The organism is Umezawaea sp. NPDC059074, assembly GCF_042738955.1.
Lineage (GTDB): Bacteria > Actinomycetota > Actinomycetes > Mycobacteriales > Pseudonocardiaceae > Umezawaea.
Window position 1 is genome coordinate 1 of the sequence record NZ_JBHYHC010000070.1, and the last position, 46,578, is coordinate 46,578.

The window sequence follows — 46,578 nt, forward strand, 5'->3', positions numbered from 1 at the left end:
GTCCGGCAGGTGCTCGGCGGCCTCGGCGGGGGGGGGGGCCCCGGGGCGGGGGGCGGGGGGGGGGGGGGCCCCTCCCCGGGACCCCCCGCGCCCCCCCCCGCCGCGGACGTCGCTCGCGACGCCCGGAACGTCAGGCGCTCATGCGCCAGTGGGTGACGTAGCCCGCTGACTCGGCGGCGATCAACGCGTCCAGCTTCGCCAGGTTGGTGCGCTTGCCCAGTTTGAACGCCTGGCCCCGACGCGCGTCGAGGACCATCGGCTCACCGCCGGGGAGCGTGTCCTCCATCGTCTGCTGGAGGATCCGCAGGCCCACCGTCGCGGCCTCCCGGCTCAGCGGGGCCTCCTTCACGTAGACCAGCGCGGCGGCGGTGGTGCCGTCCGGGAGCCGCAAACCCAGGTGGGGCCGCACCTTCAGCGTCAGGTCGCCCGCCGTCCACCGGGCCGACGACACCGGGACGCCGGTGGGCCTCGTCTTCCTCAGCCACGGCAGGAAGCCCTCGGCCAACTCCTCGAACGCCCTCGGCTGGCCGTTGCGGTTGGCCCCCATGACCGCCGTGCGCAGCTCCAGCTCGGGCGTGGGCGACGAGACCGCGCGCCGCATCGCGTCCCGCACCGGGTTGTAGAACCCGCACATCCTCAGGTCCTCGGCGAGGTACATCGCCCGTTGCTCGGTCAGGATGGTGATCCTCCCGCGCTGGCCGCTCATGACGTACTCCGTGAACGACAGCGCCGTGACGCTGATGGTGTCCATGAACAATCGCTCCCCTCCGGACGACCGACCACTACCTGCGAGGTTAACGAGGGGGTACGACAAAAAACGGCGTGGCGAACGCGCGCGGAGGTTGCCCCGAACGGTGGCCCCGACGGCCGGTTCCCGTTGTGCCGCCCGGCATCCGACTTTCGGCTCTTACCGGGTCGCGGGGTCCTTCGTACTGTCCGGAGCATGGCGCGCAGCGGATCGCTCATCGGTGCACTAGCGGCAGTCCTCGTCCTCGGCGCGGGGGTGGCGCCCGCGGTGGCCGCCGAACCCGCGTTCACCGTGCGGGACGGGGTGACGCAGCCCGTCTTCCCGCTCGCCGACGCCATCCGGGAGACCGTGTACGTCGACACCGGGCTCGACCTGGACGCCGACGGCGCCGTCGACCGGGTCGCGGCGGACATCATCCGGCCCGCCACGACGCAGCGCGTCCCGGTGATCATGGACGCGAGCCCGTACTACCAGTCGGCGGGGCGGGGCAACGAGTCCGAGAAGAAGTCGTACGACTCGGCGGGCAAACCGGTCAAGTTCCCCCTCTTCTACGACAACTACTTCGTCCCGCGCGGCTACGCCGTGGTGCTGGTGGACTTCGCGGGCACCTCCCGGTCGCGGGGCTGCCTCGACACCGGCGGCCGGGCCGAGGTGTCGTCCGGCAAGTCGGTGGTCGACTGGCTCAACGGGCGCGCGGCGGGCTACACCGCCGTGACGGGCGGCAGCGCGGTGTCCGCCTCCTGGTCCACCGGCGCGACGGGCATGATCGGCAAGTCGTGGGACGGGACGATCACCCAGGGCGTCGCGGCCACCGGCGTCGCCGGGCTGCGGACCATCGTCCCGATCGCGGCCATCAGCTCCTGGTACGACTGGTTCCGGTCCGACGGCGTCGCGTTCAGCGGGTTCGGCACGCCGACGAGCCTCGCGTCCGGCCACGAGAACGCCAACGCCCGGTCGCGCTGCGGCGCCGTGCGGTCGGAGATGACCAGCGGGTCACCGTCGAACGGCGACATGACCCCGATGTGGGCCCAGCGGGACTTCGTCCGCAACGCGGGCAACGTGAAGGCCAGCGTGTTCGCCGTGCACGGGCAGGCCGACCTCAACGTGAAGACGCTGAACTACGGGCAGTGGTGGAACGCGCTGCCCGCGAGCACCCCGCGCAAGCTGTGGCTGTCGCAGACCGGGCACGTGGACCCGTTCGACTTCCGCCGCGCCGAGTGGGTCGACACGCTGCACCGCTGGTTCGACCACTACCTGCTGGACGTCCCCAACGGCATCGACACCGAGCCGCAGGCGACCATCGAGCGCACGCCGGACAACTGGACGCAGGACGCGACCTGGCCGCCCGCGGGCACCCGGACGCAGACGCTGTACCCGTCGACGTCCGGCGCGCTTGCCACGACGGCGTCCACCGGGTCGGCCGCGTTCACCGACATCGGCCGTGACACGGCGACCACGTGGATCGCCTCCCCGGACAGCACGTCCACCGCCCGGACCCTGTTCCGCACCGGGGCGTTGACCGCCGACCTCCGGCTGTCCGGCATCACGTCGCTGACGGTGGCGGCGAGCCCGTCCACGTCGACCGCGCACCTCTCGGCGTTCCTGGTCGACTTCGGCCCCGCGACCGTGCGCAGCGGGGAGGGCATCCGCACGTTGACCACCGAGTCCTGCTGGGGGGAGAGCCGCACCGGTGACGACGCCTGCTACCGCGACACGGCGACCACGACCACGGCGGTGAGCGCCGAGATCATCTCGCGCGGGTGGGCCGACCTGGCGAACCACTCGTCGTTGAGCACGCCGTCGACGCTGGTGCCGGGGACCAAGTACACGATGACGTTCCGACTGTCCACAACGGACCACATCGTCCGGCAGGGGCACCGGCTCGGGCTGGTGGTCGCGGGTGCGGACACCAGCCAGATCAGCGCTCCCTCCCGGCTGCCGAAGGTCACGCTGGACCTGGCGGGCACGTCGGTGCGGCTGCCGGTGGTCGGGTCGATCCCGGCCGCGTCCGGCAGCCTCGCCGTCGGACCGGTCCGGGTCCGGCCCGAGAGCGCGTCCGGCAGGCTCGACGGCTGATCAGCCGAACAGGGCCGCGTGGTCCCTCGCCCACGTGGTGAAGCCGGTCGGGGGACGGCCGAGCACCCGTTCGACGTCGTCGGTGACGATCGCGTTGTGGCCGTCGCGCACCCACGCGGTGCCCGCGGCGACCTCGGCGGCGGCCTCCTCGTCCATGCCGGAGCCGAGCAGGTGCTCCGGGGAGACCTCGACGGTGTCGACCGGACGGCCCAGCACGCGGCTCAGCTGGGCGGCCTGTTCGGGCACGCTCAGCAGGTCCGGGCCGGTCAACGTGTAGATCCGTCCGTTGTGGACGGTGTCGGTCAGCGCCTCGACGGCCACGGCGGCCACGTCGCGCGGGTCGACCACGCCCTGCTTGCCGTCACCGGTGAGGTTGGCGAGGCCGCCGTCCTGGGCGAAGCGCAGGACGTTCGACGCGAAGCTCGACGGCCGCAGGACCGTCCACGCCAGGCCGCTGGCCTGGAGCGCCCGCTCGCCCGCCAGGTGCCACGCGCCGATCACCCGGCCGTCGGGCGTGGTCTCGCCGGTGCCGATCGCGGACAGCTTCACCACCTTCGCGACGCCCGCAGCCTTGGCCGCGTCGAGCAGGGCGAGGTCGTGGCGGGAGGTCGCGGTGGCGGGGGCGGTCAGCAGGAACGCGGTGTCGACGCCGTCCACCGCGCGGCGCAGCGACGTGGGGTCGTCGAAGTCCGCCCGGAACCCGGTCGAGCCGCGGGACATGGCGCGGAAGGGGACGTCGCGGTCGGCCAGCAGGCGGACGACCTCGCGGCCGATGGTGCCGGTGGCACCGGTGATCAGGATCATGGCGCCACGGTGGCCCGAGCGGGCGCCCGGCCGATAGGAAGTTCCGGCACACCCGCGGGGCGCGAACCGGCCTACCGTTGGCTGGTGAGCTACGCCGAGCGGGTCCTGCGGGTGTCCGACGAACTGCGGCCGTGGATCGCGCGGGTGAGCGTCGCGACGCCGGGTACGGGGCTGGAGAACGCCGTGCTGGCCGAACCCGACCACGCCACGACCCTCGCGCTGCGGGAGGGGGTGGTCGTGGTCATCGGGCCGCGCACCCGTGCCCGCTACCACGCGCCCAAGGCGTTCCGGTCGTGCGTGATGATCCGCCTCCGGCCCGGCCGCGCCGGGGCGCTGGGCCTGCCGGTGCGGGACCTGGTGGACCGGGTGGTGCCGCTGCGCGACCTGTGGGGCGACCGCGACGCCGCGGACGTCCACGCGGTGCGAGCCGCTCTGGCGCGGCGGGCGGGCCGCGACGACCGGGGCGACCTGGCGCGCGAGGCGATCCGGTTGCTGCGCACCGGAACCGTCCGCTCCACCGCCCGCGCGCTCCACGTCAGCGAACGGCACCTGCGCGCGGTGTTCGGCGACGCGGTCGGCGTCTCGCCCAAGCACTTCGTCCGGCTCGACCGCGTGCGGACCGTGCTGGCGGGAGCGGGGGAGGGTCGGCTGGCGAGCCTGGCCGCGGAGGCGGGCTACTACGACCAGTCCCACATGACCGCCGAGTTCCGCGACGTCATGGGGGTCTCGCCGGGGCGCTTCGCGGCGGGCCTGCTGCCCCCGCCCGCCGCGTGCTCCGGCCTGTCCGGTTGAGGAAATCCACTCGACCGGGTTTTCGGAACGGGATACGCCCGTATCAGGTGGCCTTTTCACCATTCTTCGGCAGGACGAATTTGCCGTTGGGTAACTGTTCTGCTACGGGCCGTCGCAGTACGCGGAAAACGGCAGGTAGGGGAGGTGGTGAACCCCTACCTGCCGCATCGTCGCGTGCGGTCGGACGGTGTGACTACTAACAGTGCGTAAATCGACCCGTACCCTCGGTCGCCTTAAATCGTTGGCGTGGCGACCTCGGTAGGCTATTCGGCCCCAATGGGATTGGTCCTTCTGCCGCGACGGTGATCGCGACCTGACCCGAAGGCCTTCCCAATCGAGCTTTACTCACCCCTTCTGGATCGATCTGACCTGCGGCGCCCCCGGCAGGATTCGAACCTGCGACCTCGGGATTAGAAGTCCCTCGCTCTCTCCACTGAGCTACGGAGGCTAGAGGGGATGCCGACCACGTGCGGTAGCAGCGTAGCCGTCCCCAACGGTCTCATCGCCGGAGGACGTTTGGTTGTTTCCGTTCGGAGACCCGAATATCGGCTAACCAGTGCGAAAAGTGACGCAGATCACCTCGGAGGGCGGGTGGAGGCCCTTCGCACCAGTTCCACGGGCACTCTGACGGGTCCGCCGGGGCTTTCTCCGTCGAGCAGCCGCAATGCGAGTTCGCCGGCTCTTCGTCCCTTTTCGGCCAGCGGTTGCCGCACCGTCGTCAACGGCGGTTCGGCGTTGCGGGCGTCGGGCACGTCGTCGAAGCCGGTGACCGACACGTCGGCGGGCGTGGACAGCCCGGCGTCGCGCACGGCCTGGAGGGCGCCGAAGGCGAGCTCGTCGGACGCGCAGAGCAGGGCCGTGGGTCTGGGGTCCTGCTCCAGCAGCCACCTCGTGCCCGTGCGGCCCAGCTCGCGTCTGCTGCCGCCCGACTCCCAGACCGGCACGTCGGTGATCCCGGCGTCGGCCAGCACGTCGAGGAAGCCCGTCAGCCGGTCCCTGCTGACCCGGAACGTCGCCTCGGCCCGTCGGCGCGCGTCGACCGGGCCGGAATGACCGCCGGGGCGCAGCGCGAACGTGAGGACGCCGAAACGCCGATGGCCCAACAGGAGCAGGTGCTCCGCGGCCGAACGGGCGCCACCGGTGTCGTCCACCTCGACGCGCGCGGTGCCGGGCAGGACCGGTTGGTCTATCACCAGCATCGGCAGGCCGCGGGCGCGCACGGCGGCGAGGGCGGGCGCGTCGTCGGGCAGCGAGTACGCCACGAACACGTCGGCCTGCGCCCTGGCCACTGTCTCCGGTCGCGGTCCGCCGGTCTCGTTTCCCGGCATCAGCACCAGGCAGTGGTCCCGGCCGTCCACTGTGGACGCGAGACCGTCGAGGACCACGGTGACCGCGGGGTCGGAGAACGCCGCGGTGAGCGGCTGGCCGAGCATGAAGCCGACGGCGGCGCTGGAGCGGGTCGCGAGGCTGCGGGCCACGGGGTCCGGTCCGGCGTAGCCGAGGTCGAGCGCCGCGGCCATGATCCGCTCGCGCAGGGCGGCGGAGAGCTGGTCCGGGCGGTTGTAGGCGTTGGACACCGTCGCGCGCGAAACCCCGACGACACCGGCGACGGTGTCGAGGGTCGGCTTGCGCGGTCGGGCCAGGTCCACACCGCAGAGAGTAGCCACTGGTCGCGGTGATCGGACTGGACGGATCTGAAGCGCTTCAGTCATGCTGGGGCCCGACCCCGAGAAGGAGGACCGCCTTGCTGTCCCCACGACTTGCCGTGTTCGTCGTCTTCGTCTTCAACGGCGCGGTCTTCGGCTCGTGGGCCGCCCGCGTCCCCGCGCTCGCGGCGCAGGTCGGCGCCGAGGAGGGCACGCTCGGCCTCGCGTTGCTCGGCGCGAGCACAGGCTTGGCCCTGACCGCCCCGTTCGCCGCACGGCTCTGCGCCGCCTTCGGCGCCCGCCGCGTCGTGCTGGTCAGCGGTGTCGCGAGCGCCGCTGTCCTGCCGCTGCTGGCTCTCACGTCCACGCCCGTGCACCTCGGCCTGGCGCTGTTCCTGCTGGGCGCGAGCATCGCCGCGCTGGACGTGTCGATGAACATCGCCGCGGTCGGCGTCCTGCGCGAACTGGACCGGCCGCTGATGCCGCAGTTCCACGCGGGCTTCAGCTTCGGCGGCCTGATCGGCTCGGTCGGGGCCGCGTTCGCCGCGGCCGCGGGCTGGGGGCCGACCCGCCACTTCCTGGTCGCCTCGGCAGTCGGACTGGTCGTGCTGGCGCTGGTCGCCCGCCGAGTCCCCGGCGACGCCGGTGAGCGCGGCCGGGACACCGCCGTCGCGCGGCCGACCGTGCTGCGCCGCCCGGTCCTCTGGCTGCTGGCCGGGATCGCGTTCTGCTCCGCCATCGCCGAGGGCGCGTCGGCCGACTGGTCCGCGCTGTTCCTGGTGCGGGAGCGGGGGATGGGCGACGCCGCCGCGGCGGCCGCGTACGCCGTGTTCTCCATCACGATGGCCTGCGCCCGGTTGGCGGGGGAGCCCGTGCAGCGCCGGTGGGGCCCGTACCGGCTGCTGGTCGGCGGCGCGGTGGTGGCCTCGATCGGCCTCGCGGGCGCGGTGCTCGTCCCGGTCGCGGCGTCGGGCTACGTCGGGTTCGCGCTCGCCGGGCTGGGGCTCGCGTTCGCGTTCCCGGTCGTGATGGACCTGGCCGGGGACGCCGGTCGCCGGGCCGACGGCACCGGCGGCGAGAGGGAACTCGGCCTGGTCACGACCGTCGCGTACACGGGGTTCCTGGCCGGGCCGCCGATCGTCGGCGGCCTCGCCCACCTCAGTTCGCTCACGGTGTCGCTGGGCTTCGTCGCGGTCGTCTGCGCCCTGATGGCGCCCGCGGTCCTGCTCGCCGCCCGCTCCCGCCGCCGCGAACTCGCCGCTACGCGACCGGAATCCGCGCCAGCGCTGCCTTGAGCAGCGGCGCCATGGCCGCCACCATCTGCTCGGGCCTGCCGCCGGTCTGGGTCATCGCGACCAGGATGCTGCGGTTCGCGTTGACCGCGATCGTGGCCGTGCAGACCTCCTCGGGGCCGTTCAGCTGGCAGAACAGCCACGTCGAGTGGCCGTCCACGAGCTGCTCCTGCCCGCCCTTCTGCCGGTCCCGCACCTGCTCGTAGCGCTGGTAGAGGGCCGTCAGCACGGTCCGCCCGTTCGCGCTGCCGTCGTCCAGCACGAACTGGCACGACTCCTGCACGGCGTCGTCCTGGCGGCGCGGTTCCCGCTTGAACGCGCCGATGGCCTTGAGGTCCGCCGCGTCGAGCATCTTGCACGGGTCGACGCCGGTCACCGTGCGGGGCTTGGCGATCTTCGGCGCGGGGCCCGTCGGGGCCGATGACGCCGACGGCGTCGAGGTCTTCACGGCGGCGGTCGTGGTGGCGCTCGGGTCGGGGAGCGCCGAGCCGTTGACGCTGTAGCTGCAGCCCGCGAGGGCCAAGGCCGCCAACAGGAACGGCAGCGCGCGAGAGGGGCGGGTCACGGGGCGAAACCGTAGTGGGTGCGTTCCCCCACGTCCTGCGGTTGGTGGGGGACGTGACAGGCGGCCTAGGCTCGATGCGTGTCCTCCGAAGCCCTCGCCGACGTCCAGACCCCGCCGAGCCCCCGCAGGAGGCGAACGGGACTGGTCCCCCTGCTGGTGGTCGGGTCCGGGATCGCGGCGCTGGTCGCGGCCGGGCTGTCGTCGGCCACGGGCAACGACCGCATCGGCCTGATCGTCGTGCGGGTGCTCACCGAGTCGGCCGCCGTGGTGACCATCGGGTCGCTGCTGCTGGCCGCGTTCCTGGTGGCGCCGCAGGCTTCCGGGCTGCTGGCCGCCGACGGCTACGCCGCGCTGCGCACCGCCGGGTGGACCGCGCTGCTGTGGACGTTCGGCTCGGTGCTGGCCGTGCCGTTCACCGCGGCCGACGCGTTCGGCCAACCTGTGTCGACGATGCTGAACCCGGCCGAGCTGTTCCAGGCGGCCGGGTTGATCGAGCAGGCGCGCGCGTGGATGTTCACCGCCGTGATCGTGGCGCTCATCGCGCTGGGCAGCACGATCGTCCTGTCGTGGGGCTGGACCGCGGTCCTGTTCTTCCTGGCCCTGTTCGCGCTCGTGCCGGTCGCGGTCACCGGCCACTCGTCGGGCGGCGGCTCGCACGACATGGCCACCAACAGCCTGCTGTTCCACCTCGTGGCCGCCGCGCTGTGGGTCGGCGGGCTCATCGCGCTGCTGGCGCACGGCCGCCGACGCGGCGCGAACCTGGCGCTGGCCGCGACCCGGTTCTCCGCGGTGGCGCTGGTCTGCTGGATCGTGATGGCCGCCTCCGGCGTCGTCAACGCGCTGGTGCGGCTCCCGCTGGGCGACCTGTTCACCACGAACTACGGGCTGCTCGTCGTGGCCAAGACGGTGGCGCTGCTGCTGCTCGGCGGCTTCGGCTACCTGCAACGGATCCGCGGCGTGCGCGACGTCGTGGAGACCGGGTCCGGCGCGGCCCTGCTGAAGCTGGCGGGCATCGAGGTCCTGCTGATGTTCGTCACGCTCGGCATCGCGTCGGCGTTGAGCCGCACGCCCCCGCCGACCGACGGCAAGGCGCTGCCGAGCACCGTGGAACTGCGCATCGGCTACGACCTCGCGGGCGCGCCCACGGCGTTCCGGCTGTTCTTCGACTGGCGGTTCGACCTGCTGTTCGGCACCGCCGCCATCGCGCTCGCGGTGCTGTACCTGCTGGGCGTCCGCCGACTGCGCAAGCGCGGCGACACGTGGCCGGTCGGCCGCACGGTCGCGTGGGTGATGGGCTGCTTCACGATCCTGTTCGCCACCTCGTCGGGTGTCGGCCGGTACGCGCCCGCGATGTTCAGCGTGCACATGGAAGCGCACATGCTGCTGTCCATGCTGGCCCCGATCCTGCTGGTGCTCGGCGGCCCGGTCACGCTCGCGCTGCGCGCGCTGCCGACGTCGGGCAAGGACGGACCGACCGGTCCACGCGACTGGATCCTCGCGTTCGTGCAGTCGCCGGTCGCGAAGGTGCTGACGAACCCGTTCGTCGCGCTGTTCCTGTTCGTGGGGTCGTTCTACGGCCTGTACTTCTCCGGCCTGTTCGACGCCGCGCTGCCCAACCACTGGGCGCACCTGGCGATGAACGCCCACTTCATCCTGGTCGGCTACGTCTTCTACTGGCCGGTGATCGGCATCGACCCGGCCCCCAACCGCCTGCCCCCGTTGGGGCGCTTGGGCCTGCTGTTCGCGTCGATCCCGTTCCACGCGTTCTTCGGCATCACGCTGATGAGCTCGCAGACCGTGATCGGCGACAACTTCTACCGCTCGCTCGGCCTGCCGTGGATCTCCTCGCAGCTGGAGGACCAGCGGCTCGGCGGCGGCATCGCCTGGGCGGCCGGGGAACTGCCGCTGCTCGTGGTGATGGTGGCGCTGCTGGTGCAGTGGGCCAGGTCCGACAACCGCGACGCCCGCCGGTCGGACCGGCGGGCGGACGGCGACGGTGACGCGGACCTGGCCGCGTACAACGCGATGTTGAGGAAGATGTCCGGCTCGAAGGACTAGAGCGGCTTGCGGAAGCCCTTCACCGCGAAGGCCCCGCCGACCGCGGCGATGACCAGGCTGGTGACGATCGCGGCGACCGCGCCGGTCACCGGCTGGGCCAGCGCGAGGCCGCGGGCGGCGTCCACGGCGTGGGTGAGCGGGTTGACGTTGGCGATGGCCTGCAACCAGCCCGGCAGGCCGGTGATCGGCACGTAGGCGCTGGAGGCGAACATCAGCGGGAAGATCGCCAGGAAGCCGACGGTCTGCATCAGCTCGGCGTTGCGCAGCCAGGCGGCGATGGCGAGGAACACCCAGCCGAGCCCCCAGCCGACGATCAGCGCGAGCGCCAGCGCGGCGACGACCCCGAGGAACCCGCCCGCGGGGGAGAAGCCGAAGATCAGCACCGCGAACGTGATCATGACGAGCAGCTGGAACGCCGTGCGCACCAGGTCGGACAGGCTGCGGGCGATCAGCACGGAGCTGAGCCGGATCGGCAGCGAGCGGAACCGGGCCAGGACGCCGTTCTTCATGTCCGTCACCAGCCCGACGCCCGCTTGCAGCGCGGACTGCATGGCCGTGTTGACCAGGATGGCGGGCATCAGGAAGTCGATGTAGGCCACGCCCTGCGGGAAGCCGGGGGTGTTCGCGATGCTGCTGAAGATCTGGCTGAACAGCGTCAGCATGATCAACGGCTGGAGCACGCTGAAGATCACCATGCGGGGGTCGCTGACGACCGCGCGGAGGGATCTCTGCGTGAGGACCAGCACCTGGGTGCCGAAACCGCTGCCGCGCCACGTGGTGGTCGCCGTCGGGGCGGGCGTTCGAGCGAGCGTGGTGGTCATGCCCATCTCCTGTTCAGGCGGCCTTGTTGGCGGCGAGGGTGAGGTACACGTCGTCGAGCGTCGGTTCGCCCAGGGCCAGCTCGCTGGCCTCCAGGCCGACCTCGTCCAGGGCGCGCACCACGACGGCCAGCTCGCGCGAGGCGGTCACGGGCGCGGTGAGGGTGTTGCGCTCGGCGTCGAGCACCGGGTGCAGGCCCGCCAGCTCCAGCGACCGCTGGGCCTTCGGCAGGTCGGCCGCGGCGGCCAAGGTCACGGTGACCGAGCGCTGGCCGACCTGGGCCTTGAGCTCCGCGCTGGTGCCCGAGGCGACGACGCGGCCCTCGGACAGGACGGTGATCGAGTCGGCCAGCCGGTCGGCCTCGTCGAGGTACTGCGTGGTCAGCAGGACCGTGGTGCCGTCGGAGACCAGGCTCTCCACGATCTCCCACATGCTCAGGCGGCTCGACGGGTCCAGGCCGGTGGTCGGCTCGTCGAGGAAGATCACGTCCGGGTGGCCGACCAGGCCCGCGGCCAGGTCGAGGCGCCTGCGCATGCCGCCGGAGTAGGTGCGGGACGGGCGCTTGGCCGCGTCGGCGAGGTCGAACAGCTCCAGCAGCTCGCCCGCCCGCTGCCGGGCCTCCCGCGGCGACGCGCCGAGCAGCCGGGCGATCAGCACCAGGTTGTCCGTGCCGGACAGCTGCTCGTCGACGGCGGCGAACTGGCCGGTGAGGCCGATCCGGCTGCGCACGTCGTGCGCCTGGCCGACCACGTCGAACCCGGCGACCCGCGCGGTGCCGGAATCGGGCGGCAGCAACGTGGTCAGCACGTTGACGAGCGTGGTCTTGCCCGCCCCGTTGTGGCCGAGCAGGCCGAGCACCGTGCCCCTGGGCACCTCGATGCTCACCCCGTCGAGCGCTCTGACGTCGCCGAACGCCTTGGTGACGTCCCGCGCCTCGATCATCAGGTCGGTCATTTCTCTCCCCCTGTCCGGATGGTGCCGTGCAGGAACAGCTCGACGAGCTGCTCCGGTTCCGCCATGCCCTCGCCGAAACCCTCGTGCTGCATGCGGTTCGTGAACACGATCCCCATCAGCAGCCGGGCGGCCAGTGCGGGCTCGACGCGCAACTGAGCGGCGTCGGGCTCGAACAGCCCGGCGATCCGGCCCATGACCCGCTGCATGCCCTCGGGCGGGCCCTTGCGCTCCTTGCGGTCCTCGTCGTCGTGCGGGTCGAACCCGGTGTCGCGCAGGGCGCTCATGAGCGACCACATGCGGTTCAGGTAGCCGGTGACGGCGTTGACGGCGCCGATCAGCCGCTGCTCGATCGGGTCGGTAGGCGGGATGTGGTCGATCAGGTCGAGTTCGGTGTCGGGCTCCATGGCGCGCTTGAGCGCGCTGACCAGGAGCTCCCGCTTGTCCTTGAAAGCCCGGAAGACCGTGCCCTCCGCGACCTCCGCCGCCTTGGCGATCTGGCTGGTGGTGACGTTCGCGCCGTGTTCGAGCAGCAGCGGGATCGTGGCCAGGACGAGCGCCTCACGGCGGTCCTCCAGGCTCATCGCCGGTGCTCGGCGACGACGGGGGGTGGCTTCCTCTGGCATGCCGTCACTGTATGAGTGAGCGCTCACTCATGTCAAGGAGTGAGCGCTCACTCATTTGTCGGGCGCTAGCACGCGGGTCCGACGATTTCGGTTCCAAGATCGCGAGTTGTCCACAGGCAGGGGAGTTGTCCACAGTTCCGGAATTCGGGCTTCCGCAGTGAAGTCGCAGGTCGGAAGCTTGATCCGGCGGAACCGAGATCGGGGAATCAGGAGGCATGGGGATGGGTTGGAACGAAACGGCGATCACCGTGGTCGGCGTCGTGGCGAGCCAGGTCACGCACCGGGAGCTCGCCCTGGGTTACAGCCGGGCCACCTTCCGGGTCCTGTCCGTGGCTCGGCGGTACGACCAGGACGCCAAGGACTTCGTGGACGGGGACAAGCTGTTCCTGCACGTGACGTGCTGGCGGCGGCTGGCGGACGAGGTGGCCAGGGCGCTGGTGAAGGGCGACTCGGTGATCGTCACCGGGAAGCTCCGCACCCGCGACTACGAGCTGGAGGGGGAACGGCGGAACGTCGTCGAAATCGAGGCGGTGGCCGTCGGCGCGGACCTGAGGTGGGGCCGGGTGACGGTCGAGCACAGCCGGTCCGGGACGCCCGACGTGCCCATACCGGGCATGCCGGACGTGGTGGCGCCGCGCAAGGAGGACGACCGGGTCCGGGAGGTGGCCGAGGCCCCGTTCTGACGGATAGGGGTTGAGCGCGCCTCCGCTTGGGGTAACTCTCTTGCGGAGGTGGAGGAGATGCCCAACCCGAGCATCAAGGACGAAGAGCTGTACCGGAAGCTGCGCGACGAGGGCGACTCGAAGGAGAAGGCCGCCCGGATCGCCAACGCGAGCGCGAAGGAGGGAAGGTCGGAGGTCGGGGCCCGAGGCGGCCGCGCGGCCAGTTACGAGGAGTGGACCGTGGAGGACCTGCGGAAGCGGGCGTCGGAACTTGACATCGACGGCCGGTCGAGCATGTCCAAGGATGAGCTGGTCAACGCACTGCGCAACCACTGATCGCCTACCCCGAACGGGGTGTGTTGCAGGTGTGGGTGACCCTCGTCGGAGTTAACTCTTCAGTGTCGAAAGACGCGCTGCTGGCAACCGCGGTTCTGGCCGGATCGGCACCGCTCTACGATCGCGGCCATGGCCGAGTTCATTTACACCATGAAGAAGGTGCGCAAGGCGCACGGGGACAAGGTCATCCTTGATGACGTCACGATCATGTTCCTCCCCGGTGCCAAGATCGGCGTCGTCGGCCCCAACGGGGCGGGCAAGTCGAGCGTCCTCAAGATCATGGCCGGTCTGGACACACCGGGAAACGGTGAGGCGTACCTGGCTCCCGGCTACACGGTGGGCATCCTCCAGCAGGAGCCCCCGCTGAACGAGGAGAAGACGGTCCTCGGCAACGTCGAGGAGGGCCTCGGCGAGATCAAGGTGAAGCTCGACCGGTACAACGAGATCGCCGAGAAGATGGCGACGGAGTACTCCGACGAGCTGATGGAGGAGATGGGGACGCTCCAGGAGGAGCTGGACCACGCCAACGCGTGGGACATCGACTCCCAGCTCGACCAGGCGATGGACGCCCTCCGGTGCCCGCCGCCGGACGCGGACGTCACCAAGCTCTCCGGTGGCGAGCGCCGCCGGGTCGCGCTGTGCAAGCTGCTGCTCAGCAAGCCCGACCTGCTGCTGCTCGACGAGCCCACCAACCACCTGGACGCGGAGAGCGTCCTGTGGCTGGAGCAGCACCTCGCCGGGTACGCGGGCGCCGTCCTCGCCGTCACTCACGACCGGTACTTCCTCGACAACCTCGCCGAGTGGATCCTCGAGATCGACCGTGGCAAGACCCACCCGTACGAGGGCAACTACTCGACCTACCTGGAGAAGAAGGCCGAGCGCCTGGCCATCTCCGGCAAGAAGGACCAGAAGCTCCAGAAGCGGCTGCGCGACGAGCTGGACTGGGTCCGGTCGGGCGCCAAGGCCCGCCAGGCCAAGTCGAAGGCCCGCCTCGACCGCTACGAGGAGATGGCGGCCGAAGCGGAGAAGACCCGCAAGCTCGACTTCGAGGAGATCCAGATCCCGCCGGGCCCGCGACTGGGCAGCGTCGTGGTCGAGGTGAACGACCTCAAGAAGGGCTTCGGCGACCGCGTCCTCATCGACGACCTGACGTTCGACCTGCCGCGCAACGGCATCGTCGGCGTCATCGGCCCGAACGGCGTCGGCAAGACGACGCTGTTCAAGACCATCGTCGGGCTCGAGGACCCGGACGAGGGCAAGGTCAAGGTCGGCGAGACGGTCAAGCTGTCCTACGTCGACCAGAACCGCTCGGGCATCGACCCCAAGAAGACCGTGTGGGAGACCGTCTCCGGCGGCCTCGACTACATCCACGTCGGCAACGTCGAGATGCCCTCGCGGGCGTACGTCAGCGCCTTCGGCTTCAAGGGGCCGGACCAGCAGAAGCCCGCGGGCGTGCTCTCCGGCGGTGAGCGCAACCGGCTGAACCTGGCCATGACCCTCCAGCAGGGCGGCAACCTGATCCTGCTGGACGAACCGACGAACGACCTGGACGTCGAGACGCTCGGCTCGATGGAGAACGCGCTCGAGCAGTTCCCCGGCTGCGCCGTCGTGATCTCGCACGACCGGTGGTTCCTGGACCGCGTGGCGACCCACATCCTGGCCTGGGAGGGCACGGACGAGGACCCGTCCAAGTGGTACTGGTTCGAGGGCAACTTCGAGGGCTACGAGAAGAACAAGCTCAGCCGTCTCGGCGCCGAGGCCGCGAGGCCTCACCGGGTCACCTACCGCAAGCTGACCAGGGACTGAGCCGGGACGCATGGCGGCGAGAGGCGAAGCGCAGGCGGACGTCGAGGTGAGCACGCTGGTCGTGCCCGCCTGGCGGCTGCGTTGGCGGGCACCGGAGCTGGCTCTGGTGCTCGGGGAGCGTGCCGTGGCGCTCGCCTCCACCCGCCGTGACGAGGTGGACCGGTTGCGGGCGGAGTCCCTGGTGATCTTCGCCAGCAACCGGATGGGTCGCGGTGTCCGCATCGCGGACCGCGCCCTGGACGCGCTCCGCGCGTCCGACAAGGCGGGCGAGCAGGAGACCTCCTGGCGCCTGCGGAACGAACTCGCGTGCGCGACCGCCGTCGGAGCCCCGTTGACGACGGGCTTCGGCGCGGTCCGCCCGGTGCTGGCCGCGGAGGGCGTGCCGAACGCCCTCCGCGCCGCCGCGCTGGTGCAGGCGGGCGACTGCCTGGTCACCATCGGCCGCGGCCCGCAGCTGGCCATGGCGCTCAGCGAGGCCGACCAGCTCTACGTGTCCGACACCCTGCTCGACGCCGACACCCGGCTGCTGCAACGCGGCCTGCTGCACGCCTCCGCGGCGGCGCAGCACCGCCGCTGGGGCGACCTCCAGGCCGCGACCGACGCGGCGGGCAAGGGCCTGGAACTGCTGGCCGAACTGGGCGACCCGACCGTCGACAGCGGTCAGGTCCGGGCCAGGCTGACCCTCGAACTGGTCTGCGCCCTGATGGACTCCAACCGCCTGGGCGAGGCCTCGGAGATCGGCTCGCCGCTGCTCGACCTCCCGGTGCGCGCCCCGTCCGCCGGGGACGTCGGCTGGCTGCGGCTGGCGCTCGCCACGCGCGTCCACCTGCCCGCGGGCCGGGTCGACATCGCGCGCGGGATGCTCCGCGACGCCGCCGACAGCGCCCAGCGCCACCAGCTGGACACCCTCCTCGCGGAGAGCCTGCTGGCGCTGGCCCACGTCCACGAGGTCTCCGGCGACCTCGCCGAGGCCCTGACCGACCTGCGCTCGGCCCACGCCGCCGAACGGCGTCGGGCCCGCGCCGTCTACGCCGTGCGCGCCCGCTTGGCGGCGGAGTTCTCCGGAGCCCACCGCCAGCCCGTCAGCCCCCACGAGCAGCTCGGCTCCCTCCTGCGCCCCGGCGACGGGCGCGCCGCGTCCGCGCAGGGCGCGATGCGCGGCAGCCACCCGCCCGCGGACGCGGTGCTGGCGCCCGAGTTGAAGCAGCAGCTCCGCCAATGGCGGCCCGTGCTGCAGGCCCCCAAGCAGCAGGAGGGTCCGCGCGTGAAGCGCGCCCTCCGCGCGGCGGAGGACATGACCGTGGAGGGCATCTCCGCGGCCCGCGCCCACGCCGCCGACCGCTGGCGCCTGGTCCAGCCCTTCGGGGCCGCGGACCAAGAGCCGCAGTCAGATCCGGCGGCGACGGCGGGCGGTCGCCGCCGTGCCGAGGACCGCGAACCCACGACCGACCAGCACACCACCGACCCGCAGCAGGCGGACGGCACGGCCGTCCCCGCCACCGGCCTGATCGCCGCCGCGGGCGCCATGCGCAGCGGCCGCCGCCGCGCCGCCCGTGAAGCGGCCGAGGACGACACCACCCCGACGCCGACGCCACCCGTCGAACCCTTGGTCCCCACCCCGCCGTGGGCCACCGCGCCACCCGCCCAGCCCGCCGCTCCCGAGCCGCAGGCCGCGGAACCCACCCCGGACACCACTGCCGAGGTGGCGAACGTCCTGGACTCGCTCAAGGCGCAGGGCCTGCTCGGCAAGCGCCGCGCGGGCGGCCGCAGGCGAGCCCCGGACACCGACGACGACACCGCGGCCCAGACCACCTCGCCCGCCCAGCCCGCTCCGGCGGCACCGAACGCCCCAGTCGCCCAGAACCCCCCGGCGGCTCAGAACGGCGCAGCGGCTCAGAACGGTCCGGCGGTTCCGCTGTCGGACCCGGCCTCCCAGTCGGTCCAGAACTTCCAGTCGGCGCAGGGCTTCCCGGCACCGCCCGCCCCGGCCGAGTCGGCCCCAGCGGTTCCGGCGGCGGAGTCCCAGCCCGACCAGCGTCCCGAGCCGGAGACCCCGAAGTGGCGGGTGGAACCCCCGCAGCGCCTCCGGTCGGAGGAGGAGCCGCCGAAACCGGCGAACCTCTTCGACGCCCCGACCATGGTCCACCCGGTGGTCGGCGCGGACGGTCACCCCGTGGAGCACCCGTCGACCGGGATCAGCGCGGCCTTCGCCAAGGGCCCGGTGATCCCCACCGCCCGTGACCCGCGCTCGACCACGCCCGCCGGGCCCAACCCCCCGTCCGGCGTGGAAGCCCCGCGCCCGCCGGAACCCCCGAGGTCGACGCACCAGTCCACCCCCGACACCGGTGTGGACCAGCCCCAGCCCGGTCCGGACCAGCAGTTCCAGGCCGGCCCCCCGCACATCGGCCCGGACTTCCACCTGGGTGCTGACTCCTTGGGCCGCACCGGTTTCCGCCCGGCCTCGGACCCGACGCGGCAGCCGGACCCGCGGTCCGCGAACCACCCTCCGGCGGCCCACCCCGGCGCTCCGGCCGCCGACGCTTCCCAGAACTCCCCGGCGGCTCCCCAAGGCCAGCAGCCGCCGACTCCGGACTTCATGCTGCCTTCCGACTCCTTCGGCCGTTCGGGCTTCCGCACCAACGCCACCCCGCCCGCGCAGCCCTCCCAGACCTGGCCTTCGGACCCGGTCCCGGACTTCACCGCGGGCTTCGACCCGGCGGGCCACCAGGCAGGCGTCCCCCAGCACCAGCAGCCGGGCTCCGAGCCCACCGACGCCGCGCCCGCCGCACCGCCGCTGCCTGTCCTCGGCGACTTCCCACCCGTTCCGGATTCCGCTCCCCGGTCGGCGCACGACTTCGGCGACGGTTTCCCCGCGACGGCGGAATCCGGTCAGCCCACTCACGATTTCCGGCAGGACACCCCGGTGTCCGACACCGGTTACGACTTCGGGCTCCACTTCCGGCAGGGGCTGAGCCGTCCGGATTCCGAAGGCGGTCACGAGGCCGGTTTCGACGCGACCGCGGTGCAAAGCGGTTCCGAAGCCGACCGGGAACCCGAAGAGCGCACCGACGACTCACCGGGATGGGCCCCGCAGAACTGGGCGACCGGCACGCCGCACAGCTGGAACACCACCGACGCGACTCCTCCGGTGCCCGACACCACCCACGACCGCGCCGATCTCGCCGACCGCGATCGAGCCGACCGCGACTTCTCCGATCACGCGGCCCGCGATCTCGCCGATCGTGACCGCGCTGATCGCGACTTCGCTCTCCGCGACCACGCTGACCTTGTCGACCGCGACTTCGCCGACCGCGCTGATCGCGACTTCGCCGCCCGTGACCGCGCTGATCTCGCCGACCGCGACCGGGCAGACCGCGATCTCGCGGATCGTGACCGGGCCGACCGTGATCGCGCCGATCAGGCCGACCGCGCCGCCCACGGCGGTCACACGGCCGCCGAACTGGACTACCGGTCCGACTTCTCGCGGTCGTTGGAGCACCTCAGCATCCCGATGCCCAAGCCGTCTCGCGCCCCGGAGCCGGAACCCGAGTCGGACCCGGTGCCGTACACGCCGGAGCCGGACCAGGTTCCCCACGTGCCCGAGCCGAGCCAGATCCCGCCGATCCCCGACCCGGACCCCATCCCGCAGCCCGACCCCATCCCCATGCCGCCGACCAGCAGCGGGTTCGACCTCGGGTCGCGGTTCCTCACCTCGGCCGACGTCGAGGACGACCTGCCGGACGCCCCGGCGCTGCCCCGGCGGGTGCCCGCCGAGGAACCGCTGCCCGCCGACGACCCGGACCCGTTCGTCACCGCCGTGGTGGTGGGCGACCGGACGATCGAGGTGCCGAGCGCGGCGCGGGCGTCGCGGCGGCACAAGAGCGACCTGAGCCTCGCCGAGCTGCTGACCGAGGCGCTGGTCGCCTACGAGACCGGTCGCCGGTCCGATCCGGGGGCCGAGCAGACGGCGAGCGAGGAGATCGCGGACTGGATCTCGTCGGCTGAGACGCCTGTGTCACCCATCTCACCCGATCGGTTGGAACGGGCGGGCCACCACGTCGCCGAGCCCGGCGAGCCCGAGCCCGCCGAGAAGGTCGACGAGTCGACCGCGTCGGAGAAGACGACCTACTTGACACCGGTGCGGGACCTCGAGTCGACCGCTCCCATCTGGGAGACCGGGCCGGACGGCGAGCAGCGCCCGCCCTACGACAGCTGGACGCTTCCCGAATCATGAGAATGTGATTTGAGGTTTTAATAAGGTTTCCGGCCGGTAACAAAGGCTGGGCGCCCAGAAAGCCGAGAAAAGTCGCATTAATCGGCTTTCCGGAAAGTCGCCCAGGTTGTTCGATTCAGTAACCGGGCCATTGCCACCGTCACCGAACGGGCCATCTACTGTGGTCCTCGGACCCGGTACACAGAGGTGCCGGATAGCTTGGAGAGTCGCCTGAACATGACCTCGACTGGAGCCCCGTCCCGTTCCGAGCTCGATGCCGGCCGTGCCGAGCCAGGCGAAAGCCGCTCGGCCAGCCCCGAGCAGGATCGGGATGAATTGATCGAACGGGCTGCCGACACCGCGCCGGAACTCGCCGATCTCCTTCGCCTGTACTACCGCCACGTGCCCGCCGAGGAAGTCAACGACGACGACCCCGTGGACCTGCTGGGCGCGGTGCGGTCCAACCACCAACTCGCCGAGTCGCGGGTGCCGGGCCGTCCGGCCGTGCGCATCCTGAACCCGACCCGCGCGCACGACGGCTGGGCGTGTCCGGTCACGGTCGTGCAGGTCGTCACCGACGACATGCCGTACCTGGTCGACTCCGTCGCCTCCGAGCTGACCCGCGGCGGTGTCCAGGTCCAGCGCGTGGTGCACCCGATCGTCGTGGTCCGCCGCGACCCGGTCACCGGCGAGCTGCTCGAGGTCCTGCCGCTGGCCGACCCGTCCGCGCCACCGGCGGACGCGATCGCCGAGTCGTGGATGAACATCGAGGTCGACCTGATCACGGACCCGGACCGGGCCCGCGAGCTGGAGACCCGGCTGTACGCGGTGCTCAACGACGTCCGCGAGGTCGTCGAGGACACCGACAAGATGACCAAGACCGCCCGCGACCTCGCGGACGTCCTGGAGAGCGACCCGCCGCGGCTGTCGCCGGACGAGACGACGGACGGCGCGAAGCTGTTGCGATGGCTCGCGAACGACCACTTCACGTTCCTCGGCTACCGCCAGTACGAGCTGATCCGCGACGACCCCGCGACCAACGGCGAACCGGCCCTGCGCGCGGTCCTCGCCTCCGGTCTCGGCGTGCTGCGCCAGGACAGCCTCGCCGCCCGCAGCCTCACGGCCGGGCCGGACGCGGGCGCGCAGGCGCTGTCGCCCGAGCTGCTGGTGCTGACCCAGGCGAGCGCGCAGTCCAGCGTCCACCGGTCGGTGTACCCGTACTACGTGGGCGTGAAGACGTTCGACGCCAACGGCGACGTGACCGGCGAGCACCGGTTCCTCGGCGTGTTCGGCACGACCGCGCTGCACGAGGACGTGCTCGACATCCCGGTGATCGAGCGCCGCGTGCGCGAGGTCATCCACCGCGCGGGTTTCCCGCTGCACTCGTACTCGGGTCAGCGGATGCTCGAGGTCGTCCAGAACTACCCGCGCACCGAGCTGTTCTCGGTCGACGCCGACACGCTCTACGCGACCGTCGCGGGCGTGATCGCGCTCGCCGAACGCCGCCGCCTGCGGCTGTTCCTGCGCCGCGACCCGTACGGCCGCTTCTACTCGTGCCTGGTCTACCTGCCGCGCGACCGCTACACGACGACGTCGCGGCTGGCCATGCAGGAGGTCCTGCTCGACGCGCTGGGCGGCGTGAACCTGGAGTACAGCGCGCGCATAGGGGAATCGGCCCTCGCGCGGGTGCACTTCATGGTGCACACCGATCCCGGTCGCACGGTCGAGGTCGACACGGTCGACCTGCAGAACCGGCTGGCCGAGGCCGTGCGCAGCTGGGACGACCGGATGGTCGACGCCGTGCTGGCCGAGCAGGCCGACGGCGGCCACAACGGCGGCCTGGGCACCGAGTCGGCCAACGAGCAGGGCCAGCGGTTCGCCGTGGCCTTCCCGGAGGCCTACAAGGAGGACTTCGCCGCCGCGGACGGCCTCGCCGACTTCCGCCGCATCGAGGCGCTCCGGCCGGGCGACCTGGACATGGTCTTCTACGTGCCGGAGAACGCCGAGCCGGGGGAGCGGCGGTTCAAGCTGTTCCTGGCGGGCGACCGGATCACGCTGTCGCAGGTGCTGCCGATGTTGCAGCGCATGGGTGTCGTCGTGGTCGACGAGCGCCCGTACGACCTGGTCCGCGAGGACGGCGTGCTGTGCTGGATCTACGACTTCGGCCTGCGCATCGAGCAGAAGATCCTGGACCGGCTGAACACCTCGGACCTGGACACCGTGCAGACCCGCTTCCAGGAGGCGTTCGCCGCCGCGTGGCGCGGTGAGGCGGAGGTCGACGGCTTCAACACGCTGGTGTTGCAGGCGGGTCTGACGTGGCAGCAGGCCGCGATGCTGCGCGCGTACGCGAAGTACCTGCGCCAGGCGGGGACGCCGTACAGCCAGGACTACATCGAGGACGTCGTGCTCGGCCACACGGAGGTCGCGAGCGAGCTCGTGCACCTCTTCGAGGCCCGCTTCGACCCGGCGCTCGACGACGCGAACCGCGCCGCCCGCACCGAGTCGATCACCGGCGGCCTGGCGAAGCTGATCGACGACGTGACGAGCCTGGACGCGGACCGCATCCTGCGCAGCCTGCTCACGCTCGTGCAGGCCACGCTGCGGACGAACTACTTCTTCCGCGACGCCGACGGGAACTCGCGGCCCTACCTGGCCGTGAAGCTGAACCCGCAGGCGATCCCCGAGCTGCCGCAGCCCCGGCCGCGGTTCGAGATCTTCGTGTACTCGCCCCGCATCGAGGGCGTGCACCTGCGCTTCGGCGCGGTGGCGCGCGGCGGTCTGCGCTGGTCGGACCGGCGCGAGGACTTCCGCACCGAGGTGCTGGGCCTGGTGAAGGCGCAGGCCGTGAAGAACGCGGTCATCGTGCCGGTCGGCGCCAAGGGCGGCTTCGTCGTCAAGCGCCCGCCCGCCACGACCGGTGACGCCGGTCTGGACCGCGAGGCGTTCCTGGCGGAGGGCATCGCCTGCTACCGCCAGTTCATCTCCGGCCTGCTGGACCTGACGGACAACCTCGACTCGGGCAAGGTCATCCCCGCGCCGCAGGTCGTCCGGCACGACGGCGACGACACGTACCTCGTCGTCGCGGCGGACAAGGGCACGGCGTCCTTCTCCGACATCGCCAACGAGGTCGCCATCTCCTACGGCTTCTGGCTCGGCGACGCGTTCGCCTCCGGCGGCTCGGTCGGCTACGACCACAAGGCCATGGGCATCACCGCCAAGGGCGCGTGGGAGAGCGTGAAGCGCAACTTCCGCGAGCTGGGCCTGGACACCCAGTCCGAGGAGTTCACCGTCGTCGGCGTCGGCGACATGTCCGGCGACGTGTTCGGCAACGGCATGATGCTGTCCGAGCACATCCGCCTGGTCGCGGCGTTCGACCACCGGCACGTCTTCATCGACCCGACCCCGGTCGCCGGGCCGTCGTTCGTCGAGCGCAAGCGGCTGTTCGAGCTGCCGCGCTCGTCGTGGGCGGACTACGACCTGTCGCTGATCAGCGCGGGCGGCGGGGTGTGGCCGCGCACGGCCAAGTCCATCCCGATCAGCGCGCAGGCGCGGGAAGCGCTCGGCATCGCCGACGGCGTCGAGAAGCTGTCGCCGCACGAGCTGATGAAGGCGATCCTGCTCGCGCCGGTCGACCTGCTGTGGAACGGCGGCATCGGCACGTACGTCAAGGCCGCGACCGAGACGCACTCCGAGGTCGGCGACAAGGCCAACGACGGGCTGCGCGTCAACGGCGCGGACCTGCGGGTCAAGGTCATCGGCGAGGGCGGCAACCTCGGCCTCACCCAGCGCGGCCGGATCGAGTTCGCCCGCAAGGGCGGCAAGGTCAACACCGACGCGCTGGACAACTCGGCGGGCGTCGACTGCTCCGACCACGAGGTCAACATCAAGATCCTGCTGGACCAGCTCGTCCGCGAGGGCAAGTTCGACCAGCAGCAGCGCAACGACCTGCTGGGCCAGATGACCGACGAGGTCGGCGACCTGGTGCTGGCGGACAACTACGCGCAGAACGCCGTCATGGGCGTCAGCCGGGCGCACGCCGTGCCGATGCTGTCGGTGCACGCGCGGCTCGTGGCGGACCTGGAGAAGCGCGGCGTGCTGGACCGCGAGCTGGAGGCGCTGCCCAGCGCCGCCCAGTTCCGCGCGATGGAGAAGGCCGAGCAGGGCCTCACGTCGCCGGAGCTGTGCACGCTGCTCGCGCACGTGAAGCTCGCGCTGAAGGAGGACGTGCTCGCCAGCGACCTCCCGGAGGTCGAGACGTTCGCCCGCAAGCTGCCGGAGTACTTCCCCAGCGAGCTGCGCGAGCGCTTCACCGACGTCATCCCGGCCCACCCGCTGCGCAAGCAGATCACCACGACGGTGCTGGTCAACGAGGTCATCGACGGCGCGGGCATCTCGTACCCGTTCCGCTTGGGCGAGGAGATCAGCGCGTCCCCGACGGACGCGGTCCGCGCGTTCGCCGTGGTCACGGAGATCTTCGGGCTCAAGGCGCACTGGGACGAGATCCGCGGTCTCGACAACAAGCTCGACACGGCCGTGGCCGACGAGATGGTGCTGGAGTCACGGCGCCTGCTGGACCGCGCGTCCCGCTGGCTGCTCTCGAACCGGCCGCAGCCGTTGCAGGTCGGGTCGACGATCTCCCGCTTCGCGGGCGTCGTCGCCGAGCTGGCGGGCAAGATCCCGGACCTGTTGCAGGGCAGGGAACGCACGGCGCTGGACCTGCACGTGGCCCGGCTGGTCAACGGGGGCGTGTCGCAGGACCTGGCGTGCCGGGTGGCGTCGCAGCTGTTCACCTACAGCCTGCTGGACATCACCGAGATCGCCGAGCTGGCGGAACGGGAGGCCGGAGACGGCACCGGGCTGCTGCCGGAGCGGTCCCACCTGGAGACCGCCGAGCTGTACCACGCGCTGTCCGAGCACCTGGACATGGACCACATGCTCAGCTCGGTGTCGGCGCTGGAGCGCGGGAACCGGTGGCACGCGCTGGCGCGGCTGGCGCTGCGGGACGACTTCTACTCGTCGTTGCGGGCGATCACGTTGGACGTGCTGCGGATCAGCGATCCGGGTGACAGCGCGGAGGAGAAGATCGCCACGTGGGAGCAGCTCAACTCGTCGCGGCTGAGCAGGTCCCGTGCGGCGCTGGAGGAGATCAACCAGGCGAACCGGTTGGACCTCGCGACGCTGTCCGTCGCGGCCCGGCAGATTCGCAGCATGGTGATGTGACGTCGGAGTGAGAAACCCCCGATGCCCTTCCGGGCGTCGGGGGTTTTTCGTTGGTGCGGGGACCCCTTGTTCCTGCTGGTCCCGTTGTGGATCGCACTACAGTCGTCCCGTGCCGCACTCGATTTCCGCTGATCAGGCGCTCGCCACCCGCATGTCCTCCCAGCGCCTCGTCACTCCCGCCGAAGACCTTCGCGATGTCGTTGCGTTGCAGGCGCAGGACGTCCGAGCTGTCGGCGAAGCCGCCCGCAATCGCGGCCTCACCACCGACGGCGTTCGCACGTGGGCGATGCGCGGCACCCTGCACCTGCTCCACCCCGACGACGCCGGTTGGGTCGTCGGGCTTCTCGGGCCGCACTTCATCGCGGCGGGCAAACGGCGGCGGGACCAGCTCGGGCTCGACGACGACCTGTGCGCCCGTGCCCTCGACGCCCTCAAGGACATCCTCCGCGAACCGAAAGACCGCGCCGCCACGGTCAAGGCGTTGGCGGAGGTCGGGATCGTCCTGGAAGCGGGGCAGGCCGCCGCGCACCTGCTGGCGTTCGCGGCCAACTCCGGTGTCGTCCAGCGGGGCATGGACGACACGTACTTCCTCCTCGACCGGCAAAGCGATCCTCGCGGTCTCACCGACCTGTTCCACCGCTATCTCGACGCCTACGCCCCGGCGACGATCGAGGACTTCGCCTCGTGGAGCGGGCTGAAGCTCGCGGAAGTGCGGCGGATCGACACCGAAATCCTCCGGCGGACCGACTTCGGCTTTCTCCCGGATGGCACCGAAATCGCGGAGCCGATCGGCACCCTCAAGCTGCTCGGCCACTTCGACACCTACCTCCTCGGCTACCGCGACCGGTCCCTCGCCCTTCCCTCCGACCACGCGCGCAAGATCCAGACGGGCGGCGGTTTCCTCACCCCGCACGTCGTCCTGGACGGTCGTGTCGTCGGCACCTGGAAGCGCGAGAACGGCGAACCCGTGATCACCCCGTTCGATCCCGCCCGTGCCGGTGAACTCACGCGTCTCGCCCGCGAGGGGACTCGCTAGGCTGGGCGGATTCCACAGACTTGCAGGAGGCGCGTTCCGTTGGGTGTGTTCGTCACGGGGGTTCGGCCGCGGTGGTCGGACATGGACGCTTTCGGCCACGTCAACCACGCCAACACGGTGACGTTGCTGGAGGAGGCGCGGATCGACCTGCTGTTCACCGAGGCCGCGCGGCACGGCGTGACGGACATGACGCAGGGTGTGGTGGTGGCCCGGCTCGTGGTGGACTACATCGCGCCCATCGTGTTCACCGGCGGCGAGATCGTCGTCGAGATGTCGGTGCGCGAACTGCGCAGCGCGTCGTTCCTGCTGGACTACACCGTGCGGAACCAGCGCGGTGACGACAGCGTTGTCGTGACGAAAGCGGAAACGCTGCTGGTGCCCTACAACGTGACGGCCGCACGCCCGCGGCGTCTCGACGAAGCCGAGCGCGACTTCCTCGCGGGCTGGCGTGCCGGAGGTAACGGTGCCTGAGTTGATCCTGGCCGACCCCGCCGAGCGGGACGACCTCGGCGCGTTCGTCGCGCGGGGCGTCCGGCTGGAGCCGCAGGCGGTGGTGCGGTTGCGCAACCGCGCGGACAGCGGGCTGGTGGACGCGTGGGTGGCCACGCCGTTCGACGCGCTGGCCACGCGCACGGTCGCGGGCAGGCTCGAACCGTCGGACGTCACGGTGTCCGGCAGCGACCTGCTGATGGGGCTGGCCGTCGTGCGCAGCGCCACGGTCGACCCCGGCCCGGCGAAGGACCTGATGTGGCGGTCGGCGCTGCCGCCGACGGCGGGCTGGCTGCCGGTGGACCGGCTGCCCGGCAGCGTCGTGTCCGGGCTGGCGGACGAGGGCGTGGCCGTGGCGCGGGAGAACGCGGGCCCGCACGGCACGCCGCCCGCGTCGCTGCTCGACCAGACGGTGATCACGGTCAGCGGTTCCGGCCTCGACGTGAAGGTGCCGCTGCGCTGCCTGTTCGCGCTGTCCGGGATGGGGTTCCTCGGCACGACCGAGGAGGACGAGGTGCGGGTGACGGCGACGGACTCGTGGCTGCGCATCGACGCGCGGTTCGGCGCGATCGTCCGCCGCAGGCACTCCATGCTGCCGCTTCTCGTGTGAGGCCTCGTCGGATTTCGACTACGGTGGTGGTTCTGCCCTAGTCGTGCCGGGTGAGCGGGGGGAGGCACGTGGAGTTCCGGGTTCTCGGACCGGTCGAGGCGTACGTCAACGGTGTCGCGGTCTCCGTCGGCGGTCCCAAGCCGCGCACGTTGCTGGCGCTGCTCGCGGTGCACGCGGGCCGGGTCGTCTCGCAGGACCAGCTCGTGGACGCCGTGTGGGGCGAGGAGCCGCCCGAGCAGACCCGTGCCGCCGTCTACACGTACGTGTCCACGCTGCGGCGCGCGTTCGCCGAGGAGGCGGACGTGATCTCGCGCAACGGCGGCGGCTACCTGCTCGCGGCCGGGCTGGACCAGGTCGACCTGCACGTGTTCACCACCGAGGTCGGCGCCGGTCGTCGCGCGCTCGCGGACGGCGACCTGGAGGAGGCCGCGGCGCGCTTCACCGCCGCGCTGGCCGTGTGGCGCGGGCCCGCGCTCGGCGGGGCGCAGGGCGAGTGGGCGCAGGGCGAGCGGTCCCGGCTGGAGGAGCTGCGGCTGGCCGCGCTGGAGGACCGCGTGGACGCCGACCTGGCGATCGGCCGCGGGGCGGCGCTGGTCGCCGAGCTGAGCGCCGCGGTGGCCGCGCATCCGTTGCGCGAACGCTTGCGCAGCCAGCTCATGCTCGCGCTGCACCAGTCGGGCAGGCAGGCGGACGCGCTCGCGTGCTACCAGGAGGGCCGCCGGGTCCTGCTCGACGAGCTGGGCCTCGAACCCGGTCAGGCGCTGCGCTCCACGCACGACCGCATCCTGCGCGCCGAGGACGAGCCGGTCGCGTCCCCGCCGAAACCGGACGTCGTGAACGTGGTCGTCCTGCCGCAGCGGCCCAGCCAGCTGCCGTTCGACATCGCCGACTTCACCGGCCGCGCGGACGAGATCGTCCAGCTGTCCGAGCACCTGTCCGCGACGGCCACCGCCGTGCGGCTGTGCGCGATCTCCGGCAAGCCGGGCGCGGGCAAGTCGACGCTGGCCATGCACGTCGCGCACGCCGTCCGCGAGCACTTCCCGGACGGCCAGCTCTACGCGACCCTGCGGGGCGTCCACGCCGTGCGGGCCGAGCCGTTCGAGGTGCTGGCCGGGTTCCTGCGGGCGCTCGGCGTCGCGGACGCGGCGATGCCCGCCGACGCCGACGAGCGCGCCCAGCTCTACCGCACGCTGCTGGCCGACCGGAAGGTCCTCGTCGTGCTCGACGACGCCGCCGACGAACGCCAGATCCGGCAACTGCTGCCCGGCAGCGCCACCTGCGCGGTGCTCGTGACCAGCCGCGAACGGCTCGGGGCACTGGGCGGCGCAGCCCAGCTCGGCTTGGACGTGCTGGACGACTCGGAGGCGTTCGAGCTGCTGGACCGGGTCATCGGGGACGGTCGCGCGGCCGCCGAGCCGGAGGCCGCGCAGCACATCGTGCGGCTGTGCGGACGGCTGCCGCTGGCCGTGCGCATCGCGGGCGCGCGCTTGGCCGCCCGACCGCACTGGAAGCTCAGCCGCCTGGTCGAGCGGCTGCGGGTGCAGCGCCGGGTCCTCCAAGAGCTGACTCTCGGCGACCTGGAGGTGCGCGGCAGCCTCGCGCTGAGCTACGCGGGCCTGGCCGAACGCGAACGGGCCGCGCTGCGCAGGTTGGGGCTGCTGGACGTGTCCACGTTCGGCGGCTGGCTGGTCGCGCCACTGATCGACTGCCCGCCCGACGAGGGCGAGGAGGTCGTCGAACGGCTCGTCGACGCCCAGCTGCTCGACGTCGTGACCAGCGACGACAACGGGTCGCTGCGCTACCAGCTGCACGACCTGACCCGCGCGTTCGCCCGTGAGCGCGGGGACGCCGAGGAGTCCGCCGCCGAGATCCGGGCGGCCTGCACGCGGGCCGCCGAGTCGTGGCTGGTGCTCGTGGAGACGGCGGGTCAGCGGATGCCGCACGCCCAGTTCGGCGACACCGGGACGCCCGCCGCCTCGCCGTACCTGGCCGACGACCTCGCGGGCGAGCTGCTCGCCGACCCCGAGGCCTGGTTCGACGCCGAGCAGGCCGACCTGGTCGGCGTGGTCGAGCGGATCAGCGAGCTGGACCTCACCGACATCGCCACGAGGCTGGCCGCCGCGCTGTGCTCGTCGCGGTTCTCCGTCCGCAACCTGTTCGGCCAGTGGTGGCGCACCCACTCGGCCGCGCTGGAGGCCGCCCAGCGGGTCGGCGACCGCACCGGCGAGGCGCGGCTGCTGTCCGGTCTCGGCTGGCTGCGCTACGAGCAGGACCGCTTCGACGAGTCCGGCCGCTACTTCGAGCAGGCGCTGGAGGCGTACGCGCACACCGCCGACGCCCACGGCCAGGCCATGACCCGTCTGGCGCTGAGCACCGTGCGGCGCGAGCGCGGCGAACTCGCGAAGGCCTTCGAGTCGCTGACCGTCGCACTGCCGGAGCTGCGCGCGCTCGACGAGCGGCACGCCGTCGCCCAGGCCGAGCACGAGCTGGGCCGCGTCCTCACCGAGCAGGGCGACCTGGAGGAGGCGCTGGCCACGTGCGAGCGGACCCTCTTCGCGTACCGGACGCTCGGTGACCGCCGGGCGACTGCCATAGCGCTGCGGTCGGTCGGCATCGTGCACCGCGCGGCGGGACGGCTGGACGAGGCCGCCCGCAGCAGCGAGGCCGCCGTGGACATCCTGCGCAGGCTCGGCGACCGGCTGATGTCCGCGTACGCCGTGCAGGCGTTGGCGAAGGTCCGCATCCGGCAGGGCCGCGGCGACGCCGTGCGCAGCGACCTGCTGGAGTGCCTGGCCACGTGCAACGACATGCAGGACGGCTTCGGCCAGGCGTTGCTGCTGCGCACCCTGGGCGAGCTGGAGCACGCGGCGGGCCGCCCGGACGTGGCCCACCGCTACCTGGAGCGTTCTCTCCAGTGGTGGGACGCGTTGAGCCTGCCGGTCTGGCGGGCCCGCACGCTGCGCGACCTGTCGGCCGTCCTGGCCGCGCTGGGCGACCAGGACGGGGCCGACGGGGCGTGGACCGAGGCACTGGTGATCTTCGAGCGGCACGGCAGCCGCGAGGCGCGGGAACCCCGGCCGGAGAGCGTCCTCAACCCCGCGTGACGGTCTTCTCCACGCGGTGGACGAAGAACCGGTCCGGCCCGGTGAGCAGCGCGGGGTCCTCGTCGGGCAGCAGCTCGGTCGAGTTGACCGCGACACCGCCCGCCTCCAGCGCCTCCAGCGAGGTCGCCATCGCGACGACGACGAAGGAGTCGACCGGTCCGGCCAGCAGCATGGTCCCGACGTGGCCGGGCACCCGTGCCAGCGCGGGCTTGATGCGCTCCTCGAACGCCCGCGTCGCCGCCGTCTGCCGTGCCTCGCTCAGCGGGCCGTCGAAGTGCACCAACGACACGGCGGCGGGCTCCTCATCGCTCGCCGGGCCGGACCAGTGGTCCTGCACGGTGTAGTCGCCGCCGTCCTCGTGCAGCGACAGCACGACGTGCCTGCCGCTGCCGATCTCGGTCATCAGGTGCGCGACGGCGGCAGTGGTCGGGATCTGGTCGGCGTGCTCGATCCTGGCGAACATCCGGTCACCTCCGGGGTAGTGGCTGTTGCCCGGAATCGTCGGACGCGGGACCCCCGCCGCGCCTCAGTGCCACCACGGAGGTCAGCCACGCAACCCGGCGCGGGCCACCCAAGTCGCCACCTGGGTCCGGTTGACCAGCCCGAGCTTCGCCAGCAGGTTGCGCACGTGCGACTCGACGGTCCGCTCGGACAGCACCAGCCGGTCGGCGACGGCCCGGTTCGACAGCCCCTCGCCGACCAGCCCGGCGATCTCCCGTTCACGGGCGGTCAGGCTCGCCACGCCGCCGCGCACGCCGGTCAGCTCATCGACCAGCGCGGTCGCCTCGGCCGTCGTGGGGGCCATGCCCAGCTGCCTGCTCAGGTGCAGGCAGTCGTCCAGGTGCTCGACCGCCCGCGCGGCCGGTCCCGAGGCGGCGACCAGCGCTTTCGCCGTGGCGAGGTGGGCGAGCGCGAGGCACGGCAGCGCGCCGATCCGGCGTTCCATCGCGAGGGCGTCCCGCAGGTGTGCCATCGCGATGTCGTGCCTGCCCAGAGCCGTGGCGAACTCGCCGAGCGCCCGGCTGATCGAGCCCTCGATGCCGGTCAGGGCGTTCGCGTAGTGCGCCGCGTGCGGTGCGGTGAGGTCGTAGGCCAGTTCGAGCGTCGCGCGGTCGTCGAACGCGGCGGCGAGCAGGCCGGTGATCAGCACGGTGCCCAGCCACCGCCCGTCCACCGGCAGGTCGGCGAGCAGCGGCGCGAGCTGCCGCAACCGCAGCCGGGCCCGGTCGCGGCAGCCGCTGCGCAGCAGGTGGATCCCGTGCACGGCCATGATGATCGGAATGCCCTCGCCCGCCGCCAGCGCGGGGGAGTCCACCTCGCAGGGCTGCCCGGTCCAGCGCGCGAGCTGCCACCGGAACGCGGGCGAGAACGCCTTCGCCGACACGTCCTCGGTGCGCGCGGACACCGCGCCGAACTCGTCCGCCAACCGCTCGGCCTCGGCGAACCTGCCCACCAGCACCGCGCGGGAAGCCTTGGCGCGCAACAGGTGCCAGCGGGCGAGCGCCCAGCCCAACCGGTCGACCAGCGCCTCCAGGTGGATCAGCTGGGCGTCGACCTCGGCGGTCGCCCCCAGGCTCATGGCCGCGTCGATCCGCCAGAGGTGGCCCCACAGCGCGGCTTCCGGACTCCCGAGCGCGATCATCCTGGCACCCAGCCGCAACTGCTCGGAGACGTCGACCGGGCGGGCCGCGATCAGGTGGCGGGCGTTGATCGCGTGCCGCAGCGCGTCCGGATCGCCGGACCGCTCGGCCATCGCCAGCGCGCGCACGCTCAACGGTCGCGCGCGGCCGAAGTCGGTCAGGTCGCCCAACGTGGCCGCGTGCTGGGCGAGCACGAGCGCGTGGCGGGCGCTGTCCTCGTCACCGAGCACCGCCCGCGCGCGTTCGCAGAGCAGCGCGATGGCGGGGCTCACCGGGCCCTGCACGTCCCGCACCACGACCGCCGCCCGCACCAGCGCGTCGTGGTCGCCGGTCCGTTCGGCGAGGTCCGCCGCGGCCACGCAGTGCTCGACGGACTCGGTCACCTTCCCGGCCCGCCGCAACGACTCCGCGACCGACAGCAGGCACGTGGTGCGGTCGCCGTCGTCGTCCAGCAGGGGCAGCGCGCGCTTCAGCCAGTCCGCCGCGTCGTCGAACGCCTGCCGCTCTTCGGCGTCCGCGGCGGCCTCCCGGCAGGCCAGGACCGCGGTGGCCCGGCTGTCGGCGTCCACGACCGCGCGCAGCCGGTGCCGGGCCCGATCGGGCGCGCTCTCCACGGCCTCCGCCAGCCGCCGGTGCCACTCGATCCGCTCGTCCCTGGCCAGCCCGTCGTAGCGGGCGTCGCGGATCAGCGCGTGCGACCACCGCACGGTCCCCGGCGCGCTCGGGTCGTCGACCAGGATCCCCGCCCGCACGGCCTCAGCGACCGCCGCCCGATCGGCCCGCAGCACGGCGAGGTCCACCTCCTCGCCGAACACCGCGGCCCCGTCCAGCAGCCGCCCGCACTCCGCGCCCAGCCCGGCGAACCGGTGCGGCGCGCGCGCTTTTTCCCGGACGTACAGGGGAATCCCGCCGCTGGCCCGCAGCACCGAGGTCACCCGGTCCTCGTCGGCGTCCGGCCCCAGGTACTCGGCGACCTCGTCGCGCCCGAACGGCTCCAACCGCAGCTCGTGCGCACCGGACAGCCCGTCGAGCGGGGTCCGGCTGGTCACGACGACCAGCAGCCTGCCCTCCGCGCACAGGTACCGCAGCAGCCGCAGCGACGCGTCGTCGGCCCAGTGGAAGTCCTCCAGCACCAGCGCTTCCGGCCGCGCCGCGACCACCGCGTCGGCGCACCGCGCGATGGCCTGGAACCGCGCCGACGGCTCCGGGTCCACCGACAGCAGCCCCGGCCCCAACCCCAGCGCCACGGCGTGCGGCCCGCTCAGCAACCGCGTCCACGGCCAAAACGCGGGCGCCCCCTCGTCCGCGACGGCCCTCCCGACCAGCACCGGCCCGTCGAGCACCTCGACCAGCCGCGACTTCCCGATCCCCGCCTCGCCGAGCACGACCACGGTCGCCCCGCGGCCGCTGTCCCGCAGCCCGAGCAGCAGGTCGCGCTCACGCCGCCGCCCGACGAAGCCGTCGTCCATGCCGCCCAGTGTGCGCCGGCGAAACCCGGTTGACCCCCCGACCACCGCGGCTGATCATTCGCGGCATCCCCTCACCCCGTTGGAGCCGCCGCGTGTTCACCCCAGCCGAACTCGACTACCTGCACGGCCAGACCCTCGGCCGGTTCGCCACCGTGGGACCGTCGGGAGCCCCGCACGTCGTCCCGGTCGGCGTGTTCCTGGACGCGGGCGTCGTCGTGATCGGTGGCGTCGCGGGCATGTCCGCCACCAAGAAGTTCCGCGACGCCAGTCGCGACCCCGCCGTCGCGCTGGTCGTGGACGACATGGAGTCGGCGGCCCCGTGGAACCCGCGCGGCATCGAGATCCGCGGCCACGCCGAGACGTTCGAGGAGGGCGGCGAGGAGGTCGGCCTCCGCATCGGCGCGCCCATCCGCTTCGACCGCGCGTGGATCCGCCTGGTCCCGCGCCGGATCGTCACGTGGGGCATCGAGGGCACGGGCCGGACCGCGCGGACCGTGGCGTGACGTATCGAGCACACCCGCTCGACCGACGTCAACGCCGGAGGCGACCACCGCGAGAACCCGGTGCGCCCGCTGGAGAACGGCCTCCGCCGACACCATCAGCACCTCGCGGTGATCGGCCACGAGCGGAGAGACGGAAGGGGAGCCCGTGGGCTCCCCTTCGCACGTCAGACCAGCCACACCGCGGTGTCCGGCGGCAGTTGAGCGCCGTCCATGGGGCCGCTGGAGACCAGGATCTCGCCCGGCGGCAGCGGCACCGAGGCGCCGGAGGTGTTGAGGGCGCAGATGAGGCCGCCGCCCTTGCGCCGGAACGCGAAGCAGCCGGGAGGGGCGCCGTACCACTCGAGTTCGTCGCCCGCGACGCCCGGCTGGGACTTGCGCAGCTCCAGCGCGTGCCGGTACAGCGACAGCATCGAGTCGGGGTCCTCCAGCTGCGCCTCGGCGGTGACGTCGTGCCACTCGTTCGGCACGGGCAGCCAGGTGTGCGCGTTCTCCGAGAACCCGAACGGCGGGACGTTGCCCTCCCACGGGATCGGGACGCGGCAGCCGTCACGGCCGCGCTCGGTGTGGCCGGAGCGCTCCCACGTCGGGTCCTGCAACGCCCACTCGGGCAGCTCCACGTTGGGCAGGCCCAGTTCCTCGCCGTTGTAGAGGTACACGACGCCGGGCAGCGCCAGTTCGACGAGGATCATCGCCCGCGCCCGCTTGAGGCCGAGCGGTCCGCCGCCGTAGCGGCTCACGTGCCGCACCACGTCGTGGTTGGACAGCGTCCACGTGGCGGGGGTGCCGGAGTGGGCGACCGCGCCGAGCGAGTGGTCGATGGCCGAGCGGACCTGGTCCGCGTCGAAACCGGCTTCCACCAAGCGGAAGTTGAACGCCAGGTGCAGTTCGTCCGGCCGCACGTAGCGCGCGAAGCGCTCGTCGTCGGTCACCCAGACCTCGCCGACCGCCATGCGGTTCGGGTACGCGTCGAGGACCTTGCGAATCATCCGGTGGATCTCGTGCACGGCGTCGTCGTCGAACCGCGGGTCGCGGATGTCGTCGTGCAGCAGCGCACCGGACGCGCCCTGCGCTCGCGGGTCCATGTTCGGCAGGTTGAACGGCTTCGCCATGCCGTGCGCCACGTCGATGCGGAACCCGTCCACGCCGCGGTCGAGCCAGAACCGGAGCGTCTGCTCCAGGTCGGCGTGGACCTCGGGGTTCTCCCAGTTCAGGTCGGGCTGCTCGGTGGCGAACAGGTGCAGGAACCACTGGCCGTCGCGGACCCGCGTCCACGCCGAGCCGCCGAACACGCTCGTCCAGTTGTTCGGCGGCTGCGAGCCGTCGAAACCGCCGCCGTCGCGGAAGATGTACCGCGCCCGCTCCCGGCTGCCGGGGGGCGAGTTCAGCGCCGCCTGGAACCACGGGTGGCGGTCGCTGGTGTGGTTGGGCACCAGGTCGATGGTGATCCGCATGTTGTGCGCGTGCGCGTCCGCGACCAGCGCGTCGAACGCGGCCAGGTCGCCGAACACCGGGTCGACGTCCCTCGGGTCCGCCACGTCGTAGCCGTGGTCGGCCATCGGCGAGCGGTAGAACGGCGTGAGCCACAGCGCGTCGACGCCGAGCAGCTCCAGGTAGCCCAGCCGCGACCGGATGCCGTCCAGGTCGCCGATGCCGTCGTTGTTCGAGTCCGCGAACGAGCGGACGTACACCTGGTAGAAGACCGCGTCACGCCACCAGGCGGCCTCGTCGGCGATCTCTGGTTGGAGGTCGGAGGATCGTCGCACGAGTGTTCATCCTGCCATTCGGGGTGGCGTGGGTCGCCCCCATGAGGGGCCCAGCGGGGAGGTGCCGAGAAGATCAGACCCAGGCGTTCATGAGGCTGTTCGCGGCCATTTCGAGGTAGGCCCACAGCTGAGCCCGGTGTTCGGGCGACAGGTTCTCCTCGTCGACGGCGATCTTCATGCAGCGCAGCCAGGCGTCGCGCTCGATCGGGCCGATGGTGAACGGCTGGTGCCGCATCCGCAGCCTCGGGTGGCCGCGGTTGTCCGAGTACGTGTGCGGGCCGCCCCAGTACTGCATGAGGAACAGCCGGAAGCGCTCCTCCGCGGGACCGAGGTCCTCCTCGGGGTAGAGCGGCCGGAGCACTTCGTCGGTGGCCACTTCCTGGTAGAAGCGCGCGACGATCCGGTGGAAGGTGTCGTACCCGCCCACGGCTTCGTAGAAGTTCTCCGGAGTGCCCACTCGTCCATCCTGACTCACGCATCCGCCCCCGCGCACGTCGGGGGGCGGATGCGTGAACTGATCAGGACTTGACGGTCGTCACACCGGACTTCTCCAGGGCGGGCATGAGCTTCGCGCGCAGCGCGCGCTGCACCGACCACTGGCGGCCGGGGCGGACCTTCACCGTGACGCGCATGGTGATGCCCTCGGCGGTGACCTTCTCCACGCCGAGCACCTGCGGCTTGTCGATGACGTCCTTGGACAGCGGCTCCTCCTCGGTCGCCTCCAGCGACACCCGCTCCAGCACCTCGCTGGCCTCGGCCAGGTTCGCGCCGTAGGTGAGCGGCAGGTCGACCACGGCGACCGCGAAGCCCTGGCTGGAGTTGCCGACGCGCAGGATCTCGCCGTTGCGGACGTACCAGACGGTGCCGTTGCCGTCGCGGATCGTGGTGATCCGGAGGCCGACCGCCTCCACGGTGCCGGTCGCGGGACCGAGGTCCACGACGTCGCCGACGCCGTACTGGTCCTCCAGCATCATGAACATGCCGGACAGGAAGTCCTTCACCAGGTTCTGCGCGCCGAAACCGATGGCCACGCCGAGGATGCCAGCGGACGTCAGGATCGGGGCCACGTTCATGCCCAGCTCGGTGAGCACCTGGATGAAGGCGATGCCGAAGACGCCCATGGTCGTCACGGACTTCAGCACCGAGCCGATGGTCTTGGCGCGCTGGTCCCGGCGTTCCGACACCAGCGCGCCCAAGGCCTGTGGCGCCCGTTCCCGCAGGGGGCGCAGCAGGGACGGCTTGCGGTCCGCGTCGCCGCCCCTGGTCAACCGGTCGATCAGCCGCCGCAGGAGCCAGCGGACCACGATCGCGATCAGCAGGATCAGCGCGATGCGCAACCCCGCCTGGGCGAGTTTCGGCCCGTTCTCCACCCACCAGTCGATGGCGAGCGCCTGCTTGGCGTCATCCAGTCCCTGCACGAACGAATACCTCCTACAAGTCCAGGCCCGTCGCGTGGGCGAGGAAGGTCAGCTGGTCCACGGCCAGGGCCGCCGTCCGGCTCACCGAACGGCCCGCGTGCCCCACCTCGGTCTCCCGCCGGATCAGCACGGGGTGCTTGGCCGGGTCGGACGTGGTCGCGTGCTGCAGTGCGGCGCACATCTTGCGGGCGTGGTTGGGATCCACTCGGGTGTCCGACTCGAACACCGTGAACAGCACTGAAGGGTACTCAACATCGGGGCGAACCCGGTGGTACGGAGAGTAGGACAAGAGCCACGTGAACTCTTCGGCGTCGGCGGCCGTGCCGTACTCCTCCGCCCAGAGCCGCCCGAGCAGGAAGTTCTCGTACCGCACCATGTCCAGCAGTGGGGCCGAGCACACCACGGCCGCGTACAGCTCCGGGCGCTGGGTCAACGCGGCCCCGACGAGCAGGCCGCCGTTGCTGCCGCCCATGATCGACAACTGCTGCGGCGTGGTCCACCCGTCGCGGATCAGCCGCTCGGCCGCGGCGTGGAAGTCGTCGAACACGTTCTGCTTGTGCCCGCGCATTCCCGCCTTGTGCCACTGCTCACCCTCCTCGTCGCCGCCGCGCAGCGAGGCGTGCACCCACACGCCGCCCGCCTCGACCCACGCGAGCGTCGTGGCGCTGTAGCCGGGGCCGCGGCCGACGGCGAACCCGCCGTAGCCGGAGAGCAGCGTCGGCCGGGGGAAGTCGGGTTCGCGCTCCGGGGACACGACGAACATCCGCACGGTGGTGCCGTCAGCGGAGGTGTACTCCACCTGCTGGGTCGTCACGGCGGGTAGTTCCACGACGCCGGGCGCGGTCGCGTGCAGCTCGGTCGTGCCGCGCGACAGCGAGTGCCGGTACACCGACAGCGGCGTGGTGAAGTCGGAGTACCCGAACCACACGTCGTCGCCGCGCTCGTCGTCCACAATGGACAGACCGTGCACGGAGCCGGTGCCCGGCAACGGGACCGCGCGCCGGTGCTCGCCGGTCACCGGGTCGTGCAGGTGCAGCTCGGACACCGCGTGCCGGGTGCGCAGCACGACCAGGCCGTCGTCCAGCCACTTCGCGCCGTCGAGCACCGAGTCGTCCTGCTCGGGCACGACGTCCACCCAGTGCTCGGGCGTCGGCGTCGTCGGATCGGTCGCGCACAGCCGGAACCGCGGCGCGTCCAGGGACGTGAGCAGGAGCAGCCTGCCGTCGCGGGCGATCCACGCGGTCGTCTGCGCTGCCGCCGACGTGTCGACCACCTGGCGCAGCACCCGGTCCCCGTGCAGGTCCGCGATCCACACCGAGTCGTGCCGGACCGTGCCCGGCGAGCCGTTGACGAGCAGCCACCGGCCGTCGGACGACGTGGACAGCCCGTAGAAGTAGGTGTGGTCCAGCCCGTCGCCGTGCACCCGCAGGTCGTTCGCCGGGTCCGTGCCGACCCGGTGCCGCCACACCCGGCGGTGGAACAGCCGCTCGTCCTCCGGCAGGTCCGCCGGGTCGAGCTGCCGGACGTAGTAGAACTCCTCGCCGCCGGGCAGCCAGCCCACGGGGGAGTAGCGGCAGCGGTCGATCGGGCCTTCCACCAGGTCGCCGGACTCCACGTCGATCACGGACAGCGACGACTTCTCGTTGCCGCCGACCGACACCTGGTACGCCAGCAGCGTCCCCTCCAGGCTCGGCGACCACGCGTCCAGCGTCGTCGCGCCGGACGGGTCGAGCCGGTTCACGTCGAGCAGCACGCGCTCGGAGCCGTCGGCCTCGCGCACGTGCACGACGGCGTGGTCCTGGTCGGGGTCGCGGCGGGAGAAGAACGCCCGGCCCGCGCGCCACGTCGGCGTCGACACCGAGCCGGTCCGCAGCAGGTCGCGCAGCCGGTCGCCGAGCGCCTCGCGCCCCGGCAGCTCGTCCAGCCACGAGCGACCCAGCTCGTCCTGTGATCTGGACCACTCCGCTGTGCGGGGGTCGGCCGAGTCCTCCAGCCAGCGGTACGGGTCGGCCACCGGGTGGCCGTGCAGGTCCTCGACGAGGTCGAGCCGAACGGCGGCCGGGTAGGTCATCGTCGCAGGCAGAGCTGCGGGGGGAACCTCAGTCACCTGGGGAAGCGTAGCGTTGGTTGAAAACGATCCCCGATAGGGCGGCGTTCACCCACATTTCGATCTCGGGTGGGCTTGCACACGTGCTTTTCGGGGGTGATCTGTGGTCTGCTATGGCTGTACCGGTGGAGGTGGTCGCGTGCCAGACCGACAACCGACCCCGATCGGCGCCCTGAGCACATCAGGGGTCGCGCCGAGGGTCCCTGCTGGCCAAAAACAGGCCATCGTCCGTTCCGTGTCGGACGACGGGGACCGCAATGGGGAGGGTACCGGTCACGCGCCGGTCGTGTTCCCCTGGGGTAGAAGAAAAGTGCTCCTGCTCAACGCCACGTTCGAGCCCCTGACCGCGCTGTCCCTGCGACGCGCGGTCGTGCTCGTCGTCTGCGGCAAGGCCGAGGTCGTCCACGGGGACCCGGCGGGTTCCATGGTCCACTCGTCGTCGGCCGAGGTCATAGTGCCGTCCGTGATCCGGCTCAGTACCTACGTGCGCGTCCCCTACCGGGGGCGCGTTCCGTTGACCAGGGCCGGGTTGATGCACCGGGACCGCTTCCGGTGCGCGTACTGCGGCGGTCGGGCCGAGACGATCGACCACGTCGTCCCTCGCAGTCGGGGTGGGCCCCACACCTGGCAGAACTGCGTCGCGTGCTGCGCGAAGTGCAACCACCGCAAGGCGGACAAGCTCCTGTCCGAACTGGGGTGGCGGCTCCGCGTCGTGCCGAACGCGCCCAGGGGGCCGCACTGGCGGCTGCTGGCCGGTGTCACCGAGGCCGACCCGCTCTGGTTGCCGTACCTCGGCGAACCCGCTGCCTAGCTGAACGGGCTCGCTGCCGGTGGTGCTCCATCAGGCCGCCGGCGCGAGCTCGTCGCGGCGCGCCGTGATCCGCACGGAGTCGTTCGCGGTGATGCGCACCGAGTCCTTGGCGGTGATGCGCACGGAGTCCAGCGCCGTGATGCGGACCGAGTCGTCCGCCGTGATGCGCACGGAGTCCGCCTTGCCGGTGATGCGCACGGAGTCGCGCGCGGTGATCCGCACGGAGTCCTTGGCGGTGATGCGCACCGAGTCCAGCGCCGTGATCCGCACCGAGTCCTCGGACGTGATCCGCACGGAGTCCAGGGCGGTGATGCGCACCGAGTCGTCGTGGGCCGTGATGCGCACGGAGTCGTCGTGAGCGGTGATCCGGACCGAGTCGTCGTGCGCGGTGATCCGCACGGAGTCCTTGGCGGTGATGCGCACGGAGTCCTTGGCGGTGATGCGCACCGAGTCCAGCGCGGTGATGCGGACCGAGTCCTTCGCCGTGATGCGCACCGAGTCGAGGGCCGTGATGCGGACCGAGTCGTCGTGGGACGTGATCCGGACGGAGTCCTTCGCGGTGATTCGGACAGAATCCTTCTTGGCGGTGATCCTGACCGAGTCGAGGGCGGTGATGCGCACGGAATCGGCCTTGGCCGTGATGCGGACCGAGTCCGCGGCGGAAGTGATCCGAACGGAGTCCTTCGCGGTGATCCGAACGGAGTCGTCCATCGTGATCCGAACGGACGCACGCGCACGGTCCCGCTGCTGACCGGTCGTAACACTCTGCTCCGCCTGGCCGTAGTTCGAAAGGGTGAAGGCGGCGGTCTGGGCAGCGTTGATCGTGTACATGTTGTGTCCTCCAGGACGCGTTGAGGCCCGGATTGGCCTCGTTCGAGGAAAAGCAAGACCCGTATAGGTGAAAAGCTAGAAGCCGAGTGCCTCGGAAACAAGACGCCAAACCGGCCGCCGTTCGCCGCCGTCCGGTCGGAGACCGTCCGGCCGTAGCCGTTGACCCGCGTGAACACCTCCGGTTGGTGCGGATGTCACCGTCTGGACACGGTGCGTAACGTCACCGGGGTTCCCCCGTCGGAAACGGTCGAAGCGAGGTCGTGGCGGATGGTCGGTGCCCTTCAGGCCAGAGGTGTGGGGACGCGCGACTTCGGCAGGCTCACGGGCGCGTGGGCCACGTCCCTGGTCGGCGACGGCGTGCGCACCGTCGCGCTCCCGCTGTACACCGCGATCAGCACGCGCAGCCCGCTCGCGGCGTCCGCCGTGGCCGTCGCGACGGCCCTGCCGTGGCTGATGGTCGCGCTGCCCGCCGGAGTGCTGGTCGACCGCTGGTCGCCCCGGACGGTCGTGGCCGTCGCGCACACGTTCCGCGCCGTCGTCACCGGCCTGCTGGCCTTCGCCGTGGTCGCCGACCGCGCGAACGTCGCGCTGTTATGCGCTTTCGCGTTCCTGCTCACCAGCGCCGAGACGTTCGCCGACACGGCGTCGCAGGTGCTGCTGGTGGAACTGGCCGGTCCGGACGACCTGGAACGGGCCAACGGGCGGTTCGTGACCGTCGAGACCGTCGGCATGGACCTGGTCGGCCCGCTCGCCGCGAGCGCCCTGTTCTGGTGGGAGCCCGCCGCCTGCTTCGCGCTGGACGCCCTCACCTTCGTCGTGGCCGCCTACCTGGTGTTCCGGCTCCCGGAGGTCACGCCCGACCGCCCGCCGCGCACGTCCCTGCGCACGCAGCTCGCCGAGGGCGCCGGCTTCCTGGTCCGCTCGTCCCGGCTGCGCGTGCTGGTGATCGCGGTCGCCGTGACCGCGATCTGCGCGTCCGCCGTGAACGCGATGTTCGCCCTGTACGCCGTCACGGTGCTCGGCCTGCCGCCGTCGGCGGTGCCGTGGCTGGTCGTGGTGATCTCGCTCGGCGCGCTCGCCGGCGCGCGGATCAGCCCCCTGGTGGCGGCCAAGCTCGGCCCCGGTCGGGTGATGGTCGGCGCGCTGGTCGTGCTGGGGGCCGCGTTCGCCCTGTACGGGGCCGTGCCGCACCTGGCGGCCGCGTTGGTGGCCGTGGTGCTGTTCGGGGCCGCGTCGGCGGGCTGGAACGTCCTGTCGGCCACCCGCAGGCAGCGCCTGACCCCGACGCCGCTCATGGGGCGCGTCACGAGCGCGTACCGCGTCCTGGCCTGGGGGCTGTCGCCCGTGGGAGCCGCGATCGCGGGCCCGCTGGCCGCCGCGACGTCCCTCGGCGTGGTCTACCTGGCGGCGGGCGCGACCACCGTCGTGACGGCACTGGTGCTCGCCCGACCGCTCATGCGCACCTGACAGCGCCCCCACGTGGGCTATCGGTTACCGTAACCGCCGTGACCATCGTGGAGACCGTGCTCGTCTTCGCGCTGATCCCGCTGGCCATCTACGGCGTGATCACGCTACTGACGCTGAGGCCAAAGGCCACCCGCATCACCCGGTACCGCCCAGGGCAGGAGTGGGGCTACGCACCGGTGTGGTGGAGCGGGAACCCGGCCGGGGTCAGCTCGACCCACCAGACGTCCGACGCCGCAGAGGCCGGCGGCGCCGTGCCCGCGCGCACTGCCAGGGGAGGTGCCCGTGGCAACTGGTGAAGTCGCCCAGCGCCCGCAGGTAGACCCGTCCGACCTGGCCGTCGGCGAGGTGATCACGAACAGCGGCCGCGTCTCGGCCGCGCGCATGTACGAGCCGCACGCGCCCGCACTGCCGTTCACGCCGAACCAGCTGGCGAGCCTCGACGAGGCCCTCACGCTGTCCAGCCGGGAGACCGGGCTGGACTTCAGCGTGTACCTGGGTGCCCTCGAAGGGGACACGCGGGCCGCGGCCGAGGAGATGCACGCGGCCATCGGAGCGCGGGCGAGCCACGCGGTGCTGATCGCGGTGTCGCCGGGGCAGCGGGTCGTGGAGATCGTGACCGGCGAGGAATCGCACCGGCGGGTCAACGACCGCGGCGCGAAGCTCGCCGTGATGAGCATGGTGGCGTCGTTCAAGGAAGGCGACATCGCGGGCGGTCTGGTTGGCGGACTGCGGATGCTCACCGACCAGGCGGGCTCCCACAAGGCCTGATTCTTTCCGACTTGACGCCGAAAGCCGCATCCCTTGGGGGTGCGGCTTTTGTGCTTTGTGGGGCTTGGGTTTGGGTGGGTCGCAGTGGCCGCTGGTTCCAGCGTGGTCTTTCAGCGGCTGCGATTTCCAGCGTGCTGTGGCCGATTTGACATGGGGGCCCCTCATTTCGGCCTTTGTCGGGCTCAAAAGGCGGTCCGAAGAGAGTCCCGCCCGACCACAATTTTAAGGCCGAAATCCCCATGTCAAATCGGCCACGTTCCGTGGCCTGCGGCTACCGGTCCCAGCGTGGTTGCTGTCGGTCCTGTGCCGGGGTGGTGGGCGGCTACGTTGCCCCGGCGCCTGCTTGTGGTCACCAATCAGCTTTGGCTCAGCTGGTGGGTCATCATTCGGTCGACTCGGAACTGGCTGTAGTCATTTCACTGGGAAAAGCCTGACCTCGGTGGGGTGGGAACTGGCGTTCCCACCCCACCTTGGTTCTCATCGGTTCTCAGGACCGGTCGAACTCCTGGGCTGCGAGTGCCCGGACGATGCCCGCGCGACCCTCCGACACCAATCGGCGCAGTGCCGGCGGGTGGTCGGCCGAGGCGAGCCAGTCGTCCGATGCCTTCACGGTTTCCGGGGTGATGGACCAGGCCGGGAACAGGCCGATGACCATCGACTGCGCCCTTTCGCTCGACCTGCGTTCCCAGACGCCGGTCACGTCGGCGAAGTAGCGGGCCGCGTACGGGGCCAGCAGGTCCTTCTGCGACGCGTGGGAGATGCCGCCGATGATGGCCTCGCTGACGGCGTTGGGGATGTCGTCGTCGTTGACCGCGCGGTCCCACGCCTCGTCCTTGGCCTCCACCGTGGGGCGGAGCGCCTTCGCGGACTCGGCGCGGCGGTGGCCGGTGGCGGTGGGGTCGCGCTGCTCCTCCGCCTCGATCTCGGGCAGGCCCGCCGCTCCGTGCGCGGTGAGCGCCTGGAGGAAGCGCCAGCGCAGGTCGGTGTCGACCTCCAGGCCCTCCAGCACGTCGGTGCCGTCGTACCAGCCGCGCACCACGGCGATGCCCTCGTCGTCCAGCACCGAGCCCGCGAGGGCGTTGGCGAACGCCAACTGGTGGTCGGAGCCGGGTTCGGCCGCGCGCACCAGTTCCAGGGTCTTGGTGGTGAACTTGCGCCAGCCCTCGTCGCGCCACGAGGCGTCCGCGTACGACGACAGCGCGGTCTGCGCCTGGAGCAGCAGGCGCTGCACCACGCCGACCTCGGTCTCCGAGTGCAGGCCGCCCAGCACCAGGTTGACGAAGTCGCGGGCCTTCAGCTCGGCCTCGCGGGTCATCTCCCACACCGCGGACCAGCACAGCGTGCGCGCCAGCGGTTCGGCGATGTCCGCGATCCGGTCGACCAGCGTGGTCAGCGAGTCCGGGTCGAGGCGCATCGTGCAGTAGGTGAGGTCGTCGTCGTTGACCAGCACCAGCTTGCCGCGCGAGAGCCCCACCAGCTCGGGCACCTCGGTGCGCTCGCCGGTGACGTCCAGCTCCACCCGCTGCGTGCGGACGAGCTTGCCGCTGCCGTCGTCGTCGTACACGCCGACCGCGATCCGGTGCGTGCGCAGCTCGCCGGCGCCCGGCCGGGCCCCGCTCTGGAGCACGGCGAACTCGGTGAAGTTGCAGTCGGTGTCCACGGAGAACTTGGGGCGCAACGGGTTCAGGCCCGTCGTCTCCAGCCACTGCGCGCTCCACCACGACAGGTCGCGGCTCGACGCCTCCTCCAGCGCGCCGAGCAGGTCCGCCAGGGTGGCGTTGCCCCACGCGTGCTTGGCGAAGTAGACCCGCAGGCCCGCCAGGAAGTTCTCCAGGCCCACGTACGCCACGAGCTGCTTGAGGACGCTGGCGCCCTTGGCGTAGGTGATGCCGTCGAAGTTGACCTCGACGGCCTGGAGGTCCGGGATGTCCGCCGCGACGGGGTGCGTCGAGGGCAGCTGGTCCTGCCGGTACGCCCACGACTTCTCGATCTTCGCGAACGTCGTCCACGCGTGCTTGTACTCGGTGGCCTCGGCCTGCGCGAGCACCGACGCCCACGTGGCGAACGACTCGTTCAGCCACAGGTCGTCCCACCAGCGCATGGTCACGAGGTCGCCGAACCACATGTGCGCCATCTCGTGCAGCACGGTCTCGGACCGGCGCTCGTAGAGGTAGCGCGTGACCCGGCTCCGGAAGACGTAGTCCTCCAGGAACGTCACGCAGCCCGCGTTCTCCATCGCGCCCGCGTTGAACTCCGGCACGAAGCACTGGTCGTACTTGCCGAACGGGTACTTGACGCCGAAGGCCTCGTGGTAGAAGCCGAAGCCCTGCTTGGTCTCGGTGAACAGCCGCTCGGCGTCCATGTGCGGCGCGAGCGACGCGCGGCAGTACAGGCCGAGGGGAATCGTGAAGTCGCCGTCGACGTACTCGTCGCGCCACTCGGCGTACGGGCCCGCCACCAGCGCGACCAGGTACGTCGACATCGGCTTGGTCACGCCGAAGTGGTGCCTGTCCGCCCCGCCCTCGGCGTCCTCAGTGGACTCGATGGCCGAGTTGGACATCACCTTCCAGTCCGCCGCCGCCGTCACCGTCATCTCGTAGACGGACTTCAGGTCGGGCTGGTCGAAGCAGGCGAACATCCGCTTGGCGTCGGCCGTCTCGAACTGGGAGTACAGGTACACGCCGCCGTCGACCGGGTCGACGAACCGGTGCAGGCCCTCGCCGGTGTTCATGTACCGGCAGTCGGCCTCGACGACCAGCTCGTTGACGTCCGCGAGGTCCGCCAGCGGGATGCCGTCCTCCTCGCGGTAGCCGGACACGTCCAGCTCCACGCCGTTGAGGACGGCCCGGTGGACGGTGGCGGCCACGATGTCGATCCAGGTGGACGCCCCCGCCGTCAGGCTGCGGAACGCAACCGTGGACGTCGAGCGGAACGTCTCCGAACCCGGCTTGCCGCCGCCGTCCGTCAGATCCAGCTCGATCCGGTAGGAGTCGACTTCCAGCAACGCCGAGCGCTGCTGGGCCTGGTCGCGAGTGAGGTTGGGTGCCGCCACTGGTCACCTCGTCTGCCGGCGCCCCCGTGCTCGACACCGACGTCGTCGGAATGGGAAGTCGTCATGTCCGTGAACACGACTCCCGCATCCAATCACGTGACGCCGCCGGAAGTGGACTCCAGGATCGGGAAGACCTGCCCACCTCGTGTTGTTGCTCTGTTCGGGGCGTCCCGTACCCGGCGCCCGCACCCAACGTGAACAGGAATGGGGCTCTCCACATGTCGTCAGAGGCCAAGGCGAAGGTCGACTTCTACTTCGACCCCGTGTGTCCGTTCGCCTGGATCACGTCGCGCTGGATCCTGGAGGTCGAGAAGGTCCGCGACATCGACCTGAGCTTCCACGTGATGAGCCTCGCCGTGCTCAACGACGGTCGGGACCTGCCCGCGGAGTACCGCGAGCTGCTCGACAAGGCGTGGGGCCCGGTGCGGGTGGCCATCGCCGCGGAGAAGGCGCACGGCAACAAGGTGCTGCTGCCGTACTACACGGCGTTCGGCACGCGCTACCACAACGAGGGCAACAAGGACTACGAGAGCGTCATCAAGCTCGCCCTCGAGGACGCCGGTCTGCCCGCCGAGCTGGCCGAGGCCGCCACCTCGACGGACTTCGACGAGGAGCTCAAGGCCAGCCACCACCGCGGCATGGACCCGGTCGGCATGGACGTCGGCACGCCGACCATCCACATCGACGGCGTCGCGTTCTTCGGCCCGGTCCTGACCAAGATCCCGAAGGGCGAGGACGCGGGCAAGGTCTTCGACGGCTCCCGCCTGCTCGCCGACTACCCGTACTTCTTCGAGCTGAAGCGCACCCGCACGGGTGACCTCGACTTCACCTGAGCCCCCTGACGCGGAACGCCCCCCGATGTTCCAACCTGGCGGCGTTACGCGTATACGCTGTCA

34 protein-coding genes and 1 tRNA gene are annotated in these 46,578 nt (G+C 71.6%); 19 read left to right on the forward strand and 16 right to left on the reverse strand.

Features of this window, described 5'->3' with window-relative positions; translation table 11 throughout:
* Positions 1-130 precede the first annotated feature (130 nt).
* Positions 131-751, reverse strand: coding sequence for a hypothetical protein (locus tag ACFWW9_RS27865; RefSeq protein ID WP_390383932.1), 621 nt, complete (start codon positions 749-751; stop codon positions 131-133).
* A 192-nt stretch (positions 752-943) separates the two neighbouring features.
* Between ACFWW9_RS27865 and ACFWW9_RS27870 the strand changes: the two genes are divergently transcribed.
* The gene (locus tag ACFWW9_RS27870) at positions 944-2,824 is read left to right on the forward strand and encodes a Xaa-Pro dipeptidyl-peptidase (RefSeq protein WP_390383934.1); all 1,881 of its coding nucleotides are present in this window, start codon (positions 944-946) and stop codon (positions 2,822-2,824) included.
* Here ACFWW9_RS27870 and ACFWW9_RS27875 read toward each other — a convergent pair whose 3' ends face one another.
* Positions 2,825-3,628, reverse strand: a complete 804-nt coding sequence (locus ACFWW9_RS27875) for an NAD(P)H-binding protein (RefSeq protein WP_390383936.1) — start codon at positions 3,626-3,628, stop codon at positions 2,825-2,827. It lies immediately after the preceding gene.
* A gap of 84 nt (positions 3,629-3,712) precedes the next feature.
* Here ACFWW9_RS27875 and ACFWW9_RS27880 point away from each other — a divergent pair, with 84 nt between their 5' ends.
* Positions 3,713-4,420: a helix-turn-helix domain-containing protein gene (locus ACFWW9_RS27880; protein ID WP_390383937.1), complete on the forward strand. Its 708-nt coding sequence runs from the start codon at positions 3,713-3,715 to the stop codon at positions 4,418-4,420.
* A 375-nt stretch (positions 4,421-4,795) separates the two neighbouring features.
* Here the strand turns inward: ACFWW9_RS27880 and ACFWW9_RS27885 are convergent.
* Both ACFWW9_RS27885 and ACFWW9_RS27890 read right to left on the reverse strand, forming a co-directional pair.
* Positions 4,796-4,868 (reverse strand) — tRNA-Arg (locus ACFWW9_RS27885).
* Positions 4,869-4,995: 127 nt separating this feature from the next.
* On the reverse strand, positions 4,996-6,069 hold the full coding sequence (locus ACFWW9_RS27890; RefSeq protein WP_390383939.1) for a LacI family DNA-binding transcriptional regulator: 1,074 nt from the start codon (positions 6,067-6,069) through the stop codon (positions 4,996-4,998).
* Between the two features lie 98 nt (positions 6,070-6,167).
* Between ACFWW9_RS27890 and ACFWW9_RS27895 the strand changes: the two genes are divergently transcribed.
* Positions 6,168-7,361, forward strand: a complete 1,194-nt coding sequence (locus ACFWW9_RS27895) for an MFS transporter (RefSeq protein ID WP_390383997.1) — start codon at positions 6,168-6,170, stop codon at positions 7,359-7,361.
* Here ACFWW9_RS27895 and ACFWW9_RS27900 read toward each other — a convergent pair.
* Positions 7,327-7,923, reverse strand: a complete 597-nt coding sequence (locus tag ACFWW9_RS27900; protein ID WP_390383940.1) for a DUF3558 family protein — start codon at positions 7,921-7,923, stop codon at positions 7,327-7,329. The two genes, ACFWW9_RS27895 and ACFWW9_RS27900, sit on opposite strands and share 35 nt — an antisense overlap.
* A gap of 78 nt (positions 7,924-8,001) precedes the next feature.
* Here ACFWW9_RS27900 and ACFWW9_RS27905 point away from each other — a divergent pair, with 78 nt between their 5' ends.
* Positions 8,002-9,981 carry a cytochrome c oxidase assembly protein gene (locus tag ACFWW9_RS27905; protein ID WP_390383942.1) on the forward strand — a complete coding sequence of 660 codons (1,980 nt, stop codon included), beginning with the start codon at positions 8,002-8,004 and terminating at the stop codon, positions 9,979-9,981.
* Here ACFWW9_RS27905 and ACFWW9_RS27910 read toward each other — a convergent pair.
* From ACFWW9_RS27910 to ACFWW9_RS27920, 3 genes are read right to left on the reverse strand one after another with little or no spacing between them, the layout of a single operon-like run.
* Positions 9,978-10,802, reverse strand: coding sequence for an ABC transporter permease (locus tag ACFWW9_RS27910; RefSeq protein WP_390383944.1), 825 nt, complete (start codon positions 10,800-10,802; stop codon positions 9,978-9,980). The two genes, ACFWW9_RS27905 and ACFWW9_RS27910, sit on opposite strands and share 4 nt — an antisense overlap.
* A gap of 13 nt (positions 10,803-10,815) precedes the next feature.
* Complete coding sequence (locus ACFWW9_RS27915) at positions 10,816-11,754, reverse strand: ATP-binding cassette domain-containing protein (protein ID WP_390383946.1); 939 nt, start codon at positions 11,752-11,754, stop codon at positions 10,816-10,818.
* Complete coding sequence (locus ACFWW9_RS27920) at positions 11,751-12,377, reverse strand: TetR/AcrR family transcriptional regulator (protein ID WP_390383948.1); 627 nt, start codon at positions 12,375-12,377, stop codon at positions 11,751-11,753. Before ACFWW9_RS27920 ends, ACFWW9_RS27915 begins: the two co-directional genes overlap by 4 nt.
* 221 nt (positions 12,378-12,598) lie before the next feature.
* On the opposite strand from ACFWW9_RS27920, the gene ACFWW9_RS27925 reads away from it, so the two are divergent.
* From ACFWW9_RS27925 to ACFWW9_RS27965, 9 genes are all read left to right on the forward strand, one after another.
* A complete protein-coding gene (locus ACFWW9_RS27925; RefSeq protein ID WP_390383950.1) occupies positions 12,599-13,060 on the forward strand; it encodes a single-stranded DNA-binding protein in 462 nt (153 codons plus the stop codon).
* 57 nt (positions 13,061-13,117) lie between these two features.
* Positions 13,118-13,375: a Rho termination factor N-terminal domain-containing protein gene (locus ACFWW9_RS27930; protein WP_390383952.1), complete on the forward strand. Its 258-nt coding sequence runs from the start codon at positions 13,118-13,120 to the stop codon at positions 13,373-13,375.
* A 129-nt stretch (positions 13,376-13,504) separates the two neighbouring features.
* Positions 13,505-15,181 carry an energy-dependent translational throttle protein EttA gene (gene ettA, locus ACFWW9_RS27935; RefSeq protein WP_390383954.1) on the forward strand — a complete coding sequence of 559 codons (1,677 nt, stop codon included), beginning with the start codon at positions 13,505-13,507 and terminating at the stop codon, positions 15,179-15,181.
* 10 nt (positions 15,182-15,191) lie between these two features.
* The gene (locus ACFWW9_RS27940; RefSeq protein ID WP_390383956.1) at positions 15,192-19,415 is read left to right on the forward strand and encodes a hypothetical protein; all 4,224 of its coding nucleotides are present in this window, start codon (positions 15,192-15,194) and stop codon (positions 19,413-19,415) included.
* Positions 19,416-19,631: 216 nt separating this feature from the next.
* The gene (locus tag ACFWW9_RS27945) at positions 19,632-24,614 is read left to right on the forward strand and encodes an NAD-glutamate dehydrogenase (protein WP_390383958.1); all 4,983 of its coding nucleotides are present in this window, start codon (positions 19,632-19,634) and stop codon (positions 24,612-24,614) included.
* A 109-nt stretch (positions 24,615-24,723) separates the two neighbouring features.
* Positions 24,724-25,650, forward strand: coding sequence for a DNA glycosylase AlkZ-like family protein (locus tag ACFWW9_RS27950; protein WP_390383960.1), 927 nt, complete (start codon positions 24,724-24,726; stop codon positions 25,648-25,650).
* A 39-nt stretch (positions 25,651-25,689) separates the two neighbouring features.
* On the forward strand, positions 25,690-26,121 hold the full coding sequence (locus ACFWW9_RS27955; RefSeq protein ID WP_390383962.1) for an acyl-CoA thioesterase: 432 nt from the start codon (positions 25,690-25,692) through the stop codon (positions 26,119-26,121).
* Positions 26,114-26,749: a hypothetical protein gene (locus ACFWW9_RS27960; RefSeq protein WP_390383964.1), complete on the forward strand. Its 636-nt coding sequence runs from the start codon at positions 26,114-26,116 to the stop codon at positions 26,747-26,749. The genes ACFWW9_RS27955 and ACFWW9_RS27960 overlap by 8 nt, the downstream gene beginning before the upstream one ends.
* Before the next feature lie 68 nt (positions 26,750-26,817).
* On the forward strand, positions 26,818-29,853 hold the full coding sequence (locus tag ACFWW9_RS27965; RefSeq protein ID WP_390383966.1) for a BTAD domain-containing putative transcriptional regulator: 3,036 nt from the start codon (positions 26,818-26,820) through the stop codon (positions 29,851-29,853).
* On the opposite strand, the gene ACFWW9_RS27970 is transcribed toward ACFWW9_RS27965, so the two are convergent.
* Positions 29,840-30,316 (reverse strand): hypothetical protein, encoded by a 477-nt coding sequence (locus ACFWW9_RS27970; RefSeq protein ID WP_390383968.1) that lies wholly within the window; start codon positions 30,314-30,316, stop codon positions 29,840-29,842. The two genes, ACFWW9_RS27965 and ACFWW9_RS27970, sit on opposite strands and share 14 nt — an antisense overlap.
* A gap of 81 nt (positions 30,317-30,397) precedes the next feature.
* Entirely contained in the window at positions 30,398-32,962 is a 2,565-nt protein-coding gene (locus ACFWW9_RS27975) for a LuxR C-terminal-related transcriptional regulator (protein WP_390383970.1), read from the reverse strand.
* A gap of 92 nt (positions 32,963-33,054) precedes the next feature.
* On the opposite strand from ACFWW9_RS27975, the gene ACFWW9_RS27980 reads away from it, so the two are divergent.
* Complete coding sequence (locus ACFWW9_RS27980; protein WP_390383972.1) at positions 33,055-33,465, forward strand: PPOX class F420-dependent oxidoreductase; 411 nt, start codon at positions 33,055-33,057, stop codon at positions 33,463-33,465.
* Positions 33,466-33,629: 164 nt separating this feature from the next.
* On the opposite strand, the gene ACFWW9_RS27985 is transcribed toward ACFWW9_RS27980, so the two are convergent.
* From ACFWW9_RS27985 to ACFWW9_RS28000, 4 genes are all read right to left on the reverse strand, one after another.
* A complete protein-coding gene (locus tag ACFWW9_RS27985) occupies positions 33,630-35,228 on the reverse strand; it encodes a glycoside hydrolase family 13 protein (RefSeq protein ID WP_390383974.1) in 1,599 nt (532 codons plus the stop codon).
* A gap of 73 nt (positions 35,229-35,301) precedes the next feature.
* A complete protein-coding gene (locus ACFWW9_RS27990) occupies positions 35,302-35,685 on the reverse strand; it encodes a globin (RefSeq protein WP_390383976.1) in 384 nt (127 codons plus the stop codon).
* A gap of 61 nt (positions 35,686-35,746) precedes the next feature.
* Positions 35,747-36,646 (reverse strand): mechanosensitive ion channel family protein, encoded by a 900-nt coding sequence (locus tag ACFWW9_RS27995; protein ID WP_390383978.1) that lies wholly within the window; start codon positions 36,644-36,646, stop codon positions 35,747-35,749.
* 13 nt (positions 36,647-36,659) lie between these two features.
* Positions 36,660-38,753, reverse strand: coding sequence for a prolyl oligopeptidase family protein (locus ACFWW9_RS28000; RefSeq protein ID WP_390383980.1), 2,094 nt, complete (start codon positions 38,751-38,753; stop codon positions 36,660-36,662).
* Positions 38,754-38,892: 139 nt separating this feature from the next.
* Here ACFWW9_RS28000 and ACFWW9_RS28005 point away from each other — a divergent pair, with 139 nt between their 5' ends.
* Positions 38,893-39,564, forward strand: a complete 672-nt coding sequence (locus ACFWW9_RS28005; protein ID WP_390383982.1) for an HNH endonuclease — start codon at positions 38,893-38,895, stop codon at positions 39,562-39,564.
* A gap of 30 nt (positions 39,565-39,594) precedes the next feature.
* On the opposite strand, the gene ACFWW9_RS28010 is transcribed toward ACFWW9_RS28005, so the two are convergent.
* Positions 39,595-40,395 (reverse strand): DUF2345 domain-containing protein, encoded by an 801-nt coding sequence (locus ACFWW9_RS28010; RefSeq protein ID WP_390383984.1) that lies wholly within the window; start codon positions 40,393-40,395, stop codon positions 39,595-39,597.
* A 267-nt stretch (positions 40,396-40,662) separates the two neighbouring features.
* On the opposite strand from ACFWW9_RS28010, the gene ACFWW9_RS28015 reads away from it, so the two are divergent.
* Genes ACFWW9_RS28015 through ACFWW9_RS28025 form a run of 3 tightly spaced genes read left to right on the forward strand, consistent with a single transcriptional unit; the run spans position 40,663 to position 42,630 of the window.
* Positions 40,663-41,862: an MFS transporter gene (locus ACFWW9_RS28015; protein ID WP_390383986.1), complete on the forward strand. Its 1,200-nt coding sequence runs from the start codon at positions 40,663-40,665 to the stop codon at positions 41,860-41,862.
* Between the two features lie 38 nt (positions 41,863-41,900).
* A complete protein-coding gene (locus ACFWW9_RS28020) occupies positions 41,901-42,158 on the forward strand; it encodes a hypothetical protein (protein ID WP_390383989.1) in 258 nt (85 codons plus the stop codon).
* Positions 42,145-42,630 carry a DUF5130 family protein gene (locus ACFWW9_RS28025; RefSeq protein ID WP_390383991.1) on the forward strand — a complete coding sequence of 162 codons (486 nt, stop codon included), beginning with the start codon at positions 42,145-42,147 and terminating at the stop codon, positions 42,628-42,630. Before ACFWW9_RS28020 ends, ACFWW9_RS28025 begins: the two co-directional genes overlap by 14 nt.
* 487 nt (positions 42,631-43,117) lie before the next feature.
* Here the strand turns inward: ACFWW9_RS28025 and pepN are convergent, their stop codons facing one another.
* A complete protein-coding gene (gene pepN, locus ACFWW9_RS28030) occupies positions 43,118-45,682 on the reverse strand; it encodes an aminopeptidase N (RefSeq protein WP_390383993.1) in 2,565 nt (854 codons plus the stop codon).
* Between the two features lie 218 nt (positions 45,683-45,900).
* On the opposite strand from pepN, the gene ACFWW9_RS28035 reads away from it, so the two are divergent.
* Positions 45,901-46,515 carry a DsbA family protein gene (locus ACFWW9_RS28035; RefSeq protein ID WP_390383995.1) on the forward strand — a complete coding sequence of 205 codons (615 nt, stop codon included), beginning with the start codon at positions 45,901-45,903 and terminating at the stop codon, positions 46,513-46,515.
* Positions 46,516-46,578 lie beyond the last annotated feature (63 nt).

Coding starts and splice junctions, on each gene's coding strand:
- ACFWW9_RS27865 (WP_390383932.1), bottom strand. CDS start 751: ATGGACACCATCAGCGTCACGGCGCTGTCGTTCACGGAGTACGTCATG.
- ACFWW9_RS27870 (WP_390383934.1), top strand. CDS start 944: ATGGCGCGCAGCGGATCGCTCATCGGTGCACTAGCGGCAGTCCTCGTC.
- ACFWW9_RS27875 (WP_390383936.1), bottom strand. CDS start 3,628: ATGATCCTGATCACCGGTGCCACCGGCACCATCGGCCGCGAGGTCGTC.
- ACFWW9_RS27910 (WP_390383944.1), bottom strand. CDS start 10,802: ATGACCACCACGCTCGCTCGAACGCCCGCCCCGACGGCGACCACCACG.
- ACFWW9_RS27915 (WP_390383946.1), bottom strand. CDS start 11,754: ATGACCGACCTGATGATCGAGGCGCGGGACGTCACCAAGGCGTTCGGC.
- ACFWW9_RS27920 (WP_390383948.1), bottom strand. CDS start 12,377: ATGCCAGAGGAAGCCACCCCCCGTCGTCGCCGAGCACCGGCGATGAGC.
- ACFWW9_RS27925 (WP_390383950.1), top strand. CDS start 12,599: ATGGGTTGGAACGAAACGGCGATCACCGTGGTCGGCGTCGTGGCGAGC.
- ACFWW9_RS27930 (WP_390383952.1), top strand. CDS start 13,118: ATGCCCAACCCGAGCATCAAGGACGAAGAGCTGTACCGGAAGCTGCGC.
- ettA (WP_390383954.1), top strand. CDS start 13,505: ATGGCCGAGTTCATTTACACCATGAAGAAGGTGCGCAAGGCGCACGGG.
- ACFWW9_RS27940 (WP_390383956.1), top strand. CDS start 15,192: ATGGCGGCGAGAGGCGAAGCGCAGGCGGACGTCGAGGTGAGCACGCTG.
- ACFWW9_RS27945 (WP_390383958.1), top strand. CDS start 19,632: ATGACCTCGACTGGAGCCCCGTCCCGTTCCGAGCTCGATGCCGGCCGT.
- ACFWW9_RS27970 (WP_390383968.1), bottom strand. CDS start 30,316: ATGTTCGCCAGGATCGAGCACGCCGACCAGATCCCGACCACTGCCGCC.
- ACFWW9_RS27975 (WP_390383970.1), bottom strand. CDS start 32,962: ATGGACGACGGCTTCGTCGGGCGGCGGCGTGAGCGCGACCTGCTGCTC.
- ACFWW9_RS28010 (WP_390383984.1), bottom strand. CDS start 40,395: ATGTACACGATCAACGCTGCCCAGACCGCCGCCTTCACCCTTTCGAAC.
- ACFWW9_RS28015 (WP_390383986.1), top strand. CDS start 40,663: ATGGTCGGTGCCCTTCAGGCCAGAGGTGTGGGGACGCGCGACTTCGGC.
- ACFWW9_RS28035 (WP_390383995.1), top strand. CDS start 45,901: ATGTCGTCAGAGGCCAAGGCGAAGGTCGACTTCTACTTCGACCCCGTG.